Origin of the sequence: Nocardioides oleivorans (genome assembly GCF_004137255.1) — a bacterium.
GTDB lineage: Bacteria > Actinomycetota > Actinomycetes > Propionibacteriales > Nocardioidaceae > Nocardioides > Nocardioides oleivorans.
This window is the reverse complement of the sequence record NZ_SDWT01000004.1, coordinates 1-56593: the sequence shown is the minus strand read 5'-3', so window position 1 is coordinate 56593 and position 56593 is coordinate 1. Positions and strand designations below refer to the sequence as shown.

The window sequence follows — 56593 nt, the reverse complement described above, 5'->3', positions numbered from 1 at the left end:
CCACGTTGTACTGGTTGGCCGGCGTGAGGTCGCGGTAGCCCTTGCGGAAGGCCTCCTCGTAGGTGTCGTCGTAGACGACGAGCTCGAGCTCGGTCCCGGCGAGGGCGACCATGCCGCGCTCGGCGAGGCGGTCGAGCTGCGCCTTGAGGATGGCCCGCGGCGACGCGACGACCGGTCGGTGGTCGGCCCACTCGAGGTCGCACTGGACCATCGCGGTCGCCGGCAGCCAGGGCAGGAGCCGGATGGTCTGCTCGTCCAGGACGAACTCCATGTCGCCGTAGCCCTGGTCCCACGACGTCATGGCGTAGCCGTCGACGGTGTTCATGTCGACGTCGACCGCGAGGAGGTAGTTGCAGCCCTCGGTGCCGTGCCCGACGACGTGGTCGAGGAAGTACTGCCCGTGCAGCCGCTTGCCCTGGAGCCGGCCCTGCATGTCGGTGAAGGCGAGGACGACCGTGTCCACGTCGCCGGAGTCGATGCGCTGGCGCAGCGCGTCCATGGTCAGGTGGCGATCGTTGCGTGTGCTCACGTGCTCTCCGTCTCGCTGGCAGTGGTCGTACGTCGTGGGCGTTGCGGTCGGGCGTCAGACGAGCAGGCCGCGCAGCAGCGCGGCCGTGTCGTCGCAGTGGTCCTCCATCACGGTCCGGGCGCGCTCCGGGCGCCCGGCGAGGATGGCCTTGCAGAGCAGGCGGTGCTGCTGGTGGGAGTGGCCGATGTTGGTCTCGAGCGCCGGGATCGCGCCGAGCATCTGGTCGAGGGTGGACTGGACCGACGTCACCGCCTCCTGGAGCAGGGCCGAGCCGCTGAGCGAGGCGATCGTGAGGTGCAGCCGGGAGTCGGCCTGGCGGTGCGCCCGCTTGCCGGAGGCGCCGGCGACCGCAGCCTCGGCGGTGACCAGCTGGTCGCGGTCCGCCTCGGCCAGCTCGTGGCCCGCAGCGAGGTGGGCCGCGCCGGGCTCGACGACGCGACGGAACTCGAGGGCGTCCAGCCACTCGGACTTCGTGGCCGCCGAGACCCGCGAGAGACCGGTGAACCGGGCCCGCGCCTGCGACGTGACCGACGACCCGCCGCCGCGACCGCGCCTGGTCTCGATCAGTCCGGCCTGGCGCAGCGCGGCGATCGCCTCGCGCAGCGTCGCACGGCTGACGGCGAGGCGCTCGGCCAGCTCGCGCTCGGGCGGCAGGAGGCTCCCGACGGGATAGACACCGAGGCGGATCGCGGTCGCGAGCTGCTCGACGCAGCCCTCGAACGCATGGTGTCCGCGCACCGGCCGCAACACCGCCGCCGTGAGGTGCTCGTGCGGCTGGGCGGTCATGCGGGCCAGTCTCCGGGTGACGACCTGCACAGTCAATGGTCGGAGTTCATACCAATTTCCGTCAGTTCTCGTCAGGGCTCTTCACAACGCCGTCCGGCCGGGTCTAGGTTGCCGACCACCCACTGACGCCGCGAGAGGTGCGACATGTCTGCTGAGCCTGCTGCCGAGCGACACCTGACCGAGGACGAGGAACACCTGGCCAAGCTCGGCTACAAGCAGGAGCTCTCCCGCTCCTGGTCGGGCTTCTCCAACTTCGCCATCTCGTTCTCGATCATCTCGATCCTCGCCGGCTGCCTGACGACCTACGGCGCCGGCATCGCCAACGGCGGTCCGGTCTCGATCTCGTGGTCGTGGCCGATCATCTCGGTCTTCATCCTGATCATCGGCTTCACGATGTCGGAGCTGGTCTCGGCCATGCCGACCTCGGGCGGCATCTACTACTGGGCGTCCAAGCTCGGCGGCCCGGCGGCCGGGTTCTTCACCGGATGGCTCAACCTGATCGGTCTGGTCGCGGTGACCGCGTCGGTCGCCTACGGGTGCGCGACGTTCTTCGAGCTCACGTTCCTGGCGTGGGGCTGGATGGACGAGTTCTCGCTCAACACGGTCTTCGTGATCTTCCTCGTGATCCTGGTCTTCATCACGGTGGTCAACATCTTCTCCAGCCACCTGCTCGCGCTCATCAACAACGTCTCCGTGTGGTGGCACGTCGCCGGTGCGGCGTTCCTCGTGCTCGTGCTGGTCATCGTCCCCGACCAGCACCTCAGCGTCTCCCAGGTCTTCACCGACACCTACAACGGCTCCGGCTGGGCCGACGGGTCGACGAGCAGCCTCGTCTTCTTCTTCGCGATCATCCCGTTCGGCTTCATCCTCACGCAGTACACGATCACCGGCTTCGACGCCTCCGTGCACCTCTCCGAGGAGACCCAGGGCGCGGCGAAGACCGCGGCCCGCGCCATCTGGCAGTCGATCTTCTACTCGGCCGTCGGCGGCTACATCCTGCTGCTCGCGGTGACGTTCGCGATCCCGCAGGTCGACGGTGCGCCGGACTACGCGAGCATCCCCGCCGGCGGTGTGGCCTACGTCTTCGACGCCGCGCTCGGCTCGACGTGGGGCGGCCTGCTGCTCTTCATCTCCTCGTGCGCCCAGCTCTTCTGCGCGACCGCCTGCCTAACGTCGACGTCGCGGATGATGTTCGCCTTCAGCCGCGACCGCGCGGTCCCCGGGTCGCGCCTGTGGTCGAAGGTCAACGCCCAGCGCACCCCGGCCAACGCCGTCATCTTCGCCGCCGTCCTGGGCGCGATCATCACGCTCCCGGCCCTGAAGTCGGTCAACGGCATCCCGACCGCCTTCTACGCAGTCACCTCGGTGTCGGTCATCGGCCTCTACTTCTCCTTCGCCGTCCCGATCTTCCTGCGCTGGCGCGCCGGCGACTCGTTCGAGGTCGGCAGCTGGAACAACGGCAGCAAGTACAAGTGGATGAACCTCGTGGCCACCATCGAGATCGTCGTGGTCGGCATCGTGCTGATGCTCCCGACCTCGCCGTTCGGCGCGCCGTGGCGCGACGAGTTCGACTGGGCGGCCGTGAACTACGCACCGATCATGGTCATCGCCGTGCTCGCGCTGCTCGCGATCTGGTGGAACGTGTCGGCGAAGAACTGGTTCACCGGTCCCGTCAAGACGATCGACCAGGCCGTCGTCGACGCCTTCGACGACTGATCCCCAGGCACCCGAGGCGGGTGCTCACCCCAGGTAGTTGGTCGTGAACGTGATCGCCACCGTCAGCACGAGGGTGTTGAACACGAAGGCCAGCACCCCGTGGGTGAGCACCTGTCGCCGGAGCGCGGAGTGCCGCACCTCGACGTCGGTGGTGCCGAATGTCGTCCCCACCGCGACGGTGAAGTAGAGGTAGTCCACGACGCCGGGCTCGGCACCCTCGGGGAAGGCCAGCCCGCGGTGCTCGCTGTGGAGGCCGACGTAGGCCATCAGGAACCCGGCCTGCAGCACCATCCACGCCGTGACGACCGCGAGCAGGCAGACGGCCAGCACGTAGGACTCGGCGGCCGCCTGGTCGTCGGCCCGCGGCATCACCAGGAGCACCGACACGAGCGCGACCATGGCGGCGGCCTGCGCGAAGCTCTCCGGCGTGGTGGCGAACCACCGCTCGGCGCGCGACATCCGGCGTGACTGGCGTGCCATCGCAGTGAGCCCGGTCAGCCCGCCTCGACGGACCGCGGCCCAGGTGAGGGCCAGGTAGAGCAGGGCGTACAGGTCCCACGACGCCAGGAAGACGAGCAGCGACTCACCGGGGGTCAGGAGCCCGACCACGATCCCGATGCTGGCCAGGAGCTGACGTGAGATCTCGCGCTGCCACCACTGCATGGCACCGGAGCCTAGGTGCCGTGCTCCGGCCGCGACGTCCTACCAAGGTCGCTCACAGGACCGGCACATGGTCCCCTCAACCTCGCCACCTACCCTGACGGGGTCTTGCATGGCCACGCGGTCATGACCACCGACGCAGAGGACGTACGTGAGCCACCGCCCCATCGCCGCACTCACCGCCAGCATCGTGCTGGCCCTGGGCGCGACTGCCTGTTCCAGCACCGACGAGGGCGACTCCGCCTCGGACACGTCGTCGGAGACCTCGTCCAGCCCGTCGTCGGGACCCGCGGACACCGCTGCCCTCGACGGGGTGACCGTCACCGGCGACTTCGGTCAGGAGCCGGAGATCGAGGTCGCCGACGACCTCTCGGTCGACGAGCCGGTGAGCGCCGTCGTCATCCCTGGCTCCGGCGAGGAGGTGGCCGACGACAGCAGCGTCAACTACCGCTTCCGGATCGTCTTCGCCAAGGACGGCACGGACGTGTCGGGGAACTACGCCGAGACCGCCCCGCAGAAGCTCGACCTGGCCCAGCAGGCTCCCTTCATCACCGACGCCGTCGTCGGGGCGAAGATCGGCACCCGCGTCGCGATCGCGCTCCAGGTCGAGGACCTCGTCGGCAGCGGCCAGGCGTCGCAGTACGGCATGAAGGGCGCCGACGACCTCGTCATGGTGCTCGACCTGATCTCGATGACCCAGGACCCGCTCGACGGCCCCGACGGCGACGCGGTCGAGCCGCCGGCCGACGCGCCCACCGTCACCGAGGAGGACGGCGTCGTCACCGGCATCGGCTTCGACGACGCGCCGAAGACCCCGAGCGACGAGCTCCAGGTCATCACCCTGGTCGAGGGCTCGGGCGACGCCGTCGCCGCTGACGACAACGTGACCGTGGACTACTTCGGCACCGTCTACGGCAACGGCGAGGCGTTCGACGAGTCCTACTCGGGCGAGCCGGTCGCGTTCCCGCTGACCAAGGGGAGCCTGATCGACGGCTGGGTGGAGGGCCTCGAGGGAGTCACCGTCGGCAGCCGCGTGATGCTGATCATCCCGGCGGACAAGGCCTACGGCGACCAGGACTCCGGAGACATCCCTGCCGGATCCACGCTCGTCTTCGTGATCGACGTGCTGGGCGCGAACCTCTAGGCCGGCGAGATGGCCTACTTCGAGCGCACCGGCACGGACACGTTCGAGCCCAGCCGCCACGTCGGCGGCGCCTGGAACACCGACGAGCAGCACATCGCCCCCGCGCTCGGCCTGCTCGTCCACGTGCTCGAGCAGGACCGGGACGCGCGGCGGGACGACGGGCTGCTGGTGAGCCGGCTGTCGTACGACATCCGGGGCACCGTGCCGATGGCCGAGGTCGCCACGTCGGTGCGCGTCGTGCGCCCCGGCCGGACCATCGAGCTCGTCGAGGCCACCCTGGCCCACGGCGGTCGTGCGGTCGTGACGCTGCGTGCCTGGCTGAGCCGCGCCAGCGACACCGCGGCGATCGCGGGGAGCCACCTCGCCCACGTGCCCGCCCCGGACGAGGTGCCGGCGTGGGATCCCACGACGGTCTGGCCGGGTGGCTTCATCGCCTCGGTCGACGTCCGGCGCCAGCAGTCCGCGCCGGGACGCGCCGTGGTCTGGGCGCGCACGTCGGAGCCCCTCATCGCAGGGGAGGACGTGAGCACCCTCGCCCGGACGGCCGGCATGCTCGACATCGTCAACGGCATGACCGTGCGCGCCGACCCGCGCGACGTCTCGTTCCCCAACCTCGACCTCACCGCGCACCTGCTGCGCGAGCCGGTCGGGGAGTGGGTCGGCTTCGACGCGACCGTCTCGTTCGGCGCGACCGGCCTCGGACTCACCAGCAGCGTCCTGCACGACGCGTCCGGCCCGCTCGGAACGATGGCCCAGACGTTGACGCTCCGGACCTGACGAGCGGCAGCCCCCCCGGACCCGGACGGGTCGGCACTTGTCCGATCCCACCGGACGAGGGCCTCCCGCTTGTCCGGCGCCACCAACACCCTGCGCGTGTCCGTTCCTACCGTGGCGGCATGAGTGACCTGGCGCACATCCAGTCGTGGTTCGAGGAGCACCTGCCCGAGCTGCTCGCGCAGCACCGCGTCCCGTCGGCAGCCTGGGCCGTCCTCGAGGGCGGGGAGGTCGTCGACGGAGCACACGGTGTGCTCAACCTCGCGACCGGCGTGACCGCGACCCCGGACTCGGTCTACCAGATCGGGTCGATCACCAAGCTGTGGACCAGCACCCTGGTCATGCAGCTGGTCGACGAGGGCCTGGTCGACCTCGACGCGCCGGTGCGCACCTACCTCCCGGATCTCCGGCTCGCCGACGATGACGCCGCAGCCTCGATCACCGTCCACCAGCTGCTCAACCACACGTCCGGCTTCGAGGGCGACATCTTCACCGACACCGGCGTCGGGGACGACTGCGTCGAGAAGTTCGTCGCGACCCTCGCCGACACGCCCCAGCTCTTCGCGCCCGGCGAGCAGTTCTCCTACAACAACGCCGGCTACTGCGTGCTCGGCCGCCTCGTCGAGGTGGTCCGGGGCACGACGTACGACCAGGCGCTGCGCGACCACCTGATCGAGCCGCTCGGCCTGGCGCACGCCGCACCGAGCGTGCAGGAGGCGATCATGCACCGCGCCGCCATGGGCCACGTCGAGTCCGGTCCGGACGGGGCGATCGAGCCGGCGCCGTTCTGGTCGATGGCGCGCTCCAACAGCCCGGCCGGGTCGATGCTGTCGATGAGCCCGCGCGACCTGCTCGCCTTCGCGCGCATGCACATGGAGGACGGCGTGGCCGCCGACGGGACCCGCGTCCTGGCGGCCGGCACGTCGGCACGGATGCAGGCCCGCGAGGTGGACCTGCCCGACCTCGGGCTGATGGGCAGCTCGTGGGGACTCGGCTTCGAGCGGTTCGACACCCCCGAGGGCCCGATCGTCGGGCACGACGGCAGCACCGTCGGCCAGGGCGCGTTCCTCCGCATGGTGCCCAGCGAGGGCGTCGCCGTGGCGTTGCTGACCAACGGCGGAGACATGATCTCGCTCTACCACGAGATCGTCGGCCAGGTGCTCGACAGCATCTCCGACCTCCACCTCCCCGCGCTCCCGCAGCCGCCGGCCGAGCCCGAGCGCATCGACGCCCGCCGGTTCGTCGGCACCTACTCCGCCGACGTCTTCGACCTCACGGTCAGCCAGGACGACGACGGCCGGATCTGGATCGAGCAGGTCCCCAAGGGCGCGTTCATCGAGCTCGGCGGCCAGGTGGAGCGCTCCGAGCTGGTGGCCTACCGCGACGACATGCTGATCCCGGTCGAGCCCGACCGCGGGATGCACATGCCGCACGCCTTCCTCGGCGACGACGGCGAGGGCCGCGCCCTCTACCTGCACCTCGGCCGCGCCGTCCGCCGCGCCGGCGCCTGACCCGCACCCCCACGGAAGAGAGACCGGCATGACGCGCTCCCTGATCGGCCCGGCTGCACTGGCCCTGGCCCTGTCGGCCACCCTCACCGCCTGCGGAGGCGGAGGCGGAGGAGGAGGCGGTGGCGGCACGGGCGGTGGCACGGGCGGTGGTGAGGCGTCGTACGTCGACGGCGCGACGTTCACCCTGGGCCTGTCGTCGGACCCGGGCAACCTCGACCCCCAGATGGGCGCCGGCAGCTCGCTCTTCGCCGTGAGCCAGTTCGCCTACGACCCGCTCGTGAGCGTCGACGGCGAGACGGGGGAGATCGGCTCCCAGCTCGCCGAGGAGTGGAGCGTCGACGGCACCACGGTCAGCCTCACCCTCGCCGACGGCATCACCTGTGCGGACGGCGACGAGCTCACCGCCTCCGACGTCGCGGACAGCCTCAACTTCGTGACGGACCCGGAGAACCAGAGCCCGTTCCTCGGCACCTTCATCCCCGTCGGCGCGAAGGCCGAGGGCGACGACGCGTCGCGCACGGTCACCCTGACGCTGGAGACGGCCTCGCCGTTCGTCCTCAACGGCCTCGGCAGCCTGCCGATCGTGTGCCCCGGAGGCATGGACGACCGCGACAGCCTGGCCCAGGCCACCAGCGGCACCGGCCCCTACGAGCTCACCGAGGCGGCGCCGGGCGACCACTACACCTACACGCTGCGCGAGGGCTACACGTGGGGACCGGGCGGTGCCTCGACCGACGAGCAGGGCCTGCCCGCGACGGTCGTGGTCCAGGTCGTCGAGAACGAGACCACCGCGGCCAACCTCCTGCTCTCCGGCGGGCTCAACGCCGCCCAGATCGTCGGCCCCGACGGTGACCGCCTGGAGAAGTCGGGCCTGTTCGTCGCCGAGACCACCGGCCTGGTCGGCGAGCAGTGGTACAACCACGCCGACGGTCGCGTCACCAGCGACCCCGACGTGCGGATGGCCCTCACCCAGGCCCTCGACCTCACCGAGCTCGCCGGCGTCGTGACCTCCGGTCGCGGCGGCCCCGCCACCACCCTGGCGGTCAACGAGCCGGTCGCCTGCCCGGGTGACTCGGTCTCCGGCGCGCTGCCCGCCCACGACCCGGAGGCGGCCGCCGACCTGCTCGACGCGGCCGGCTGGCAGGAGGGGAGTGACGGCGTACGCACGAAGGACGGCGAGCCCCTGGCGGTCACCTTCCTCTACCAGAACGACCTCGGCAGCAGCGGCGACGCCGGCGCCGAGCTCGTGGTGCAGCAGTGGAAGGCGATCGGCGTCGACGCCACCGCCAAGAGCCAGAACGAGACGCAGCTGACCGGCACCATCTTCTCCGCCGGCGACTGGGACGTGGCCTGGGTCAGCCTCAACGTCAGCTCACCCGACCAGCTCGTGCCCTTCCTCTCCGGACCCGCCGCACCGGACGGCACCAACTTCTCCGCGATCGCCAGCGACGACTACGAGGCGGACGTGGACGAGGCGATGGGCATGGACGGCACGGCGTCCTGCGACACCTGGCTCGGCGCCGAGGCGCAGCTCGTGCAGGACGCCGACATCATCCCGTTCGCGAACAACACGGTGCGCACGTTCGGCAAGGGCGCGGAGTTCGAGACGCCGGGACAGCTCATCCCGCTCAGCATCCGGATGCTGGCCCCGTAACGGTGTCCGCGACGACGATCCCGCTCGGCGCGGGACCCCGGACCGGGCCGAGGCCGCGGGCGTGGGAGCGGCCGTGGGCCCGGTTCGCCGGACGCCGGCTGGTACGGCTGCTGGTCTCGCTCTGGGTGCTGGTGACCGCGTCCTTCGCGATGATCCACCTCATCCCCGGCGACCCGGTGCGCGCCGCGCTCGGACCCACCGCGCCGGCCGAGCTGGTGGCCGCCCGCCGCGCCAGCCTCGGTCTCGACGACCCGCTGCTCGTGCAGTACGGCCACTACCTCCGCTCGCTCGCCACCGGCGACCTCGGCACCACCCTCGGGTCGCAGCTGCCGGTGGCCGACGTGGTGGGGCAGCGGCTCCCGGCGACGCTCCTCCTGGCCCTGCTGGGGTTCCTCCTGACGGTCGCCCTCGCGGTCCCCGTCGGCACGCTGGCCGGGGTGCTCACCCGACGCGGCCACGGACGTCGCGCCGAGCTCGGCTTCACCACCTCCAGCATCGTGGTGGCCACCGTGCCCGACTTCCTGCTCGGCGTGGGCCTGGTCTACGTCTTCGGGGTGCACCTGGGCTGGCTCCCCGTCGCCGGCAACGCCACCCCGTCCGCCTACGTCCTGCCCGTCGTCTCGCTGGCGGTGGGACCCGCCGCGATCCTCGCCCGCATCGTGCGGGTGGAGCTCGTCGAGGTGCTCGACGCCGACTACATCCGCACGGCGCGCGCCAAGCGCCTGGCACCGTGGAAGGTCTACCTCGGCCACGCCCTGCCCAACGCGATGACGTCCGCCCTGACCCTCGGCGGGCTGCTGCTGGGGTCGATGGTGGCCGGGACCGTGCTGGTGGAGAACGTCTTCGCCTGGCCCGGGCTCGGGAGCACGATCGTCTCCTCGATCCTCGCCAAGGACTATCCGCTCGTGCAGGCCATCGTCCTCGTCTACGGCGTCGGCGTCCTGGTGGTCAACACCGTCGTCGACGCGGTCCTCGCCGTGCTCGACCCGCGATCGATGATCAGGGAGGACTGAGCATGTCCGAGCCGGTCTCCCGGGTGCGCGCCTGGCGCGACGTGCTCACCACGCCGCTGGGTGGCACCGCAGCCGTGCTGGTGGTCGTGGTCCTCGCTCTGGCCGTGGTGGGTCCGGTCGTCTGGGGCGACGCGGCCGACGCCGTCGACACCAGCGACATCCTGTCCGTGCCGTCGGGCGAGCACTGGGCCGGCACCGACAACCTGGGCCGCGACATCCTGGCCCGGGTGCTCGTCGCCGCCCGGCTCTCGATGCTGCTGGCGATGGGCGCGATCACCATCGCGATCGTCGTGGGGTTGGTGCTGGGCTCGGCGCCGTTCCTCCTCGGCGGTCGTGCCGGGCGCCTGGTGTCCGCCGTGGTCAACGTCGCGGTGGCCTTCCCGGGCCTGCTGCTGGCGCTCTTCTTCGCCGTCATCTTCGGCGTCGGCGCCACGGGTGCGGTGCTCGCCATCGGCCTCTCCGGTGCGCCGGGCTTCGCCCGCCTCGTGCAGACGCTGGTCGCCGGCCTCGCCGGGCGGGAGTACGTCGCTGCGGCCCGGGTCGCCGGCGTCGGTCGGCTGCGCATCCTGGTGCGGCACGTGCTCCCCAACCTCGCCGAGCCGCTGGTGGTCAACGCGACCATCGGGGCCGGCAACAGCCTCCTCGCCTTCGCCGGGCTGTCCTTCCTCGGTCTCGGCGTGCAGTCACCGGCGTACGACTGGGGCCGGCTGCTCTACGACGGGCTGAGCGCGCTCTACGTCAACCCGGCAGCCGCGCTCGCGCCCGGAGCCGCGGTCCTGGTCGCTGGGCTGGCGTTCAACCTCTTCGGCGAGTCGGTGGCCAAGGGCTTCGGGGTCACCGACCTCGCCGGGCCGCGGGTGCGCACGGCGAGCACGCGCCCGGCTCCCGAGGCGCAGGTCGACCACGACCACAGCGAAGGACGACCGGTGCGCGACGTCGTCCTCGAGGTGCGCGGGCTGCGCGTCGGCTTCGCGGGCCGCGCCGGGACGGTGCGCCCGGTCCGCGGGGTGAGCTTCTCGGTGCACCGCGGGGAGGCCGTCGGCGTGGTCGGGGAGTCGGGGTCGGGCAAGTCGCTGACCGCGCTCGCCGTCACCCGCCTCCTCGGTGATGACGCGACCGTCGAGGCCGACCGGCTCCGGCTGCTGGGCGAGGACCTCCTCGGCTCCGCCGCTCCCGCCCAGCGGCACCTGCTCGGCACGTCGCTCGCGATGGTCTTCCAGGACCCGATGTCGTCGTTCAACCCCACGCGCCGCATCGGTCGTCAGCTCGCCGAGGTGGCCACCGAGCACCAGGGGATGTCCCGCGCCGACGCGATGGCACGTGCCGTCGACCGGCTCGACGCCGTCCGGGTCGACGACGCGGCCGACCGGGTCCGGCAGTATCCCCACGAGTTCTCCGGCGGCATGCGCCAGCGCGCCATGATCGGCATGGGCCTGATGGGCTCGCCGGCGCTGGTGGTGGCCGACGAGCCGACGACCGCGCTGGACGTCACCGTGCAGCAGCAGGTGCTCGCCCTGCTCGCGAGCATCCGCGAGGCCGACGACGTCGCCCTCGTGCTCATCAGCCACGACGTCACGGTGGTCGGCGAGGTGTGCGACCGCGTCCTGGTGATGTATGCCGGACGCATCGTGGAGGACCTGCCCGCAGCAGACCTCACCAGCCGGGCGCAGCACCCCTACACCCGCGCCCTGGTGAGCTCCGTCCCCGACATGGCGACCGACATCACCCAGCCGCTCGCCACGATCCCGGGCCGCCCGGTCGGCCCCGCCGACGTGCCGCCCGGATGTGCGTACGCCGACCGCTGCCCGCTCGCGGACGCGCGCTGCCGGACCGACGAGCCCGTGCTGGAGGAGACCGCTGCCGGCGGACGGGTCGCCTGCTGGCACCCCGGAGGCGGTCCGGTCCTCGTCGGCCAGGACCTGCTGGGTCGTGCGAGGGAGGACGAGCGATGACCGAGCTGCGCTTCGACGACGTCACCGTGCGCTACGGCCGACACACCGCGGTGGACGCGGTCAGCCTGACCGTCCCGCCCGGCACCGTCGTCGGTCTCGTCGGCGAGTCCGGGTCGGGCAAGTCCACCCTGGCCCGCGCCGCCGTGGGCCTCGTCGAGCCCACGTCGGGCAGCATCACCCTCGGGGGCGCGGCGATGCCGCGTCGGGGCCGGCGGCCGGTGCAGATGGTCTTCCAGGACCCCTACTCCTCGCTGGACCCCCGGATGAGCATCGGCGACAGCGTGGCCGAGGCGATGCCGAAGGAGGGCGACACCCGCACCCGCCAGGGTCGCCGCGAGGAGGTGCGCCGCCTGCTCGACCTGGTCCACCTCGGCTCGACCGACCCGGGCGACCTGCCCGGCCGGCTCTCCGGCGGCCAGCGCCAGCGCGTCGCCCTCGCGCGGGCACTCGCCGGACGCCCCGACGTGGTGATCGCCGACGAGATCACCTCGGCGCTGGACGTCTCCATCCAGGGCGCCGTCCTCAACCTCGTGCGCGAGCTCCAGCAGGAGCTCGGCCTGTCGATCCTGTTCATCTCCCACAACCTCGCCGTGGTCCGCTACGTCGCCTCACGCGTCGCCGTGATGCGCTCGGGCCGGATCGTCGAGGAGGGCACCACGACCCAGGTGCTCGAGCACCCCGAGCACGCCTACACCTGCGCGCTGCTTGACGCCGTCCCCGGAAGGAACCCTCGATGACCACTGAGCCCACCGACGCCGCCCGCCGCCCGCGGCGCCTCCGCATCGACGACCTGCTCGACCTGGCCGTGCCCTCGCAGCCGGCGCTGTCACCCGACGGCGGGCAGGTGGTCTACGTCCTGCGCACCCTCGACGGCGGTGCAGACCGTGCCGTCGACGAGCTCTGGCTGGCCGACACCTCCGGCGAGGTGCCGCCGCACCGCCTCACCCGCGGCCCGGCTGACACGTCGCCGGCCTGGTCGCCCGACGGCACCACCGTGGCGTTCCTCCGCGAGGGGCAGGTGGCCGTGCTGGCGACACGTGGTGGCGAGGTGGAGGTGCTCACCGACCTGCCGGCCGGAGCCGGGGCACCGCACTGGAGCCCCGACGGCGAGCGGCTGGCGTTCACCGCCCCCGTCGACCCGGCCGGCGCGGGCGCGTCGCCGACGGCGCCGATGGTCACCCGCGGCACCGACTACCAGTCCGACGGCACCGGCATGCACGGCGCCGTCCGCGAGCAGCTGCACGTCGTCGCCGCCGACGGGACGGACCTGCGCGTGCTCACCGACGGCGAGCACGGAGTCGGCAGCCCTGCGTGGTCACCGGACGGCGACAGCATCGCCTTCACCCGCGGCACCGGCGACCGGTTCCGGGTCCCGGTCCACGTGCTGCCCGCCGACGAGGTGGGCGCCCGGTCCCGGCTCGTCGGGCTCGCCGACGGCATCACCTCGGTCGTCACCTGGTCGGCCGACGGTGCCTCGCTCCTGGTCGTGGCCCACCCCGGCGACCCGGTCGGCCACCAGCACCTGCTCCGCGTCCCACTGTCCGGGGACGACGTCGTTGACCTGTCGGCGTCCGTCGACCGCAACGTGATGGGCGGCGCCCCCGCCTACCCCGGTGGGACCCCGGTCGAGGACGGCGGACGCACCTGGTTCTGCCTGCGCGAGCGCGGCTGCACCCACCTGTGGTCCGTCGCCGCCGACGGCGACGACGCTCGCGCGCTGGTGGCCGGCGAGGGTCGCGTGGTCGCCGGCCTCTCGGTGGCCCCGGGACGTGCGGCGTACGTCCTCGCCACCCCCGACTCCTACGGCGAGGTCGCCGTCGTCGACCTCGCGGACGGCACCGAGTCCGTGCTCACCGACCACGGTGCCCCGCTCGCGGACGTGGTCCACCACCCGCGCGAGCCACGCACCTTCACGATCTCCGACGGCACCGAGGTCGAGGCCTGGCTGGTGCACGACCCCGACCGGCAGGGTGCCCGCCCCGTGCTGCTCGACGTCCACGGCGGTCCGCACAACGCCTGGAACGCGGCCGCCGACGAGATCCACCTCTACCACCAGGAGCTGGTCGAGCGCGGGTGGGCGGTCCTGCTGGTCAACCCGCGCGGCAGCGACGGCTACGGCGAGGAGTTCTTCGCCGCCGTGCGCGGCGGCTGGGGCACCGCCGACGCCGGCGACTTCCTCGAGCCGCTCGACCAGCTCGTGGCCGAGGGGCTGGCCGATCCCGACCGGCTCGCGGTGGCGGGCTACAGCTACGGCGGGTTCATGGCCTGCTGGCTGACCGGTCACGACGACCGGTTCGCTGCCGCCGTCGCCGGCGGCACGGTGAGCGACCTGGTCAGCATGTACGGCACCAGCGACGACCTGTGCCTCAGCGCGTACGAGCTGGGCGGGACGCCGTGGGCGGAGCCGGAGCTCTACGCCGCGATGTCGCCGCTGACGCGGGTCGCTGACGTCCGCACCCCGACGCTGGTGCTGCACGGCGCGGAGGACCGCACCTGCCCGCTGAGCCAGGCCCAGCAGTGGCACACCTCGCTGGTCGAGCGGGGCGTGGAGACCGAGCTGGTCGTCTACCCCGACGCCAGCCACGTGTTCCTCCTGCTCGGCCGCCCCTCGCACCGCCTCGACCTCAACCGCCGGATCCTCGACTGGGTCACCACCCACACCACCGGCAGCGGTCGGCCGGCCCTCGACGCACGGCACTGGGAGCACCGGCTGCGCACCATGGCCGAGCGGTACGGCACGCCCGGCGCGCAGCTCGGCATCCTGCGGACTGGCGACTCGCCGGAAGCGGACGAGCTCGTCACCGCGACGCACGGCGTGCTCAACGTCCGCACCCAGGCGCCCGTGTCGTCCGAGGCGCTCTTCCAGATCGGCTCGATCAGCAAGGTCTGGACCGCGACCCTGGTCATGCAGCTGGTCGACGAGGGGCTGCTCGACCTCGACGTCCCGGTCGTGAAGGTGCTGCCCGGGCTCGAGCTCGCCGATCCGGAGGCGACGGCCACCGTGACGACGCGACACCTGCTCACCCACACGAGCGGCATCGACGGCGACGTCTTCACCGACACCGGACGCGGCGACGACTGCCTCGAGAAGTACGTCGGGATCCTGGGCGACGCCGGGCAGAACCACCCGGTCGGCGCGACGTGGTCCTACTGCAACTCCGGCTTCAGCGTGCTGGGCCGGATCGTGGAGGAGCTGACCGGCCTGACCTGGGACCAGGCGCTGCGCGAGCGGATCTACGAGCCGCTCGGCCTCGAGCACACCGCGACGCTGGCCGAGGACGTCCTGATGCACGCTGCCGCGGTCGGGCACGACGACCACGACGCCGTGCCGACCCCGGCGGCCGCCTGGCAGCTGCCGAGGTCGATCGGTCCCGCCGGTCTCATCTGCGCCGACGCCGCCGACGTGCTGGCGTTCGCGCGGATGCACCTCGCCGGTGGTCTCGCCGCCGACGGCACCCGGGTGCTGAGCGAGGAGAGCGCGGCCGCGATGGCCTCGCATCAGGCCGACCTGCCCGACACCCTCGTCCTCGGGGACTCCTGGGGCCTCGGTTGGATCCGGTTCGGCTGGGACGAGCGGCGGCTGATCGGGCACGACGGCACGACGCTGGGACAGAACGCGTACCTGCGGATCCTGCCCGAGCAGGGCCTGGCGGTGGTCCTGCTCACCAACGGCGGGCACGCCCACGACCTCTACCAGCGCCTCTACGAGGAGGTCTTCGCCGAGGTCGCCGGAGTGGCCCTGCCCGAACCGTTCGCGCCGCCCGCCGAGCCGGTGGACGTCGACATCGCGCCCTTCGTCGGCACCTACGAGCGCACCTCGGTGCGCATGGAGGTGGAGGCGGGACCCGACGGCCCGCTGCTGCGCACCACCTTGCTGGGCCCGCTCGCCGAGCTCGAGCCCGACCCGGTCGAGGAGCACGCGATGGTGGCGGCCGGGCCCGGCCTGTTCGCCATCCGACCCGGCGGCGGCGAGACGTGGATGCCGGTGACGTTCTACGAGCTCGAGACCGGTGAGCCCTATCTCCACTTCGGGGTGCGCGCGACCCCGCGGGTCTCGCCGTGAGCGACCTGCTCGACGACCTGCTGGCCGACGTCCGGGCGCTGGTGGAGTGCGAGTCGCCGTCGCACGACCTCGAGGCGGTCGCCCGCTCTGCCGAGGTGGTCGCCGCCGTCGGCACGGCGCGGCTCGGGACCGAGCCGGAGCGGATCGTGCTTGAGGGGCGGACCCACCTGCGCTGGCGGCTCGGTGACGAGCCGTCGCGCGTGCTGCTGCTGGCCCACCACGACACGGTGTGGCCGATCGGCACCCTCGCGCGGCGTCCCTTCGGCGTCGAGGACGGCGTGCTGAGGGGACCCGGCTGCTTCGACATGCTGTCCGGCCTCGCGATGGCCCTGCACGCCGCTGCGAACCTGGACGGCGTGACCGTGCTGGTCACGGGCGACGAGGAGGTCGGCTCGCCCACGTCGCGGACCCTGATCGAGGACGAGGCGCGTGCCGCTGACGCGGTGCTCGTGCTGGAGGCCTCGGCCGACGGTGGCGCCCTCAAGACCGAGCGCAAGGGCGTCTCGCTCTACGACGTCCACGTCACCGGGCTCGCGGCGCACGCCGGTCTCGAGCCCGAGCGCGGGGTCAACGCGACCCTGGAGCTGGCCCACGTCGCCCTGGCGCTGGCCGGGCTCGGCGACGCCGACCTCGGCACGACGGTCACGCCCACGGCCGCGCGGTCGGGCACCACGACCAACACCGTCCCGGCGAGCGCGACGCTCTCGGTCGACGTACGCGTCCGGACCCGGGCCGAGCAGGCGCGGGTCGACGTCGCAGTGCGGTCCCTGACCCCCGTGCTGCCCGGTGCGGCGCTCGAGGTGACCGGTGGTCCGAACCGCCCGCCGCTCGAGGCCACGTCCTCGGCCGGCCTGCTGGAGCGCGTCCGATCCGTCGCGGCGTCGCTCGGGCAACCGGCACCCGGGTCGGCGGCGGTCGGGGGAGCCTCCGACGGCAACTTCACCGCCGGTGTCGGCACCCCGACGCTGGACGGCCTCGGCGCCGTGGGCGGTGGTGCCCACGCCGAGCACGAGCACGTCCTGGTGGACCACCTCGTCAGCCGTACGACCCTGCTGCGCGGCCTGGTCCGCGACCTCCTCGCCGACCCGGTGCCGGGCAGGACGCGCGCGGCAGGTGGCGTCCGGTGACGGCGCAGGGGGAGAGCGGGGGCGTCGTGCCCGTCGTGCGCGCCGTCGCGCCTCACACGCCCATCGGCGTCGACGACCTCGAGCGCGCCAGCCAGGTGTGCGACGCGGCTGCCCGTCAGGCCGGGGTGACGGTGCGCAGCCTCACCGACCTCGCCGACCTCGCAGCCGTGGTCGAGCTCTTCGCCGACGTGTGGGGCCGCTCGGCCAACCCGCCGGTCTCGCTGGAGATGCTGCGCGCGCTCACCAAGGCGGGCAACTACGTCGGCGGCGCGATCGACCAGGGCCGGCTCGTCGGTGCCTGCGTCGGCTTCTTCCACGCTCCGTCCGAGGACGCCCTGCACAGCCACATCGCCGGGGTCGCGCCCGGCTCCACCGGCCGCAACATCGGCTTCGCGCTCAAGCTGCACCAGCGGGCCTGGGCGCTGGGGCGCGGCGTGGAGGAGATCGCGTGGACCTTCGACCCGCTGGTGTCGCGCAACGCGTGGTTCAACCTGGTCAAGCTGGGCGCCCACCCCACGGAGTACCTCACCAACTTCTACGGCCCGATGGTCGACGACCTCAACGGGACCGACGACACCGACCGGCTGCTCGTCCGGTGGCGGCTGCGCGATCCAGCCGCGGCAGCGGCGTGCGTGGGACAGGTGAGCCCCGCCGACGCCGCCCGCGAGGCCGCGCTCGGGGCCGTCGTGGTGCTCGACGTGGACTCCGGCGGGCGCCCCGTGCGCGCGCCGGCGCGGACTCGGGCGGAGGCACCGGTCGCGCTCGTGCGGGTGCCACCCGACATCGAGGGGCTGCGCGGCAGCGACCCGGCCGCGGCGCGGCTGTGGCGCGAGGAGGTGCGCGAGGTGCTGGGAGAGCTGGTGCAGGCCGGACACCGGGTCGAGGGGTTCGACCGGTCCGGGTGCTACGTCGTCAGGAGGAACCCATGAAGGTCACCGGAGTCGAGCTCCGCCGCATCGCGATGCCACTGGTGGCGCCGTTCCGCACGTCGTTCGGGACCGAGACCGCCCGCGACGTGCTGCTCGTGCGCGTGGTGGCGGAGGACGCGGAGGGATGGGGGGAGTGCGTGGCCATGTCCGCGCCGCTCTACTCCAGCGAGTACGTCGACGGAGCGGTGGACGTGATGCGTCGCTACCTGCTGCCCCGGCTGCTCACGGGCGAGCCGCTCGCCGCGCACGAGGTCGCACCCCGGCTGGAGCCGGTCAAGGGGCACCGGATGGCCAAGGCAGCGCTGGAGACGGGCGTCCTCGACGCGGAGCTGCGCGGCGAGGGACGCTCGTTCGGCCGCGAGCTCGGCGCGGTGCACGACCGGGTCCCGTGCGGCGTCTCGGTGGGGATCATGGACTCGGTGCCCGAGCTCCTCGACGCCGTGGACGGCTACCTCGCCGAGGGCTACCTGCGGATCAAGCTCAAGATCGAGCCCGGCTGGGACGTCGAGCCCGTGCGCGCCGTGCGCGAGCGGTTCGGTGACGACGTGCTGCTCCAGGTGGACGCCAACACGGCGTACACCTTGGGCGACGCGCCGCACCTGGCCCGGCTCGACCCGTTCGACCTCCTGCTCATCGAGCAGCCCCTGGACGAGGAGGACCTGCTCGGCCACGTCGACCTCGCCCGGCTGATCCGCACCCCCGTGTGCCTGGACGAGTCGATCACCTCCGCCCGCGACGCGGCGGCGGCGATCCGGCTCGGGGCCTGCCGCATCGTCAACGTCAAGCCCGGACGGGTCGGTGGCTACCTCGAGGCGCGGCGGATCCACGACGTGTGCGCGGCCGCCGGTGTGCCGGTGTGGTGCGGCGGGATGCTCGAGACCGGGCTGGGGCGGGCGGCCAACGTCGCGCTCGCAGCGCTGCCCGGCTTCACGTTGCCGGGGGACACCTCCGCGTCGGGCCGCTACTTCGCCACCGACATCACCGAGCCGTTCGTGCTCGACCAGGGCCACCTCGCAGTGCCCACGGGCCCCGGGCTCGGGGTGACCCCGGACCCCGACCGGCTGGAGGCCGTGACGACGTGGAGCGAGTGGTTCCCCGGGTGAGCGCTGGCCAACCCGCGACCACCTGCCTACGGTGACCCGGTGGACCCCGACCAGCCGCGACCGCGGCTCAGCCTGCGCCGCGTGCTCGACGACCTCGGGGTGACCTTCCTCGAGCTCGCGATCGGCCGGGCCGAGGAGTCCGGCGAGGTGCGCGGACTGGTCATCTGGGACCGGGCCGACCCGCCGACCCTGCTGCCGCGCGCCCTCGTGCTGGGGGTCGGGGTCACGTCGGACGAGGAGGTGCTCGACCTCCTCGACCGCGTCGCCGGGCACGACGTCGCCGGAGTGGTCCTCCGCGCACCGGTGCCGCTGGCCGGCCCGGTCCTCGAGCGGGTCGAGCACACCGGCACCTGCGTGCTGGGCTTGTCGCGCGGTGCCTCCTGGGCCCAGCTCACCGAGATGCTCCGCTCGATGCTCACGCCCGGCGACCTGTCGGGCGGCCAGCAGGCGTCCGACTCGCTGGGCGGTCTGCCGTCGGGGGACCTGTTCGCGGTCGCCAACGCCATCGCGGCGCTGATGGGGGCCCCGATCACCATCGAGGACCGCAGCTCACGGGTGCTCGCGTTCTCCGGACGCCAGGACGAGGCCGACCCGTCGCGCGTGGAGACGATCCTGGGTCGCCAGGTGCCCGAGCGCTACGCCCGGATCCTGCAGGACCGCGGGGTCTTCCGCGACCTGAACCGCAGCGACGAACCCGTCTTCATCGAGCCGCTGCCCTCGGACGAGGGTCACTTCACGATGCCGCGGGTGGCGATCGGCGTACGAGCCGGGGACGAGGTGCTGGGCTCGATCTGGGCGGCGGTCGCCGAGCCGCTGGACCCGGGTCGCCTCGAGGCGCTGCAGGACTCGGCCAAGCTCGTCGCGCTGCACATGCTCCGTCACCGGGCAGGGTCCGACGCCGCGCGACGCATCCGTGCCGACCTGCTCAGCACGGCGCTCGCCGGTGGCGCCAACGCCCACGACGCGCTCGTGCGCCTCGGCCTCGCAGCGCGCCCCCTTACCGTCCTGGGCCTGCGGCCGGTGCTGGTGGTCGGCGACGCCGCCGGCGAGGACGCGTCCGTGGCGCAGGAGCGCCAACGACTCACCGACGCCTTCGCGATGCACCTCGCCGCCGTGCAGCCGGTCTCCGCCGTCGCGACCATCGGGGACACCACCTATGCGCTGCTCGCCGCGACCGAGCCATTGGAGGAGGCCGAGGCCCGGGCCGTGCGCCTGCTCCACGACTTCGTCAGCCGGGTCGACGACCGCATCCACCCGCTCGCTGCCGTCGGGCCCATCGCCGCCGACCTGCAGGGCATCGCCCGCAGCCGGGTGAGCGTCGACCGGGTGCTGAGGGTGCTGGCCGAGGGCAGCGGCCCGCAGCGGGTGGCGCGGCTCGAGGAGCTGCAGGCGGAGGCCATGGTGCTCGACCTCCGTGACCAGGCGGCCCAGCGCGGTGACGAGGTCCGGGGTGCCCTCGCGCGCCTCGTGGCGTACGACGTCGAGCACGCCACCCACCTCGTCGAGACCCTGCGGGCCTGGCTGGACGCCTTCGGTGACGTGAGCGCCGCCGCGGAGGCGATGTTCGTGCACCCCAACACGTTCCGCTACCGGGTCCGCCGGGCGTCCGAGGTCGCCGAGGTCGACCTCGCCGACCCCGGTCAGCGGTTCTCGCTGATGCTGCAGCTGCGGGTGTTCGGCCCCGGTCAGCGCGGGTAGGACACGACGGCGTCGCCGTCGTAGCACTTCCGGGAGGGCACGATCGGGGCCGGCACGTCGAAGCGCTCGAGCACCCGGCACCCGTAGACCTCTTGGGTCCCGAGCCGGGTCGGGGTCCGCCAGCGACCGTCGGTGCGCACGGCGATCTGCACGTAGCCGCCGTCCGGGCAGGGCGCGAAGCTGCCCATGTCGCTGATGAACGCGTAGCCGTCCGAGCGCCACGTCTTCACGACCATCGTCGCCGCGGTCCGGCACTTCTCGCGCGGGTCGTTGGCCTGCCAGAGCCTCGTCAGCCGTCGCTCGACGAAGTCCTGGAAGGCAGGCGTGGTGCCGGAGATGCGGTCGAGGTGGTCGAGGGTGACCTCGGCGCCCGACCCGGGGTAGGTCACGGTGCGCACGGACGCGCTGGTGGGGGCCGACGCCGTCGCCGGGAGGACGGTCGCCGGGACCAGGAGGGCCGGGGCGAGAAGGGAGAGCAGGACGGTGGTGCTGCGGCGCATGGGTGACTCCCGAGGTGGTGCGGCCGCGGTCCGGCCGTTCACCTGTAGTGACGCGCGCGGCGGGCGCGACGTTGCACGCACCTGGAAAGCGAAGAACCCCAGGCCTGTGGCCTGGGGTTCGTTCCCTGTGTCCGAGGGGGGACTTGAACCCCCACGCCCTAATACGGGCACTAGCACCTCAAGCTAGCGCGTCTGCCAATTCCGCCACCCGGACGAGTGCTGGAGAAATGTAGCAAAGCACCTCCGGACCGACGAATCGGGGCTGGTGCGCGCTCGTGGGGCAGGATGGACGACATGGAACAGGCGCCGCAGGACCCGTCGCAGGACCGCTCCTACGACCCCGCCGGGGAGGTCGTCCAGCTCTGCCAGGAGCTCATCCGGATCGACACCTCCAACTACGGCACCGACGACGGGCCGGGGGAGCGCAAGGCGGCCGAGTACGTCGCCGGGCTGCTCGACGAGGTCGGGATCGAGAGCCAGGTCATCGAGGGCCGGCCCGGTCGGGCCAACGTCGTCGCGCGGTGGGGCGGCGGCGACGGCCGCGCCCCGCTGCTGCTCCACGGCCACCTCGACGTCGTACCCGCCGAGGCGTCCGACTGGCAGGTCGACCCGTTCAGCGGGGAGATCAAGGACGGCCACGTCTGGGGTCGCGGTGCGGTCGACATGAAGGACTTCGACGCGATGCTCCTCAGCGTCGTGCGCGCCCGCGCGACCGCCGGCGCCGCACCCGACCGCGAGGTCGTGCTCTGCTTCACCGCCGACGAGGAGGCCGGCGGCGGCCACGGCGCCAAGGTGCTGGTCGACGAGCACCCCGACCTCCTCGCCGACTGCACCGAGGCCGTCGGCGAGGTCGGCGGCTTCTCCGCGACGATCCGCGGACGCCGCGTCTACCTCATCGAGGCGGCCGAGAAGGGCATGGCGTGGATGCGCCTGACCGCCCGCGGTCGCGCCGGGCACGGCTCGATGATCAACGACGACAACGCCGTCACCCGGCTCGCCGGAGCAGTCGCGCGGATCGGTGCCCACCCCTGGCCCGTCCGGCTCACGCCCACGATGGAGGTGCTGCTGGCCACGGTCGGCGAGCTGGCCGGCACCGAGGCCACGCCCGACAACGCCGAGGCGCTCGTCGAGGAGTTCGGCGACGCCGCGCGCATGCTGGGCGCGGTCATCCGCAACACCGCCAACCCGACGATGCTGCAGGCCGGCTACAAGACCAACGTCATCCCGACCGAGGCGACGGCGACGGTCGACGGCCGCTTCCTGCCCGGCTACGAGGACGAGTTCTTCCGGACGCTCCACGAGCTGGCCGGCGATGGCATCGAGTTCGACTTCGAGTCCAAGCAGGACCCGTGGGAGACGCCGTACGACGGCGACCTCGTGGCGGCGATGACCCGCAGCCTCCAGGCCGAGGACCCCGACGCTCTCGTCGCGCCGTACCTCATGAGCGGTGGCACCGACGCCAAGCACTTCCGCAGGCTCGACATGCGCTCCTACGGGTTCGCGCCCCTGCGGCTGCCGGCCGACCTCGACTTCACCGCGCTCTTCCACGGCGTCGACGAGCGGGTGCCGGTGGAGTCGCTGGAGTTCGGCGCCCGGGTGTTCGACCGCTTCCTCGACGACGTGTGAGCCGACAAGCACCGCCGATCGCACCCTCGGAACTGTTGCGCACGCCACAGCCGGACACCGGCGAGGGAATGGATGGCGCTGTGGCACAGTTGCGCACACGAAGAGCTTGCGTGCTCTGGGGGCGGTGAAACTCCGCACCGGCGGTCACAGTCCGCGACCCGGCCACATCCAGTGGTCGGTTGACCAGGTGGAATTCCTGGACCGACGGTCAAAGTCCGGATGAGAAGTGCACGCTGACGGCTCGCGCGTCCCGTCCCGGGGTGCGCCCCGTCTCCTGCCCCCTTGAGTCCGCCCGACGGACCGGAGGCAGTGATGACGACCAGCGATGCCGAGCAGCGCGCCATGCGGCGCGCGCTGGCGCTCGCCGTCACCCCCGGCGTACCCCTCGGCCCCAACCCGCGCGTCGGCTGCGTGCTCCTCGCCCCGGACGGTACGACGATCGCCGAGGGCTTCCACCGCGGCGCGGGCACGCCCCACGCCGAGGCCGCCGCGCTCGCCGAGGCGGGCGACGCGGCCCGCGGAGCGACGGCCGTCGTGACGCTCGAGCCGTGCAACCACACCGGCCGCACCGGTCCCTGCAGCGAGGCGCTGGTCGCTGCCGGCGTCCGCCGCGTCGTCTTCGCCCAGCCCGACGCCAACCCGGTCGCCGTCGGCGGCGCGGGGCGGCTGCGTGAGGCAGGCGTGGAGGTCGTCGGCGGCGAGCAGGTCGAGGACGCGCAGGCGATCAACCGCGCGTGGACCTTCGCGATCGTCCACCGGCGCCCCTTCGTCACCTGGAAGTTCGCGACGACGCTCGACGGGCGCAGCGCCGCCGCCGACGGCACCAGCCGCTGGGTCTCCAGCCGCGCCGCGCGCCTCGACACCCACCGGCTCCGCGGGCTCTGCGACACGATGCTCGTCGGCACGGGCACCGTCGAGGTCGACGACCCCGAGCTCACCGTCCGCGACGAGGTCGACGAGCCGGTCGCGATCCAGCCGCTCCGCGCGGTGATGGGCCTGCGCGACCTCGACCCCGGCCGCCGGATCCTCGACGCGCGCGCCGAGACCGTGCACCTCCGCACCCGCGACCCCGAGGAGGCGCTGGCCCGGCTCCACGGGCTCGGCCGCCAGCACGTCTTCCTCGAGGGCGGGCCGACCCTGGCCCGGGCGTTCCTCGCCGCGGGCCTCGTCGACGAGGTCGTCACCTACGTCGCCCCGATGCTGCTCGGCGCGGGCCGCAACGCCGTCGCCGACCTCGGCATCGCGACGATCGCCGACGCCCTGCACCTCCACGTCAGCGACGTGGCCGTGCTCCAGGGACACGACGGCGAGGACACCAACGTGCGGCTCACCATGAGGCCGCCGATCCCCCAGAGGAGGAGTGCCTAATGTTCACCGGGATCGTCGAGGAGCTCGGCACCATCGCCGAGGTCACCGACCAGGGTGACGCCGTCCGGCTCACCGTCGAGGCAGGCACGGTGCTCGAGGGCACCGGGCTGGGCGACTCGATCTCCGTCAACGGCTGCTGCCTCACCGTGGCCGAGCTGGGCGAGGGGAGGTGGACCGCCGACCTCATGCAGGAGACGCTCGACAAGACCTCCCTGCGCGGCGTCGTACCCGGTGACCGGGTCAACCTCGAGCGCGCGGTCACCGTGGACAAGCGCCTCGGCGGCCACATCGTCCAGGGCCACGTCGACGGCGTCGGCGAGATCATCTCCCGCTCGCCGAGCGAGCACTGGGACGTCGTCGAGGTCTCGCTGCCCGACCACCTCGAGCGCTACCTCGTCGACAAGGGATCGATCACCGTCGACGGGGTCAGCCTGACCGTCGTCGAGGCCCGTGCCGCCAGCTTCACCGTCAGCCTCATCCCCGAGACCCTCGCCCGCACGACGCTCGGCAGCCGCCGAGTCGGCGACCTGGTCAACCTCGAGGCCGACGTCATCGCCAAGCACGTCGAGAAGCTCCTCGGCGGCTACGTCCCCGCCCCGACATCCCAGAACAGCAAGGAATCCTGATGCAAGCCCTCCTCGAATGGCTCGTCCACGGCACCATCCCGGTGCCGGGTGGTGCCCTCGGTGTCCGCGAGGTCATCGGCAACCTCTTCGGCCTCGCGAGCGCCATCCTCGGCATGAAGCGCTTCGTGTGGGCCTGGCCGATCGGCCTGGTCGGCAACGTCCTGCTCTTCACCGTCTTCGCCACCGGTGAGCTGTCCGGCCACATCGACGAGCCGCTGTGGGGCCAGGCCGGCCGCCAGGTCTTCTTCGCCGTGGTGTCGGTCTACGGCTGGTGGCGCTGGTCGCAGGTCAAAAGGGCCGGCGGTGCCTCCGACGGTGGCGCGATCGCACCCCGCTGGGCGACGCGCACCGAGCGGCTGCAGCTCGTCGGTCTCGGCGTCGTCGGCTACGCCGTGGCGTACGTCGTGCTGACGCAGGTGCTCGGCTCCTGGGGCCCGACGACCGAGGCGTGGATCCTCGCGGGCTCGATGCTGGCGACCTACGGCATGGCGCGCGGCTGGGTGGAGTTCTGGCTGGTCTGGGTCCTGGTCGACGTCGTCGGCGTGACCACGCTGATCCAGGCGGGCTACTACCCGACGGCGGGCATGTACCTCTTCTACGCCGTCTTCGTCGTCATCGGCTTCGTGGTCTGGCTGCGCGACGCCCGCACGGTCGTCGACACGTCCACCGTCGACGAGCAGGAGGCGATCCCCGCATGAGCGACACCGGGAGCAGCGTCCGGCTGGACTCCGTCGAGCGTGCCATCGCCGACATCGCCGCCGGCAAGGCCGTCGTGGTCGTCGACGACGAGGACCGCGAGAACGAGGGCGACATCATCTTCGCCGCAGCCAGGGCGACGCCCGAGCTGATGGCCTTCACCATCCGGCACTCCTCGGGCGTGATCTGCGTGCCGATGCCGGCCGAGATGCTCGACCGGCTCGAGATCCCGCTGATGACGCCGCACAACAAGGACAAGCTGCGCACGGCGTACACGATCTCCGTCGACGCCCGCGACGGTGTCAGCACCGGCATCAGCGCGGCCGACCGCGCCCACACCGCCCGGACGCTCGCCGACTCGGCGACCGAGCCGTGGGAGCTCACCCGGCCCGGCCACGTCTTCCCGCTCCGCTACCGCGACGGCGGTGTGCTCGTACGTCGTGGGCACACCGAGGCGGCCGTCGACCTGGCCATGCTGGCCGGGCTGACGCCGGCCGGCGTCTTGGTCGAGGTCGTCAACGACGACGGCACGATGAAGCGGGCCCCCGAGCTGCGCGCCTTCGCCGACGAGCACGGCCTCGCGATGATCTCCATCGAGGACCTCGTCCGCCACCGCCGCCGCCACGAGCGCCACGTCGAGCGCGTCGCCGAGACCAGGCTGCCCACGAAGCACGGCGAGTTCACCGCCTACGGCTACCGGATCACGATCGACGGCAGCGAGCACGTCGCCCTCGTCCACGGCGACATCAGCGGCGACGCGCCCGTGCTGACCCGCGTGCACAGCGAGTGCCTCACCGGAGACGTCTTCGGCAGCGAGCGCTGCGACTGCGGACCGCAGCTCGACGAGGCGCTGCGCGCGGTCGTCGAGGAGGGCAGGGGAGTGGTGGTCTACCTGCGGGGCCACGAGGGCCGCGGCATCGGCCTCGTCGCCAAGCTCCAGGCCTACGAGCTCCAGGACGGCGGGCGCGACACCGTGGACGCCAACCTGGACCTCGGCCTGCCCGCCGACGCGCGCCACTACGGCACCGCGACGCAGGTCCTGCGCGACCTCGGCATCTCGTCGGTGCGGCTGATGACGAACAACCCCGACAAGACCGCCAGCCTCGAGGACTTCGGGATCACGGTCACCGAGCGGGTCCCGCTCACGCCGCACCCCAACGACCACAACCTCGCCTACCTGCAGACCAAGCGCGACCGGATGGGCCACGACCTGCCCGGCCTGACCAACGGAGGAGCCTCGTGAGCGGCGCCGGAGCACCCACGTCCCAGCCCTTCGACGCGAGCGCCCTGCGAGTGGCCGTCGTCGCCGCGACCTGGCACACCCAGGTGATGGACGGTCTCGTCGCGGGCGCCGAGCGCGCGCTGGCGGCGTACGGCATCGCCGAGCCGGAGGTGATCCGGGTGCCGGGGACCTTCGAGCTCCCCGTCGTCGCGGCTGCCCTCGCCCGGAACGGGTACGACGCCGTGGTGGCGCTCGGCGTCGTCATCCGCGGCGGCACGCCGCACTTCGACTACGTCTGCTCGGCGGCCACCGTCGGGCTGACCCAGGTCAGCGTCGAGCACGCGATGCCGGTCGGCTTCGGCGTCCTCACCTGCGACACCGAGGAGCAGGCGCTCGACCGCGCCGGCCTGGAGGGGTCGGCCGAGGACAAGGGCTTTGAGGCCACTGCCGCCGCCCTCGACACCGCCCGGGTCATCCGGGGTCGACTCCCCGGCTGAGCGGGTCTCAGCTCGTGCGGTCGCTGCCCGCCTGGAGGCGGTCGATGTGCTCGGACGCCTGCGCCTTGGTGAGGTCGGCGGGGATCTCCTCGCCGTTCTCGCGGGCGAGCGTGTCGAGGTAGCTGCGCTGCGCGCCGGTCATCGGCTCGTCGCCGGTGACCCACTCCTCGGGGTCCTTCCGGGTGCTGTCGCCCTGGGGGCCGCCGAGGGTCTCCTGGGTGGGGTCGGGTGTCGCGTCGTCCGAATGGATGTTCGATTCAGTCATGTGGCGACCGTACTCCGCCGGACCGACAGTGCCACCCCTCCTCGGGGTGGTCCGCGCACGGGACCGGCGCCGACCCGGAGCCGCGAGCGCCGTAGGCTGGCGCCTGTGAAGACGTTCGAGGACCTGTGGGCAGAGCTGTCCACCAAGGCCGTGGAGCGCCCCGAGGGCTCCGGCACCGTCCAGCAGCTCGACGCCGGCGTCCATGCCATCGGCAAGAAGCTCCTGGAGGAGGCCGCCGAGTCCTGGATGGCCGCCGAGCACGAGGGCAAGGACGCGACCGCGCTGGAGATCAGCCAGCTGCTCTACCACGCCCAGGTGCTGATGATCGCCTCCGGACTGACCCTCGACGACGTCTACGCCCACCTGTGAGGTGACCGCATGACCCTCCGCATCGCCGTGCCCAACAAGGGCGCGCTCTCCCAGGCCGCCACCGACATCCTGCGTGAGTCGGGCTACCGCCAGCGCACCGACTCCAAGGAGCTCGCGCTCGTCGACCACGACAACGACGTCGAGTTCTTCTACCTGCGCCCGCGCGACATAGCGCTCTACGTCGGTGAGGGCACGCTCGACGTCGGCATCACCGGGCGCGACCTGCTGCTCGACTCCGGTGCCAAGGCCGACGAGGTGATGAACCTCGGCTTCGGCCGCTCGCGCTTCCACTTCGCCGGTCCCGCCGGCCGCTACTCCTCAGTGGAGGACCTCCGCGGCCTGCGCATCGCGACGTCGTACGTCGGTGTGGTGGAGGACTTCCTCTTCCGCCACGGGATCGACGCGACCGTCACCCGCCTCGACGGGGCCGTCGAGACGAGCATCCAGCTCGGCGTCGCCGACGTCATCGCCGACGTCGTGGAGACCGGCTCCACGCTGCGCGCGGCGGGCCTGGCCACCTTCGGGGACGTCATCCTCGACTCGCAGGCGGTGCTCATCACGCGTGGTGGCGACGTCGCGGCCGACTTCGACATCTTCCGCCGCCGGGTCGAGGGCGTCCTGGTCGCCCGCAGCTACGTGATGATGGACTACGACATCGAGGAGACCCACCTGCCCGAGGCGACCGAGCTCGCCCCGGGGCGCGAGGGCCCGACGATCTCCCCGCTCGGCAAGGCCGGCTGGGTCGCGGTCCGCGTCATGGTGCCCCGGGCCAACTCCCAGCGGCTGATGGACGACCTCTACTCGATCGGGGCGCGCGCCATCCTGCTGACGGACATCCATGCCTGCCGCCTCTGAGGTGGGACTGCCTCGCACGTGGCGGCCGGCGGGCGTGCGCTACGCCGTCATCGGCTTCGGCGTGATGCTCCTCGTCGTGTGCGTGGCCTGCTGGTACGGCTTCGACGAGTCCGTGCGCGACCGGTTCTCGTGGCTCCAGCGCTTCACCGTGCTGGCCATGGGTGCCGGGCTGGCCACGTGCGGCTGGGCCCTCGCCCGCGCCCGCGTCACCGCGGACCGGGACTCGCTGGTCGTCGTCAACGGCTTCCGCACCCGCAGGCTGGAATGGGCGGAGGTCGTCGCCGTCCACTTCCCGGCCGGCGCCCCGTGGGCGACCCTCGACCTCGCCGACGGCACGGAGATCTCCGCCATGGCGCTCCAGGGCAGCGACGGGCGCGGCGCCCGCGACGGTGTGCGCGAGCTGCGGGCGCTCATCGACCGGCAGTCGTCGGGCGGACGCTGACCCCTCAGAGGGCGTGGATGCCCCACGACACCGACAGCTCGTCACCGCCGGCACCGGCGGGTGCGAGCGTGACGAGGTGCGTGCCCGAGTTGAACGCGTCGGCGGGGGCGGTCATCGGCTCGACCGCGATCGCGGGGCGAGCACCCGCGGTGGGCGCGGTGTAGAGCTGCAGCCAGTGGTGCTGCGCGTCCACCCAGAGGGCGACGCCGTCACCAGTGGCCGGGTCGCGCAGCGTGACCGTGGCCCGGCCGTCCGCGTGCTCGAGACCGCCGAAGCCGTGGTCGAGCTCGAGGTCGCCGATCCGGCGGGGGGTGGTGAAGTCCGTGTCGCCCGAGACCGGCTCGATGCCGGTCGGGAGCTGGCGCTCGTCCACCAGCAGGCGGGTGCGGGCCGGCACGTGCAGCTCGAGGTCCTCGATCGCATCCCCCACGCAGAGGTACGGGTGCGCCCCGCTGGCGTACGGCGCCGGCTCGGGCGCGAGGTTGGTCGCCGTCTGCGTGACGACGAGCCCGTCGGCCGAGAGGTCGTAGAGCACGTGCAGGTCCAGCGTCCATGGGTAACCGGTCTGCGCCATCACGCGGTAGACGAGCGAGACCGACGTGCTCGTCTGCTCCTCGAGGGTCCAGGCGGCCCAGCGAGCGAGCCCGTGGGAGGCGTTGCCGTGGCCGGGGTCGGTCAGGCCTAGCTGGAGGTCGCGACCGCCGAAGGAGTAGCGCCCGTCGCGGATCCGGTTGGGCCACGGCATCAGCAGCTGGCCGCGACCGCCGCCCGACATCGCGTCCTCGGCGAAGCCGTGCACCAGGTCGCGGCCGTCGCGCGCCAGGGCGCGGAGGGCGGCGCCGCTCTCGGTGACGACAGCCGTGTAGCCGGCCGCCGCGATCTCGTACTGCTCACCGCTGGGATGCACCATGCTCGCCACCCTAGGGCGCGGCCGGTCCGGGTCAGTCGGTCGACACGACGAGGTCGGCGTGCTCGCGGGTGCGGAGCCGGGCGTGCAGCGCCGTCTCGTCGACCCGCCACCTGACCAGGTGCTCGCGCATGGCCTCACCGTCGCGCGCGACGCCCCGCTCGAGCCGGACGTCGCTGTCGGCCTCCACCCACACCAGCAGGCCCACGAGGTCGGCGATGGCCGGAGACCAGCAGCCCACGCCCTCCAGCACCAGCAACCCGCCCGGCTCGACGACGTTCGTCTCGGCCCAGGCGCTCGCGTGCCAGTCCCACCGCGTCCACCGGCCGGCATCACCCGCGCCCAGTGGCGTCAGCAGCGACTCGACGCTGGCCGCGAGGCCCGCGAGGCCCCGCCAGCCGTGAAGGAGGTCGTCGGTGTGCACGAGCGTCGTCCCCGGTACGACCTGCGCGAGCGCGTCGGCCAGCGTGGTCTTCCCCGACCCGGTCGGCCCGTCGATGCAGACCAGCCTGCCGGCGCCCAGGGTCGGCGGCGCGGCGAGCACGCGGCCGGCGGCGTCTCGCGCGACCTCGGAGCCGAGCAGCACCAGGGCCTCAGAACGCGAGGTCGTGGCCGCGGTAGGACGGCACGACGCCGGTCACCGCCTCGCCGCTCACCAGGTGCACGTCGCGCACGTGCTCGAAGAGCTCGCCCGACTTCGCGTGCCGGAACCACACCAGGTCGCCGATGTGGAGCAGCGCCGCCGGGTGGCCGGTCAGGGGCGTCTGGACCTCGCCGGCGCCCTCGAGCCCGGTCAGGTGCAGCCCGGGCGGCGCCCACGGGACGGGGGAGCGGTCCTCGCCGGTCGCCCCGCTCGCGATCAGTCCACCGCCGTGCACGGTGGCCATGGCCGGACTGGGCTTGCGGCTCACGCGCAGGCCGAAGAAGGCGGCCGGGTGTGGCTCGAACGAGGCGTAGTGGTCGAAGATGCCGGGCACCAGCAGGCCGGAGCCGGCGGCGATCTCGGTGACGGCGCCGTCGGCGGCCGTGGCCTCGACCGAGCCGGATCCGCCGCCGTTCCAGAACTCGAGGTCGGTGATCCGTGCGAGCGCGTCGGCGATCTCGCGTCGGCGTACCTCGAGCTGGGCCATCGAGGCCTGCTTGAGGCGGCGTACGAGCAACGACTTGGTGCGCTGGTCCGGGACGTCGTCCTGGACGCCGGCGACCTGTCCCTCGTAGGTCATCACCCCGACGAGCGTGAACCCGTCGCGCTCGACGACCTTACGGGCGAGCGCGACGATGTCGGCGGTGTCGAAGAGCGGGGAGCGCTTGGGGCCGATGTGCTGCCCCCCGAGCCGCAGGCCCGCGTCGACGTCGAGCGCGATCCGGACCGGCACGTCGAGCGACAGCCGGGTCTCGTCGACGACGTCGAGGTGGGCCGGGTCGTCCACCATCAGCGTGATCGCCGCGGCTGCTGCCGGGGACGAGGTGAGGCGGCGCAGGGCCGCGAGGTCGACGCTGGGATAGGCGACCACGATGTCGTCGCTGATGCCTGCCTCGTGGAGCCAGAGCGCCTCGGCGACGGTGTACGCCAGCACGCCGGCGAATCCGTCGCGGGCGAGCGCGCGCTCGATGAGCCCCGGAACCCGCAGCGACTTCGACGCGACCCGGATCGGCTTGCCGCCGGCGCGACGGACGAGGTCGGCGGCGTTGGCGTCGAAGGCGTCGAGGTCGACCACCGCGATCGGGGTCGCCGGAGCCTCGGGCAGCGCGCCGATCGCGGTGTTCAGCCGCGCCCAGAGCCGGTTGCGGTCGACGAAGTGGTCGCTCACTCGATGCCTCGCTTGCGCAGGAGCGCCTCGATGTCGGCCAGGTCGTCGTCGATCGGGGATCCTCCGGACGCCCTCGCCGAGCTGGGCGGCAGCGACTCGCGCCCGCCCGGCTTCGCGGCCCCCGCGCCTGCGGTGCCGCTTCCCGACTGGGCCTTGCCGAGCTGGCGGTCGCGCAGGAAGCCGCTGATGACGTAGAGGACGACGGCCAGCCCGGCGAGACCGACCCCGACCCACGTGCGGACGTCGAAGACGAGGCTGGTCGCCCAGTCGGTCACCGAGCTGCCGATCTCGACGACCATCTCGAGCGTCCCCGTGAGCCAGGCGGCCGCCGGCAGCAGCGTGAAGCCGAGCGCACGCAGGCCGTTGACGGCCCCGCGGCGACGGAACGCGATCCACGTCCAGATGGCACCGGCCACGGTGAGCGCGGCGGTCAGGGCGGCCCAGGTACTCGCTTCCACGGCCCCAGAGTCCCACAGCGCACCACGGCGCTGGGACAATGACGGCGTGCCCCACGACGACCACGTCCACGACGGCGAGCTGGTCCGGACGATCCCGGACTCCGGCTTCGCCGACGACAGCGGTGCCGCCGACCCCGGGCTCACGCGCGCGCTCGCCGCGCACGCCGCGGGCAGCACCTCGTCCGCCGAGGTGCTCGCCACGCTCCAGGACGCCCGCCTCCTCGTGCCGGTCGTCGCGGTGCTCGGCGAGGTGGAGGTCGACGAGCAGGGGCTCGCGCACGACAAGTCCTCCGACATGGCCGCGGTCCTCGTGCAGGCGCCCGACGGGAGCAAGGGCCTGCTCGCCTTCACCTCCACCGAGACCATGACGAGGTGGGACCCGGAGGCGCGCCCGGTGCCGGTCACCGCCGTCACGGCCGCGACCGCGGCGATCCAGGACGGCGCCGAGGCCCTGCTGGTCGACCTCGCCGGCCCAGCGACGTACGTCCTCGACGGTGACGACCTCACCCGCCTCGCTGCCGGGTGGCGGCTGGTCGCCCTGGGCGACGGCCCGGGGGAGGGCCACGGCTGGATTGGCCCCTCGGCGGAATGATCGGCTAGTCTTCGGTGTTGACCGATCAGTGCCGCCACGCTTCACGGCGGTGCCGATCACGCCAAGCGGAGTCGAGCAGCACCCGTCTCCCACCCGCACGACCGTCCAGCTCCACAGGTCGTCGGGTCCGGTCCAGTGACACGGAAGTCGAGAGACTCGCCGTGGCCACCCAGTTTCCCCGCGAGGGGAGATGTGTGATGACTGGCTCCCGCTTGGCAACAGCGGGAGCCATTGTTCATTTCCGGGCACACCAGTCCGGGCGGGGCAGGGTCTCCCACCCACCCGATCAACTGGAGGACCCATCAGCACCGAGCTGCGCATCAACGACCGGATCCGCGTACCCGAGGTCCGGCTCGTAGGACCCAACGGCGAGACCGTTGGCATCGTGCCGACCGACCAGGCACTCAAGCTGGCCGTGGAGGCCGACCTCGACCTCGTCGAGATCGCTCCCCAGGGACGCCCCCCGGTCTGCAAGCTCATGGACTACGGCAAGTTCAAGTACGAGAACGCCCAGAAGGCGCGCGAGTCCCGCCGCAACCAGACGAACGTGATCATCAAGGAGATGAAGCTTCGTCCCAAGATCGACAAGCACGACTACGAGACCAAGAAGGGTCACGTCGTGCGGTTCCTGGGTGCGGGCGACAAGGTCAAGATCACGATCATGTTCCGCGGCCGCGAGCAGCACCGTCCCGAGCTGGGCTTCCGCCTGCTGCAGAAGCTCGCCGAGGACGTGCAGGAGCTCGGCTTCGTCGAGTCCTCGCCCAAGCAGGACGGGCGCAACATGACCATGGTCATCGGCCCGCACAAGAAGAAGGCCGACGCCAAGATCGACGCCGACGCCGCTCGGGCCTCCAAGGCCCAGGACCGCGCGGACCGTCAGGCCGAGGAGGACGCCGAGCGCGTGGCAGCGCACGCTGCCGGCCCGGTGGCCCAGAAGAAGGAGCGTCGTCGCTCCGAGAACCTCGACGCCGACATCGACGTCTGACACACCACCGTTTTCCGCCGCCCCGGCCGGCCACGCGCCGGGGCAGCACCGATGAGGAGAGATACGAACATGCCGAAGAACAAGACCCACTCGGGCGCGAAGAAGCGCTTCAAGGTGACCGGCTCGGGCAAGATCATGCGCCTGCAGGCCGGCCGCAAGTCCGGCGCTGCGTTCGCGTCCGCGCCGACGACGGGCAGCCGCAAGAAGCACCGCCGCAACGCCGGCATGGTCGAGCTCGAGAAGGGCGACGTCGCCCGCGCCAAGAAGATGCTCGGCATCTGAGCCTCACCGCACGTCCCCTGGTGGCTCAGCCGCCGAACCCCTGATCTTCCCTCGCACCAAGGAGCAACCCAGATGGCACGCGTCAAGCGCGCAGTGAACGCCCAGAAGAAGCGTCGTACCACCCTCGAGCGCGCCGCCGGCTACCGCGGCCAGCGCTCGCGGCTCTACCGCAAGGCCAAGGAGCAGGTCACCCACTCCCTGGTCTACAGCTACAACGACCGCCGCAAGAACAAGGGCAACTTCCGCAAGCTGTGGATCCAGCGCATCAACGCCGCTGCCCGCGCGAACGGCATGACCTACAACCGCTTCATCCAGGGCCTCGGCCTGGCCGGCATCGAGGTGGACCGCAAGATCCTCGCCGAGCTCGCCGTCAACGACGCCCCGGCCTTCGCCGCGCTCGTCGAGGCCGCCAAGGCCGCGCTGCCCGAGGACGTCAACGCGCCCAAGGTCTCCGCCTGAACGACGTGACGCCACTCGTCGCGAGCAACGCTCGCGTCAAGGAGGCTCGCAAGTTGAGCCGCCGCTCGGTACGCACCGAGCGGCGGCTCTTCCTTGCCGACGGCCCGAAGGCCGTCGAGGGAGCGCTGTCGATCGACGGCTGCGTGGTCGAGGTCTTCGCCACGCCTGCGGCGTTCGAGCAGTACGCCGACCTGCTGGCCTCCGCTGTCGTCAGCGTCGTCGACGAGCGGGCCCTCGCCTCGCTGTCGGACTCGGTCTCCCCGGCCGGGGTCGTGGCGCTGTGCCACCACATCGACGCGCCGCTCGAGCACGTGGTCACCGCCTCGCCGCGGCTGCTGGTCATCTGCGCCGACGTACGTGATCCCGGCAACGCGGGCAACGTCATCCGCACGGCCGACGCCGCGGGTGCCGACGGCATCGTCCTCGCCGGCCAGTCCGTCGACGCCTACAACCCGAAGACCGTGCGCAGCACGGTGGGCAGCCTGTTCCACCTGCCCCTCGCGGTCGAGCGCGACCCCGCCATCGCGGTCCGGGCCGCCCAGGCGCGCGGCCTCACGGTCCTCGCCGCCGACGGCGCAGGCGACGTCGACCTCTTCGAGGCCGACCTGTCGGGACCGACAGCCTGGCTCTTCGGCAACGAGGCCTGGGGACTGCCCGACGAGCTCGCCCGCCTGGCCGACCAGCGCGTGGCGATCCCGATCCACGGCCGGGCCGAGAGCCTGAACCTCTCGACGGCCGCCGCGGTCTGCCTCTACGCCAGCGCCCGCGCCCAGCGCGCCTGATCCCCGGGATCAGCCTCCCGGGACGGATGCGGCGTACCTGGCGGACAGCGTGCGCAGGTGCGACACGAGGTCCGGCGGCTCCTCGACGTGGAAGTCCAGCCCGAGCATGCCGATGTAGACCGCCACGATCTCGACGCTGTCGGCGCCGGTGACGAGCACGCTGTGGTCCTCGTCGACCGTCTCGACGACCCCGACGGTCGGGTTGATGCGGCGGAGCACCTCGTCGGCCGCGGCGTCCACGGCGATCCGGCAGTGCACGCTCCAGCCGCTGAAGGCCACGTCGCGGAGCACGAACGCCGCGTAGTCGCCGCCCTCGAGGGGCTCGGGGGAGAACCGGCTGGCCCCGGGCGTGCGCAGCTCCAGCCAGTCGACGCGGAGCGCGCGCCAGCGCCCGTCGGGCCGCAGGCGGGCGACGACGTACCAGCGCTGCTGCCAGCTCACCAACCGATAGGGGTCCGCCTCCCACCGTTCCTCCTCCCCGCCGGGCGGCCGGTAGCGGACCCGCAGGCCCTCCCGGTCCCGGATGGCGCTCGCCAGGTCGGCGAGCAGGCCGACGTCGACCGGCGGGGCCTCGATGTTGGTCCCCGTGTCCGCCGGACCCACGTCCGTGCTCTCGGCCAGGGCGCGCACCCGGCGCCAGAGGCGGTCCGGAAGGACGTGCGCGAGCTTGGCCAGGGCACGCGACCCCGCGTCCTCGATGCCTCGCACCGCCGAGACGGTGCTGAGCGCGACGGCCACGGCGACGGCCTCGTCGTCCTCGAGGAGCAGGGGCGGCAGCCGCCCGTGGTCGCCGAACCGGTAGCCGCCCGCAGCGCCGCGCACCGCCTCGACGGGGTAGCCCAGCTCGCGCAACCGCTCCACGTCCTTGCGGACCGTGCGTTCACCGACCCCGAGCTGGGCGGCCAGCACCGGGCCGGTCACGCTGGCCCGGGACTGCAGGATGCCGAGCAGCGCGAACAGCCGGGACGACGTCTGGAGGGACATCGAGACCTCCTCACAGAGGGTGCGCGAATCAGGGCCGATCCGTGCCGGATTCGTTCCTACGGTAGCGACATGAACCCACACCAGGACCACCACCAGCCCCAGTCCGACGCCGACCTCGTCTTCCGGCCCCACACCGTCGCGGTCCCGCAGGCAGACCTCGACGACCTGCACGCCCGCCTCGAGCGCACCCGCTACGCAGCCGAGGCACGGTCCGCCACCGGGGGCGACGACTGGAGCGCGGGGACCCCGGTCTCCTACCTGCGCGACATGGTCGCCCACTGGCGCGACGACTTCGACTGGCGCGCCCAGGAGGAGCGGATGAACGCCTACCCGCAGTTCCTCACCGAGATCGACGGGCAGACGATCCACCTCGTCCACGTCCGCTCGGCCAACGAGGACGCCATCCCCCTGCTGCTGCTCCACACCTACCCGGGCTCGTTCGTCGACTTCCTCGACCTGGTCCCGCTCCTGCGCGACGACTTCCACCTGGTGATCCCCACGATCCCCGGGGTCGGCTTCAGCCAGCCCCTCGACGACGGCGTCTGGGACTCACGCCGCAATGCCCGGGCCTGGGACCGACTCATGCGGGCCCTCGGCTACGAGTCGTACGGCGCCCACGGGTCCGACAACGGTGCCGTGGTGGCCCGGGAGCTGGCGATGCTGGCGCCCGAGGGCTTCCTCGGAGCCCACGTCCTCCAGCTGTTCTCGTTCCCGTCCGGCGACCCGGCCGAGTTCGAGAAGATGAGCGCCGCCGACCACGCTGCCCTGGAGTTCGCCGGCTGGTTCCAGACCGTCAACGGCTACGCCACCATGAACGCCTCACGTCCGCTCACCGTCGCCGCCGCCCTCAGCGACTCGCCCGTGGGTCAGCTCGCCTACAACGAGCTGTTCGAGAGCTTCGGCAACGGCACGTCGCGGGTGACGCGCGACCAGGTCCTCACCCAGGTCAGCCTCTACTGGTTCACCAACAGCAGTGCCGGTGCCGTGCAGACCTACCGGGCGGAGCAGGCGGTCGAGCCCCGGGTCAACGAGGGACCGATCGGGGTGGCGGTCTTCGCCGACGACTTCCGGTCGATGCGGCCCTTCGCCGAGCGCGACAACACCCGGATCGTGTCGTGGACCGAGCACGGGACGGGCGGGCACTACGCCGCGATGGAGGTCCCCGTCGAGCTCGCCGGCGCGATTCGCGGGTTCTACGCGTGAGGTGAGCCGACCACGGGCTAGCCTCGCTCGACAATGATCCTCATCGATCCACCTGCCGTGCCCAGGTGGGACCGGCACTGGTCCCACCTGGCCAGCGACACGTCGTACGACGAGCTGCACGCGTTCGCGGCCGCCCACGGCATCCCGGCCCGGGGCTGGGACCGCGACCACTACGACGTGCCCGCCGACCACTACGACGCGATGGTCGCCGCGGGTGCGGTGCCCGTGACGTCCCGGGAGCTGGTCGCAGCCCTGCGACGCGCCGGGCTGAGGCGTCCGAAGGCGAGCTCGTGAGCGCGACCTCGCGGCTAGGGTGACGGACGTGTCAGGACAGCGGAAGGTCGACAGCGCGCCGACCCGGCTGCGCACGCTGGCCGACTCCTACCCCGACGGCATCCTCGGCGCCACGCGCGACGGGATCGTGACGATCGTGAACGCCCAGGGCGCCGCGCTGCTCGGCGTCGACTCCGAGCAGGCACTCGGCATGCCGCTGCCCGAGGTGCTCCGGCTCCTCGACCAGGACGGCAAGACCTGGCTCGAGGTCAACCGACCCTTCGACAGCATCTCCATCGTCCGCGGCGTGCCCGAGCAGTCGTGGCTGAACGCCTCCGGCGAGGAGGTCCTCACCACGGGCAAGCTGGTGCGCGACGGCGCGCTCGGTCCGGTCCTCGGCATCGCCGTCGGCCTGCGCAGCGGCCGCGGTCGCGCCCGGCTCGACCGCGAGCGCTCCGACCTCGTCGCGATGGTCGCCCACGAGCTGCGCTCGCCGCTGACCGGCGTGAAGGGCTTCGTGCAGGCACTGCTCAACCGCTGGGACAAGCTCAGCGACGACCAGCGCAAGCTCATGCTCACCACCGTCAACGCCGATGCCGACCGGCTGGCCCGTCTCATCGCCGAGCTCCTCGACGTCGCCCGCATCGACACCGACCGGCTCCAGCTCTACCCGCGCGAGTCGTCAGCCGAGGTGCTCGTGCGGCGCGTGGTCGACAGCATCGAGGCCGGCACCGCCCGCGGGATCCGGCTGGAGGTCGAGGACGACCTGCCCGAGGTCTTCGCGGACCCCGACAAGTTCACCCAGGTCGTCACCAACCTCGTCGAGAACGCCATCCGGCACGGCCAGGGCCAGGTCAGCGTGGGGCTGGCCGCCTCGCCCAGCCTGGCCGGCGTACGCATCACGGTCGACGACCAGGGGGACGGCATCCCCGTCGAGCTCCGTCGACGGGTGTTCACGAAGTTCTGGACCACCGGCGACTCCGGCGGGACCGGACTCGGGATGTACATCGTCGGCGGGCTCGCTCGCGCCCACGGCGGCTGGGTCACCATCGACGACGCACCCGGCGGCGGTGCGCGCGTGATGGTGGACTGGCCGACCGAGGACGGCCGCCCGGACTGAGCTCCACCCCGACCTCCACAGAACCTTCACGAGTCGTCCCCGGCTCCTGACCGGTCCGGCTCCTAGGGTCGTGCCATGACGTCGCAGCATGCCTCCAGCGGGGCCGCGAGAACCGCCCTCGTGGTCGAGGACGAGCGCACCATCAACGACGCGCTCGCCCAGCGGCTGCGGGCCGAGGGCTACACCGTCGTGCAGGCCTTCGACGGCCCGTCGGCGGTCGAGCTGGCCGCGTCGGAGCGGCCCGACGTGGTGCTCCTCGACGTGATGCTGCCGGGCTTCGACGGCCTCGAGGTGTGCCGCCGGGTCCAGGCCGACCGTCCCGTGCCGGTCCTGATGCTCACCGCCCGAGACGACGAGGCCGACGTCCTCGTCGGGCTGGGCGTCGGGGCCGACGACTACCTGACCAAGCCGTTCTCGATGCGCGAGGTCGTGGCCCGCGTCGCCGCCCTCCTGCGTCGCGTGGAGCGGGCAGCGGCGCTCGCCGACGAGCGACCGGCCGTGATCTCGGTCGGTGGGCTGTCGCTCGACCCCGGCACCCGGCGTACGACCGTCGCGGGGGAGCCCGTGCACCTCACCCCGACCGAGTTCGACCTGCTGCTCTGCCTGGCCCGCGAGGCTGGTCAGGTCCTCACCCGCGAGCGGCTCCTGCGCGATGTCTGGGACTGGGGTGACGCGTGGGGGAGCACCAGTGCCGCCCGCACCGTCGACAGCCACGTGAAGGCCCTGCGCAGCAAGGTCGGCGCGGCGCGGATCCGCACGGTCCACGGGGTGGGCTACGCGCTCGAGGCGGTCGGGTCGTGAACGCCCTGCTCGATGCCGTCTCGAGCCTCAAGACCAAGCTCGGGCTGCTGGTCGCCGCATCGGTCGTCACGGCGGTGCTGCTCACGCTGCTCGGGTCCGCTGCCCACGTCTCACCCCTGCTCGTGCTCCCCGTGAGCGTCGCGCTGGCGCTCGGCGTCACCCAGCTGCTCGCGGCCGGCATGGTCGCGCCGCTGCGACGGATGACCGACGTGACGCGGGCGATGGCGCGCGGCGACTACTCCGGCCGGGTCCGCACCACCGCGACCGACGAGGTCGGCCAGCTCGCTGCTGCCTTCAACACGATGGCCGAGGACCTCGCCACCGTCGATCGCGAGCGTCGCGACCTGATCGCGACGGTCTCCCACGAGCTGCGTACGCCGCTCACGGCGATGACCGCGCTGCTCGAGAACCTCGCCGACGGGGTCGTGCCCGCCGACCCCGACCACCTCGCGGCAGCGCTCGAGGAGGCCCAGCGGCTGGGCCGGCTGGTCGACGACCTGCTCCAGCTCTCGCGGCTCGAGGCCGGCGTCGTCGAGCTCGACCGCCAGGACCTGGCGCTGCGCGCGCTCGTCGAGTCGTCGGTGGCGCAGGTGACCTCCGCCGGACGCGGCGGCGACGTCGTGGTCCAGGTCGCCGACGGTCTCGTGGTGCCGGGAGACCCCGCGCGCCTGCGCCAGCTGCTCGTCAACGTCCTCGACAACGCGTGTCGCCACGCCCCGGCCGGGACCACGGTGCAGGTGTCCGGAGGCGCCGGTGCCGACGGCTGGTGGCTCGAGGTCGTCGACGACGGCGGGGGAGTGGACGTCGCCGACCGGGAGCGCGTGTTCGAGCGGTTCGGTACCGACGGCGCCGGAGGCACGGGCCTCGGCCTCGCCGTGGCCCGGTGGGTGGCCCAGCTGCACGGCGGCACGCTCCGCTTCCTCGACCCGGCCCCCGGCCACGGTGCCCGGCTGCGGCTCGAGGTCCCCACGTCCGAGGTGCCCGCACCGTCCGTCCCCCCGTCCCCCCAGGAGCCTGCCGTGACCACCACCGCCCCGACCCCGCCGCCCGCACCCGCCCCGTCCGCACCGGTCCGCACCCAGCCCGGGCTCGACGCGCTGTTCGGTCGGTTCTGGCCCGAGCACGGCCTGCCGTCCGGCCTGCGCACGGTCCTGGCCGCGACCGCGGCCGGGCTCTTCGCCGGCTTCGCGCTGTCGTTCACCGACGTCGGCATCACCTGGACGCTCGTCGCGACCGCGAGCGGGGCGGCCGCCCTCGCGACGGCCAGGCGCCGGCGAGAGCCCTGGACCCTCCTGTGCGCCGGCCTGGCGCTCCTGCTCGTGCTGCCGCTGACCCTCCTCGACGCCTGGTGGCTCCGACCGCTGTGCATCGTCGCCGCCACCGCCGTCTTCCTGTGCGGCATCACCGGTGCCCGCACGATGCCCGGCATCCTGCTGTCGGGCATCTCCTGGCCGCTGGCCTCGCTGCGCGGGCTCCCGTGGTTCGGTCGATCGCTGCGGATCGCCGGCAACGGGTCGCGCACGACCGCCCTGCTCCGCACGACCGCCTGGTCGCTGCTCGGCCTCGGCGTCTTCGGGACGATCTTCGCCAGCGCGAACCCGGTGTTCGGCTCGTGGGTCGACCAGCTCGTCCCGAACCTGACCTTCAACGACCTGGTCGGCCGCGCCTTCCTGTCCTGCTTCGTCTTCGCCGTCACGCTCGGCGCTGCCTACCTCGCCCTCAACCCGTCCGACGTCGAGGTCATGGGCGGACGTCGCCCGGCGGCACTGGCCAACCGGTTCGAGTGGCTGGTCCCCGTGCTGGTCGTCGACGCGGTGTTCCTCGCCTTCATAGCCGCCCAGGCGCGTGCGCTGGTGGGCGGTGAGGACTACATCCGGGAGACCACCGGCCTGACCTACGCCGACTTCGTGCACCAGGGCTTCGGCCAGCTGACCCTCGCCACCGCGCTGACCGTGCTCGTGGTGTGGGTCGCCTCCCGCCGAGCGGGGGACACCCCGACGGACCGCCGCTGGCTGCGCGGGTCGGTCGGCCTCCTGTGCGTCCTGACCCTCCTCGTCGTGGCCTCGGCCCTGCGCGGGATGGCGGTCTACCAGGACGCCTACGGCTTCACGACGCTCCGCCTGTTCGTCGACGTCTTCGAGGGATGGCTCGGCTTCGTGGTGCTGGCGATCATGGTCGCCGGCGTGACCGGACTCGGCCGCTGGCTGCCGCGGATCGCCCTCGTGTCCGGGGCCGTCGCCCTCATCGGGCTGGCGGCGATCAACCCCGACGCGTGGGTGGCGGACCGCAACCTCGACCGGTACGACGCGACCGGCAGGCTCGACCTGCGCTACCTCCAGGGCCTGTCGTCGGACGCCGCGCCCGTCATCGCCGACCGGTTGCCGGCCGACGTCGCACGCTGCGTCCTGCAGGACCTGCCGTGGAACGCGATGCGGGCCGAGACGCTCGACGACCCGCGGGCGTGGAACCTCGGGCGGAGCCGCGCCGAAGGTCCGCTGCGCGAGCTCGGCCTGCTCCCGGCGCGCGAGGAGGCGTCGTACGACGTGGGCGACGTCGCGGTGAGCGGGTGCGACCAGGTCTGGACGGCGTTCGGGGAGTAGCATCGACGTCGTGGACACGAGCTTGCGATTTCTGCGCCCCGGACCTGGTCCGTCGGGCAGCTGACGTCACCGGGTCCGGGGAGTCCCCGTCCGACCCGACGCTCATCCACTTCTAGACTCTGCGGCGACGTCATGCCACCGCTGGAAAGGGAGCCATGTCCGGCCCCAACACCGACTACGACCCTGTCGAAGTGACCCCGCTCAAGGCCGAGCAGGTCGACGAGACCCGTGAGGCCGCTCTGGCCGCGATCGCCGCGGCGGTCGACCTCGACGCCCTCAAGCAGGTCCGACTCGACCACGCCGGCGACCGCTCGCCCATCGCGCTCGCCAACCGCGAGATCGGCGCCCTGCCGCCCCAAGCCCGCAAGGAGGCCGGTCAGCGCATCGGCCAGGCGCGCGGTGCGATCAACCAGGCGCTGGCCGCCCGCCAGGCCGTGCTCGAGGCCGAGCACGAGGAGCGGATGCTGGTCGAGGAGACCGTCGACGTCTCCCTGCCGACCACCCGCCGCCGTCGCGGCAGTCGGCACCCGCTGACGCTGCAGTCCGAGCTGATCGCCGACCTCTTCGTGGCCATGGGCTACGAGGTCGCCGAGGGCCCGGTCGTCGAGGCGGAGTGGCTCAACTTCGACGCCCTCAACCTCGGTCCGGACCACCCGGCCCGGACGATGCAGGACACCTTCTGGACCGAGCCTGCCGACCACCACGTCGTGCTGCGCACGCAGACCTCCCCGGTCCAGGCGCGCACCATGCTCACGCGCAAGCCGCCGATCTACGTCGTGTGCCCCGGCCGGGTGTTCCGCACGGACGAGTACGACGCCACGCACTCGCCGATGTTCCACCAGGTCGAGGGCCTCGTGGTCGACGAGGGCATCACCATGGCCCACCTCAAGGGCACGCTCGACCACTTCGCCTCGCAGCTGTTCGGCGACGGCATCAGCACGCGGTTCCGCCCGTCCTACTTCCCCTTCACCGAGCCGTCGGCCGAGGTCGACGTGCTCTGCTTCGTGTGCCGCAACGTCGACCCCGAGTCGTGCCGCACCTGCCGCGGCGAGGGCTGGATCGAGTGGGGTGGCTGCGGCGTGGTCAACCCACGCGTGCTGATCGCCTGCGGGGTCGACCCCGAGGTCTACAGCGGCTTCGCCTTCGGCATGGGCATCGACCGGTCCTTCATGTTCCGCCACAACCTCGAGGACCTGCGTCCGCTCTTCGAGGGCGACGTGCGGTTCTCCAGCTCCTTCGGAACGGAGATCTGAGCCATGAAGGTGCTCAAGTCCTGGATCCTCGACCACGTCGACGTGCCCGCCGGCACGACGACCGACGAGCTCACCGCCCGGCTGACCCTGACCGGCCTCAAGCTCGAGGCGATCGTCAGCCCCGGTCGCGACATCACCGGCCCGCTCGTGATCGGGCGCGTGCTGACGATGGAGCCCGAGCCGCAGAAGAACGGCAAGACCATCAACTGGTGCACCGTCGACGTCGGCGACGCCAACGGCACCGGCGAGCCGCAGGGCATCGTCTGCGGCGCCCACAACTTCGAGCCCGGCGACCTCGTCGTGACGGTGCTGCCCGGCGGGGTGCTGCCCGGTGGCTTCGAGATCGGTGCCCGCAAGACCTACGGCCACCTGTCCGCGGGCATGATCTGCTCCGCGCGCGAGCTCGGCCTCGGCGACGACCACGACGGCATCATCGTGCTGCCCCAGGACGCCGGCACGCCCGGTCAGGACGTCCGGTCGGTCCTCGGCCTGGACGAGGAGACCATCGAGTTCGAGATCAACCCCGACCGGGCCTACGCGCTCTCCCTGCGCGGCATCGCCCGCGAGGTGCTGGTCTCGGTCGCCGGCGCGAGCAACTTCCGCGACCCCGCTGACCGCGACACCCCGGCGGCCAACGCCGACGGCCACCCGGTCGTCGTCGAGGACGCCGCGGGCTGCCCGGTCTTCGTGGCCCGCAAGGTCACCGGCTTCGACCCGACGGCCTCCACGCCGGACTTCATGGTCCAGCGGATCACGGCCGCCGGGATGCGACCGATCTCCCTGGCCGTCGATGTCACCAACTACGTCATGCTCGAGACCGGTCGTCCCATCCACGGCTACGACGCCGACAAGCTGCAGGGCGCGATCGTCGTACGACGCGCACGCGACGGCGAGACGCTGACGACCCTCGACGGCACGAAGCGCACGCTCGACGCGGCCGACCTCGTCGTCACCGACGACTCCGGGATCATCGGCCTCGGTGGCGTGATGGGTGGCGAGACCACCGAGATGTCGGGGACCACCACCTCGATCCTCGTCGAGTCCGCCCACTGGGACGCGGTGTCGATGTTCCGCACCGGGCGACGGCACAAGATCACCTCCGAGGCCGGCAAGCGCAACGAGCGCGGTGTTGACCCGACGATCTGCGAGGCGGCCGCCGACCGGGTGGTCGAGCTGCTCGTCGAGCACGGTGGCGGACAGGTCGACCCGGGCGTCACGGTGGTCGGCACCCCGCCGGCGATGCCCGTCATCGAGGTCGCCGGCGACCTGGCCGAGCGCGTCTCGGGCATGCCGATCAGCGAGGAGCGCAGCATCGAGGCGCTCCGGGCCGTGGGCTGCCTCGTGGACGGCTCCGGCACCCTGACCGTCACTCCGCCGCCGTGGCGCCCCGACCTGACCGACGCCCAGGACTTCTCCGAGGAGGTCATCCGGCTGGTCGGCTACGACGAGGTGCCCTCGGTGCTGCCGACCCCGCCGTCCGGACAGGGGCTCACCCGCGCCCAGCAGCTGCGTCGCCGCATCGGTCGCACCCTGGCCGGCGACGGCTTCGTCGAGGTCGTCAGCTTCCCGTTCGTGGGGGAGACCGACCTCGACGACCTCGGCCTGCCCGCGGACGACCCGCGCCGCGACCTGCTGCGACTGTCCAACCCGCTCAGCGCGGAGGCCGGCTTCATGACCACGACGCTCCTGCCCGGGGTGCTCCGCACCGCTGGCAAGAACGCCGGCCACGGCAACACCGACGTGGCGATCTTCGAGACCGGCACGGTCACGCTGCCCCGCCACACCGGCCCGGCAGCGATCCTGCCGGTCGACCGGCGTCCGACCGAGGCAGAGTTCGAGGCCCTCGACGCGGCGCTCCCGGCGCAGCCGCTGCACCTCGCCCTCGTGGCCGCGGGTGACGCGGTGGCCGACGGCTGGTGGGGCGATGCACGCCCGACGTCGTGGGCCGACGCCGTCGACGCGGTCCGCTCGGTCGCGGCCGCGCTGGGGCTCGAGGTCACCGCCTCCTCGGCCGAGGTCGCCCCGTGGCACCCGGGCCGCTGCGCGGAGCTCTCCGTCGACGGCCAGGTCATCGGTCACGCCGGCGAGGTGCACCCGACCGTCTGCCAGGCCTTCGGCCTCCCGAAGCGCACGGTCGCCGCCGAGGTCGACCTCGACCTGCTCATCGAGAAGGCGGTCCACCTGCGCCAGGCGCCGACCTTCTCGTCGTACCCCGTGGCCAAGGAGGACGTCGCGCTCGTCGTCGACGCCTCCGTCCCCGCGGCCGACGTCGAGGCAGCGCTCCGCGAGGGTGCGGGCGAGCTCCTCGAGTCGATCCGGCTCTTCGACGTCTTCACCGGCGAGCAGGTCGGTGAGGGCAGGAAGTCGCTGGCCTACGCGCTGCGCTTCCGCGCCGCTGACCGCACGCTCAAGGAGGGTGAGTCGGCCGCTGCCCGCGACGCCGCCGTCGCCCTCGCGGCCGAGCGCACCGGGGCCACCCAGCGCGCCTGATCCACGCCTGATCCACCTGGCACTGGGCCTTGAGTCTCCTGGAGACTCAAGGCCCAGTGCCGGTCCGGGTGTCAGTTGATCGGACTGCCGACGATCGCGCGGAACCGCTCCAGCACGCCCGGGTCGCCCGCGACCGAGACGTCGTCGTCGCCCGCACGGCTCCACAGCCACAGGTCCAGCGCTGCCGCGGTCCCGTCGACCACGACGTCGGGCTCGACGTCGGGGTCGTCCGGGGCATCCACGACGTGGAAGTCCTCCTCGTCGGCGTAGGTCTTCCCGCTCTCGGGGTCGGTGCCGGAGAACGTCCCGAAGCGGACCCAGTACGACGCCCCGGTGTCGGTGGCGTCGACGCGGACCAGGTCGTCGCCGGGTGCCCACTGCCCCCACGGCGGGCAGCCGCCGTACATCACGTCGAGGCACTCGAGCACCCCGTCGGAGGCGAGGACCGCGTCGAGCTCCGAGGCGACGCCGGCCGTCTGCTCGGCGTCGACGCGGTGGACCAGCGCCTCGTGCGCCTGGCGGCGCAGGATGAAGCCGACGGTGTGGTCGTCGGACCAGTTCCACGCCTCGTCGCGGGGATCGGCGCCGTCCAGCACCTGCGACAGCGACGCCGACCACTCGTCGTAGGCCGCGAGGAGCTCGCCGTACGTCGAGGGCCGCGGCGGCGGGACGTCCTCGGGCTGCGTGGGGCGTGCGGTGAGCACCGAGGCCCACCACCGCTGCACCGTCGCCAGGTGCCACAGCAGGTCGGAGGCGTCCCAGTCCGGGCACGCGGGGACGCGCGCCGCGGGATCGCACGCAGCGATCACCTCGCGGAACCGGGCCGACTCGCTGCGCAGGTGGGTGAGATAGTCATCGGAGGAGAGACGGGTCACCCCAGCACCGTAGGGGAGTCGACGGACGTCGCGCCTGCAGATATCGGCCCCCCGATGCGGCCCGACATGCAGACCTCTGTATAGTCATGCACATGTCCGCATCAGTAGCCGTCGCCGGAGCCAGTGGGTACGCCGGGGGCGAGGTCCTCCGACTCCTGCTCGGTCATCCCGGCGTCTCGATCGGCACGCTGACCGCGGGCTCCAACGCCGGCGAGAAGCTCGGGGCGCTCCAGCCCCACCTGCTCCCGCTGGCCGACCGGGTCCTGGCCGACACCACCGTCGAGACGCTCGCGGGTCACGACGTCGTCTTCCTCGGCCTCCCGCACGGCCAGTCCGCCGCCATCGCCCGGGCGCTCGGTGACGACACCGTGGTCATCGACTGCGGCGCCGACTTCCGGCTGACCGACCCGGGGGAGTGGCAGGCCTTCTACGGAGGCGAGCACGCCGGCTCCTGGCCGTACGGCCTGCCCGAGCTGCCCGGCCAGCGCGACCTGCTGCGCGGCGCGCGCCGGGTCGCCGTACCCGGCTGCTACCCGACCGTCTCCACGCTCGCTGCCTTCCCGGCGATCGCCGCCGGTCTCGTCGAGCCCGACGTCACGGTCGTCGCGGCGTCCGGCACGAGCGGGGCCGGCAAGGCGGCCAAGCCGCACCTGCTCGGCAGCGAGGTGATGGGCAACGCGAGCGCCTACGGCGTCGGCGGCACGCACCGGCACACGCCCGAGATCGTGCAGAACCTCAGCGGCGTCCTCGGCTCGCCGGTCAAGGTCGGCTTCACCCCGCTCCTCGTGCCGATGTCCCGCGGCATCCTCGCCACCGTGCAGGCGCCGCTGCTCGACGGCATCACCGCCGAGGACGTCCGGACGGCCTACGCGACGGCGTACGCCGACGAGACCTTCGTGCACCTGCTCCCCGAGGGCCAGTGGCCCCAGACCCAGTCCGTGCTCGGCTCCAACGCCGTCCAGGTGCAGGTCGCGGTCGACGAGCGCGTACGACGACTCGTGGCGGTGGCCGTGGTCGACAACCTGGCCAAGGGCACCGCCGGCGCCGCCGTCCAGTGCATGAACCTCGCCCTGGGCCTCGACGAGGCCACCGGGCTCTCCACGATCGGAATCGCACCATGAGCGTCACCCACCCCAGCGGCTTCACCGCCGCCGGCGTCGCGGCCGGACTCAAGTCCAGCGGCGCCAAGGACCTCGCCCTCGTCGTCAACCAGGGCCCCACGTTCGACTCGGCCACCGTCTTCACCGCCAACCGCTGCAAGGCCAACCCCGTCCTGTGGAGCCAGGAGGTCGTCAAGGACGGCACGGTCAAGGCCGTCGTCCTCAACTCCGGCGGGGCCAACTGCTACACCGGCCCCGAGGGCTTCCAGACCACCCACGCCGTCGCGGAGAAGGTCGCCGACGGCCTCGGGATCGGTGCGATCGACGTCGTCGTCTGCTCGACCGGCCTGATCGGCCTCGCCAACGACCGTGACGACCTCCTCGCCGGCGTCGAGGCGGCCACCGCCGAGCTCGCGCCCGACGGCGGCCCGAGCGCGGCCGAGGCGATCATGACGACCGACTCGGTCAGCAAGAACACCGTCGTCGAGGGCGCCGGCTGGACCGTCGGCGGCATGGCGAAGGGTGCGGGCATGCTCGCCCCGCAGCTCGCCACCATGCTCGTGGTGATCACCACCGACGCCGTGGTCCCCGCCGCCGAGCTGGACTCCGCGCTCCGTGCGGCGACCCGGGTCAGCTTCGACCGACTCGACTCCGACGGGTGCATGTCCACCAACGACACCGTCACCGTCATGGCCAGCGGCGCCAGCGGCATCACCCCGACGCCGGAAGACTTCACCGCCGCCCTCACGCAGGCCTGCACCGACCTGGCCATGCAGCTGCTCCAGGACGCCGAGGGCGCCGACCACGAGATCGCCATCACCACGCTCCACGCCGCGACCGAGGAGGAGGCCGTCGAGGTCAGCCGCAGCGTCGCGCGGAGCAACCTCTTCAAGGCCGCGATCTTCGGCAACGACCCCAACTGGGGGCGCGTCCTGGCCTCGATCGGCACCACCACGGCCCAGTTCGACCCGGCCGACCTCGACGTGGCCATGAACGGTGTCTGGGTCTGCCGGCAGTCCACGCCGGCAGCGGACTCCTCGACCGTCGACCTCACCGGTCGCGAGGTCACCGTGACCATCGACCTCAAGTCCGGCGACGCCCGCGCCACCGTCTGGACCAACGACCTCACCCACGCCTACGTCCACGAGAACAGCGCCTACAGCTCATGAGTGACAGCACCGAGACCGACCTCAACCCGAGCCGCCCCGACCCGGCCAAGGCCCGCACCCTCGCGGCCGCCCTGCCGTGGCTCAAGCGCTACCACGGCCAGACGATCGTGGTGAAGTACGGCGGCAACGCGATGACCGACGAGTCCCTCAAGGTCGCGTTCGCCGAGGACATCGCGTTCCTCCGGTTCGCCGGCTTCAAGCCCGTGGTCGTGCACGGCGGCGGCCCGCAGATCTCGCGGATGCTCGACAAGCTCGGCATCGAGTCCGAGTTCCGAGGGGGCCTCCGCGTCACCACCCCGGAGGCGATGGACGTCGTCCGGATGGTGCTCGTCGGGCAGGTCCAGCGAGAGCTCGTCGGCCTGATCAACCAGCACGGCGCGCTCGCCGTCGGCCTCTCCGGCGAGGACGCGGGCCTGTTCACCGCCGAGCCGATCAACACCGTCGTCGACGGCGAGGAGGTCGACCTCGGCCTCGTCGGCGAGGTGGCCAAGGTCCGCCCGGAGGCCGTGCTCGACCTCATCGAGGCCGGCCGGGTGCCGGTGGTGAGCTCGGTCGCCCCCGACGTCCACGGCCTCGTCCACAACGTCAACGCCGACACGGCCGCGTCGTCGCTCGCCGTCGCGCTCCAGGCCGAGAAGCTCATGGTGCTCACCGACGTCGAGGGCCTCTACCGCGACTACGGCAACTCCGACGACCTCATCCAGGAGATCAGCCCGGAGGCGCTCGGCGAGCTGCTGCCGACCCTCGACGCGGGCATGATCCCCAAGATGCGCGCCTGCTACGAGGCCGTCGTCGGGGGAGTCCCGCGTGCCACCGTCGTCGACGGCCGCGAACCCCACGCGGTGCTGCTCGAGATCTTCACCGACGAGGGAGTCGGCACCCAGGTGCTGCCCGGCGCCACCACGAAGATGCGCAAGCCCTACCCGAAGGAGGACCGGTCATGAGCATCCAGCAGCGCTACGAGGGCGCCGTGATGAACACGTTCGGCCCGCCCGCGCTGGCCCTGGTCCGTGGACGGGGCGCGCACGTCTGGGACGCCGACGGCAAGGAGTACGTCGACCTCCTCGGCGGCATCGCCGTGAACGCGCTCGGCCACGCGCACCCCGCGCTGGTCGAGGCCGTCACCACCCAGCTCCAGACGCTGGGCCACGTGTCGAACTTCTTCGCCACAGAGCCGCAGGTCGCGCTCGCCGAGAAGCTCGTCGCCCTGCTCGGGTGGGGTGAGGAGGCCCGGGTCTTCTTCAGCAACTCCGGCGCCGAGGCCAACGAGGCCGCGCTCAAGCTGACCCGCCGCACCGGCCGCACCCGCGTCGTGGCCGCCGAGGGCTCCTTCCACGGCCGCACGATGGGCGCGCTGTCGCTCACCTCCAAGGCCGCCTACCGCAAGCCCTTCGCGCCGCTGCCCGGCGACGTCACCTTCGTGCCGTACGACGACGTGGCCGCGCTGGAGGACGCCGTCGACGAGACCGTGGCCGCGGTCGTCCTCGAGCCCGTGCAGGGTGAGGCGGGCGTCGTCGTGCCCTCCGCCGACTACCTCGCCGCGGCCCAGCGGATCGCCCACGCCCACGGCGCGCTGCTGTGGCTCGACGAGGTCCAGACCGGCGTCGCGCGCACCGGCGCGTGGTTCGCCCACCAGCTGCTCGACGGCGTCCGGCCCGACGTCGTCACCCTCGCCAAGGGCCTCGGCGGCGGCATCCCCATCGGCGCCACGATCGCCCGTGGCGCGGCGGCGACGCTCCTCCAGCCGGGCAACCACGGCTCGACCTTCGCCGGCAACCCGGTCGCCAGCGCCGCCGCGCTCGCCGTCCTCTCGACCATCGAGGCCGACGGCCTCCTCGAGGCCACCGTCGAGCGCGGCCAGCAGCTCGAGGCACTGCTGCGCAAGCAGGCCGGCGTCGTCGAGGTCACCGGCTCCGGGCTGATGCGCGGTGCCGAGCTCGACGGCCCCTACGCCACCCAGGCCGTCGTGGCCGGTCGCGAGGCCGGGTTCATCCTCAACGCCACCGGCCCCTCCCGCCTGCGCTTCGTGCCTCCGCTCGTCATCACCAGCGACGACCTCGACGCGCTCGACGCCGCCCTCCCCACGATCCTCGACGCCGCCCGGGCGGCCCTCGCCAGCCAGGAGACCACCCGATGACCCGCCACTTCCTCCGCGACGACGACCTCTCGCCGTCGGAGCTGCTCGAGGTGCTCGACCTGGCCGACAAGCTCAAGGCCGAGCCGTTCGACCACAAGCCGCTCGCGGGTCCGCGCACCGTCGCCCTGGTCTTCGACCGGCCCACGCTGCGCACCCAGGTGTCCTTCGCCGCCGGCATCGCCGAGCTCGGCGGCAACCCGATGACCGTCGACGGCGGCCTCGCCGCGATGGGCAAGCGCGAGGGCGTCGAGGACGTCGCCCGGATCCTGGGCCGCCAGGCGACCGCGGTCGTGTGGCGCACCGCCCACCAGAGCGACGTGGACACCATGGCCGAGCACGCCGGCGTGCCCGTCCTCAACGCCCTGACCGACGAGTTCCACCCCTGCCAGCTCCTCGCCGACCTCCAGACCGTCCGCGAGCACAAGGGCCGCCTCGCCGGCATCCGCGCCGCGTTCGTCGGCGACGGCGCCTGCAACATGGGCAACTCGTGGGTGCTCGCCGGCGCGGCCGCCGGGATGCACGTCGTCATCGGCGCCCCGGAGGGCTTCACCCCCGACGCCGACGTCGTGGCGCGGGCGCGGGAGATCGCGCTGGGGACCGGCGGCTCCGTCGAGCTCACGACCGACCCCGTCGAGGCGGTGACGGGCGCCGACGTCGTGATCACCGACTCCTGGGTGAGCATGGGTCGCGAGGAGGAGTCGCAGGAGCGGCTCGGGATCTTCCCGCCCTACGGCGTCACCGAGGAGCTCCTCGCCCACGCCCTGCCCGACGCGATCGTCCTGCACTGCCTCCCGGCCTACCGCGGCAAGGAGATCTCCGAGGAGGTCATCGAGGGGCCGCAGTCGGTCGTCTGGGACGAGGCGGAGAACCGCCGCCACGCCCAGAAGGCCGTGCTCACCTGGCTGCTGGAGCGATCGACGTGAGCGCCGTGACACCGCTGACGAAGCGTGCCCGCCACCAGCGGATCATCGACATCGTGACCACCCACCCCGTGCGCTCGCAGACCGAGCTCGCCGACCTCCTGACCGACCACGGCGTCAAGGTCACGCAGGCCACGCTCAGCCGCGACCTCGTCGAGCTCGACGCGGTCAAGGTCCGCGGCGGTGACGGCGCCCTGGTCTACGCCGTGCCCGGCGAGGGCGGCGACCGCTCGGCCTCCGCGCCCCGTGAGAGCGCCGCCGGACGAGACCGGCTCGCCCGGCTCTGCGGCGAGCTCCTCGTCAGCGCCGAGGCCAGCGCCAACCTGGTCGTCCTGCGCACCCCGCCGGGAGCGGCCCAGTTCCTGGCCAGTGCCTTCGACAAGGCCGAGCTCGGCGGCATCCTCGGCACCATCGCCGGCGACGACACCGTCCTGGTCATCGGGCGCGACCCGCAGGGCGGCGACGCCCTCGCGCAGCAGTTCCTCGACCTGGCCAACCACCACGCACCCATCACCCCTGACTCTGCAAAGGACTCCCAGTGAGCAAGGTCCTCACCTCCCTCCCCGTCGGCGAGCGCGTCGGCATCGCCTTCTCGGGCGGCCTCGACACCTCCGTGGCCGTCGCCTGGATGCGCGACAAGGGGGCGGTGCCGTGCACCTACACCGCCGACATCGGCCAGTACGACGAGCCCGACATCTCCGGCGTGCCGTCGCGTGCGATGCAGTACGGCGCCGAGCTGGCGCGCGCGGTCGACTGCAAGACGCAGCTGGTCGAGGAGGGCCTCGCCGCCCTCGCCTGCGGCGCGTTCCACATCCGCTCCGGCAGCCGGATCTACTTCAACACCACGCCCCTGGGTCGCGCGGTGACCGGCACCATGCTGGTCCGCGCGATGCACGACGACGACGTCAACATCTGGGGCGACGGGTCCACCTTCAAGGGCAACGACATCGAGCGGTTCTACCGCTACGGCCTGCTCGCCAACCCCGACCTGCGCATCTACAAGCCTTGGCTCGACGCCGACTTCGTCACCGAGCTGGGCGGACGCCACGAGATGAGCGCCTGGCTCACCGAGCACGGCCTGCCCTACCGCGACAGCCAGGAGAAGGCGTACTCCACAGACGCCAACATCTGGGGCGCCACCCACGAGGCCAAGACCCTCGAGCACCTCGACGTCTCCCTCGAGACCGTCGACCCGATCATGGGCGTGAAGTTCTGGGACCCCTCGGTCGCGATCGAGACCGAGGACGTCACGATCCGCTTCGACCAGGGCCGCCCCGTCGCCATCAACGGCACCCAGTACGCCGACGCGGTCGCGCTCGTCCACGAGGCCAACGCCATCGGCGGCCGCCACGGCCTCGGCATGTCCGACCAGATCGAGAACCGGATCATCGAGGCCAAGTCGCGCGGCATCTACGAGGCGCCGGCCATGGCGCTGCTGTTCATCGCCTACGAGCGGTTGGTCAACGCGATCCACAACGAGGACACCGTCGCGCAGTACCACAACGAGGGCCGCAAGCTCGGCCGGCTGCTCTACGAGGGCCGCTGGCTCGACCCGCAGGCGCTGATGATCCGCGAGTCGATCCAGCGCTGGATCGCCTCGCTCGTCACCGGCGAGGTGACCATCCGGCTGCGCCGTGGAGAGGACTACACGGTGCTGAGCACCAGCGGTCCGGCCTTCTCCTACCACCCCGACAAGCTCTCGATGGAGCGCACCGACAACGCCGCCTTCGGCCCGACCGACCGCATCGGCCAGCTGACGATGCGCAACCTCGACATCGCCGACTCCCGCGCCAAGCTCGAGCAGTACGCCGCGCAGCCCCTCGACCAGGGCCAGGTGCTCGTCGAGAACGGCACCCTCTACGGTGCCATCGAGGCCGGCGGCTTCGACCGGATCGCCGCCACGACGTCCTCCTCACGGGCCGTCGAGGCGGCCGACGACGAGGTCGACGACACCGCCCTCGACCACGCAGCGATGGAGTTCGGGACCGACTGATGGCAGGCACCACCAACGAGGGCTCGCTCTGGGGCGGCCGCTTCGCGAGCGGACCGTCACCCGAGCTGCAGGCACTCTCCAGGTCGACGCACTTCGACTGGCAGCTGACGCCGTACGACCTCGCCGGGTCGCGCGCCCACGCCAACGCCCTGCACCGCGCCGGCCTGCTCACCGACGCCGACCACGCCGAGCTGCTGCGCGGGCTGTCGGCGCTGGGGGAGAGGTACGCCGCCGGTGACCTGCAGCCGGCCGACTCCGACGAGGACGTCCACGGTGCGCTCGAGCGGCTCCTGCTCGACGAGGTCGGTCCCGAGGTCGGCGGCCGGCTGCGTGCCGGTCGCTCGCGCAACGACCAGGTGGCGACCCTGTTCCGGGCCTACCTGCGCGACCACGCCCGCACGATCTCCGGCCTCGTCCTCGACCTCGTGGACGTGCTCGAGCACCAGGCCGCGGGCCACCTCGACGTGATCATGCCCGGCCGGACGCACCTCCAGCACGCCCAGCCGGTGCTTCTCTCGCACCACCTGCTCGCCCACGCGTGGCCGCTGGTGCGCGACGTCGAGCGACTGCGTGACTGGGACGCACGCGTCGCGTCCGACTCGCCGTACGGCTCCGGTGCCCTCGCCGGCCAGACGCTCGGCCTCGACCCGGAGGCCGTCGCCGCGGAGCTCGGGTTCTCCGGCTCCTCGGCCAACTCCATCGACGGCACCGCCTCGCGCGACTTCGCCGCCGAGTTCGCCTTCGTGACCGCGCAGGTCGGCGTCGACCTCTCGCGGCTCGCGGAGGAGGTCATCCTCTGGACCACGCGCGAGTTCGACTTCGCGACGCTCCACGACTCCTGGTCGACGGGGTCGAGCATCATGCCGCAGAAGAAGAACCCCGACATCGCCGAGCTCGCGCGCGGCAAGTCGGGCCGCCTGATCGGCAACCTCTCCGGCCTGATGGCGACCCTCAAGGGACTCCCGCTCGCCTACAACCGCGACCTCCAGGAGGACAAGGAGCCGGTCTTCGACTCCGTCCAGACCCTCGAGGTCCTGCTGCCCGCGGTGACCGGGATGGTCGCCACGCTCGCCTTCAACACCGCCCGTATGGCCGAGCTCGCGCCCCAGGGCTTCTCGCTGGCGACCGACGTCGCCGAGTGGCTCGTCCGCGAGGGCGTCCCGTTCCGCGACGCGCACGAGGTCGCAGGCGCGTGCGTACGCCGTTGCGAGGAGCTCGGCTGCGACCTGCCCGACCTCACCGACGAGCAGCTCGCCGCGGTCTCTCCGGCGTTGACGCCCGAGGTGCGCTCGGTCCTCACCGTCGAGGGCTCGGTGTCCTCGCGCTCAGGTCGCGGGGGGACCGCCCCGGTCCGCGTCCGCGAACAGCTCGACGACCTCCGGTCGGCCAGTGCCGCCCACCGTGAACGCCTGGGCTGAGGGCGACCCGCTCGAGGTCGCGCCGCGGCTCCTCGGTGCCGTGCTCACGCACGGCGGCGTCTCGGTGCGCCTCACGGAGGTCGAGGCGTACGCCGGTCCCGACGACCCCGGCTCGCACGCCTTCCGCGGCCGCACCCCGCGCAACGAGGTGATGTTCGGTCCGCCCGGACGGCTCTACGTGTACTTCGTCTACGGGATGCACCACTGCGCCAACCTCGTCACCGGACCGGAAGGGGAGCCGGGTGCGGTCCTGCTCCGCGCGGGCGAGGTCGTCGGTGGCCTCGACACGGCCCGGGTACGACGTCCCGGCAGCACGGACCGCGACCTGGCACGCGGACCGGCCCGGCTGTGCCGGGCGCTCGGCATCGACCTCGCCGCCAACGCGACCGCTCCCGACCTGACGGCGGGGGAGCCACCACGAGAGGTCTCGACCGGTCCTCGAGTCGGCCTGCGCCACGCAGCGGAGCGGCCATGGCGGTTCTGGAGCACCGGTGATCCGACCGTCAGCACCTACCGCCCCGCGGCACCGCGACGACCCGCAGGCCGCTGACCTGCGGTTTTGCGTCAACACCACCCCCGGTTTTGCGTGCTCGCCGGGGTGTGGTTAATGTTCTCTCTGTCGCCGCAAGCGGCGCCGCTCCCCGGCCAGAAGGCTGGATGGAACGGAGACCAGCTGCGACCACCACCGAGCGTCAGACCCTGGGTTTGACTCAGGACAACACGCCCGGTAAGTTTCTGCAGGTTGCCCCGCGACCGGACCAGCCCAGCTGGCGAGGATCGGGTGCGTCTGATTTTTGAGAACTCAACAGTGTGTTTGATTAGTCGACGAATTAGTTTGTTATGCCCCGTTGACATC

The 56593-nt window shown here is 72.5% G+C and carries 54 protein-coding genes, 1 tRNA gene and 1 riboswitch (1 of these 56 cut by a window edge); of the genes, 43 read left to right on the top strand and 12 right to left on the bottom strand.

All coding sequences use genetic code 11. The features are described from left to right. Positions 1-529, bottom strand: the 5' portion of a protein-coding gene (locus EUA93_RS20020) for a glutamine synthetase family protein (RefSeq protein WP_275937896.1). The gene continues 839 nt to the left of window position 1, outside the view; 529 of the gene's 1368 nt are visible here — the first part of the coding sequence; its start codon is at positions 527-529; the stop codon falls past the left edge of the window. A 54-nt stretch (positions 530-583) separates the two neighbouring features. Next, positions 584-1315, bottom strand: a complete 732-nt coding sequence (locus EUA93_RS20015) for a FadR/GntR family transcriptional regulator (protein ID WP_129402110.1) — start codon at positions 1313-1315, stop codon at positions 584-586. Positions 1316-1459: 144 nt separating this feature from the next. Here EUA93_RS20015 and EUA93_RS20010 point away from each other — a divergent pair, with 144 nt between their 5' ends. Continuing rightward, positions 1460-3031 carry an amino acid permease gene (locus EUA93_RS20010; RefSeq protein ID WP_129402109.1) on the top strand — a complete coding sequence of 524 codons (1572 nt, stop codon included), beginning with the start codon at positions 1460-1462 and terminating at the stop codon, positions 3029-3031. 24 nt (positions 3032-3055) lie between these two features. Here the strand turns inward: EUA93_RS20010 and EUA93_RS20005 are convergent, their stop codons facing one another. Then, entirely contained in the window at positions 3056-3694 is a 639-nt protein-coding gene (locus tag EUA93_RS20005; RefSeq protein WP_129402108.1) for a DUF1345 domain-containing protein, read from the bottom strand. A 148-nt stretch (positions 3695-3842) separates the two neighbouring features. Between EUA93_RS20005 and EUA93_RS20000 the strand changes: the two genes are divergently transcribed. From EUA93_RS20000 to EUA93_RS19945, 12 genes are all read left to right on the top strand, one after another. Next, a complete protein-coding gene (locus EUA93_RS20000) occupies positions 3843-4835 on the top strand; it encodes an FKBP-type peptidyl-prolyl cis-trans isomerase (protein WP_129402107.1) in 993 nt (330 codons plus the stop codon). 9 nt (positions 4836-4844) lie between these two features. After that, positions 4845-5612, top strand: coding sequence for a thioesterase family protein (locus tag EUA93_RS19995; protein ID WP_129402106.1), 768 nt, complete (start codon positions 4845-4847; stop codon positions 5610-5612). A 119-nt stretch (positions 5613-5731) separates the two neighbouring features. Beyond that, positions 5732-7120: a serine hydrolase domain-containing protein gene (locus EUA93_RS19990; RefSeq protein WP_129402105.1), complete on the top strand. Its 1389-nt coding sequence runs from the start codon at positions 5732-5734 to the stop codon at positions 7118-7120. Between the two features lie 28 nt (positions 7121-7148). Beyond that, entirely contained in the window at positions 7149-8774 is a 1626-nt protein-coding gene (locus tag EUA93_RS19985) for an ABC transporter substrate-binding protein (protein WP_129402104.1), read from the top strand. Between the two features lie 2 nt (positions 8775-8776). Beyond that, a complete protein-coding gene (locus EUA93_RS19980) occupies positions 8777-9787 on the top strand; it encodes an ABC transporter permease (RefSeq protein WP_242497540.1) in 1011 nt (336 codons plus the stop codon). 2 nt (positions 9788-9789) lie between these two features. Then, entirely contained in the window at positions 9790-11739 is a 1950-nt protein-coding gene (locus EUA93_RS19975) for a dipeptide/oligopeptide/nickel ABC transporter permease/ATP-binding protein (RefSeq protein WP_129402103.1), read from the top strand. Continuing rightward, positions 11736-12476 (top strand): ABC transporter ATP-binding protein, encoded by a 741-nt coding sequence (locus EUA93_RS19970; protein ID WP_129402102.1) that lies wholly within the window; start codon positions 11736-11738, stop codon positions 12474-12476. The genes EUA93_RS19975 and EUA93_RS19970 overlap by 4 nt, the downstream gene beginning before the upstream one ends. Next, a complete protein-coding gene (locus EUA93_RS19965; RefSeq protein ID WP_129402101.1) occupies positions 12473-15802 on the top strand; it encodes a serine hydrolase in 3330 nt (1109 codons plus the stop codon). The genes EUA93_RS19970 and EUA93_RS19965 overlap by 4 nt, the downstream gene beginning before the upstream one ends. Then, positions 15799-16929: a M20 family metallopeptidase gene (locus EUA93_RS19960; RefSeq protein WP_207208874.1), complete on the top strand. Its 1131-nt coding sequence runs from the start codon at positions 15799-15801 to the stop codon at positions 16927-16929. The genes EUA93_RS19965 and EUA93_RS19960 overlap by 4 nt, the downstream gene beginning before the upstream one ends. Continuing rightward, entirely contained in the window at positions 16926-17858 is a 933-nt protein-coding gene (locus EUA93_RS19955; RefSeq protein ID WP_242497539.1) for a GNAT family N-acetyltransferase, read from the top strand. The genes EUA93_RS19960 and EUA93_RS19955 overlap by 4 nt, the downstream gene beginning before the upstream one ends. After that, entirely contained in the window at positions 17855-18961 is a 1107-nt protein-coding gene (menC, locus tag EUA93_RS19950) for an o-succinylbenzoate synthase (protein WP_129402100.1), read from the top strand. Before EUA93_RS19955 ends, menC begins: the two co-directional genes overlap by 4 nt. 39 nt (positions 18962-19000) lie before the next feature. Then, complete coding sequence (locus EUA93_RS19945; protein ID WP_129402099.1) at positions 19001-20659, top strand: PucR family transcriptional regulator; 1659 nt, start codon at positions 19001-19003, stop codon at positions 20657-20659. Here the strand turns inward: EUA93_RS19945 and EUA93_RS19940 are convergent. Both EUA93_RS19940 and EUA93_RS19935 read right to left on the bottom strand, forming a co-directional pair. Further along, on the bottom strand, positions 20647-21159 hold the full coding sequence (locus EUA93_RS19940; RefSeq protein WP_129402098.1) for a hypothetical protein: 513 nt from the start codon (positions 21157-21159) through the stop codon (positions 20647-20649). The genes EUA93_RS19945 and EUA93_RS19940 overlap by 13 nt on opposite strands. 128 nt (positions 21160-21287) lie before the next feature. Next, positions 21288-21373, bottom strand: a tRNA-Leu gene (locus EUA93_RS19935). 80 nt (positions 21374-21453) lie between these two features. On the opposite strand from EUA93_RS19935, the gene EUA93_RS19930 reads away from it, so the two are divergent. The 6 genes from EUA93_RS19930 (at position 21454) to ribH (ending at position 27194) form a co-directional block, all read left to right on the top strand. Continuing rightward, a complete protein-coding gene (locus tag EUA93_RS19930) occupies positions 21454-22785 on the top strand; it encodes a M20/M25/M40 family metallo-hydrolase (RefSeq protein ID WP_129402097.1) in 1332 nt (443 codons plus the stop codon). Between the two features lie 106 nt (positions 22786-22891). Further along, positions 22892-23021: riboswitch (FMN riboswitch) on the top strand. Positions 23022-23097: 76 nt separating this feature from the next. Next, positions 23098-24153 carry a bifunctional diaminohydroxyphosphoribosylaminopyrimidine deaminase/5-amino-6-(5-phosphoribosylamino)uracil reductase RibD gene (gene ribD, locus EUA93_RS19925; RefSeq protein ID WP_242497538.1) on the top strand — a complete coding sequence of 352 codons (1056 nt, stop codon included), beginning with the start codon at positions 23098-23100 and terminating at the stop codon, positions 24151-24153. Beyond that, positions 24153-24779 carry a riboflavin synthase gene (locus EUA93_RS19920; RefSeq protein WP_129402096.1) on the top strand — a complete coding sequence of 209 codons (627 nt, stop codon included), beginning with the start codon at positions 24153-24155 and terminating at the stop codon, positions 24777-24779. The genes ribD and EUA93_RS19920 overlap by 1 nt, the downstream gene beginning before the upstream one ends. Beyond that, the gene (gene pnuC / locus EUA93_RS19915; protein ID WP_129402095.1) at positions 24779-25477 is read left to right on the top strand and encodes a nicotinamide riboside transporter PnuC; all 699 of its coding nucleotides are present in this window, start codon (positions 24779-24781) and stop codon (positions 25475-25477) included. Before EUA93_RS19920 ends, pnuC begins: the two co-directional genes overlap by 1 nt. After that, the gene (locus EUA93_RS19910; RefSeq protein ID WP_129402094.1) at positions 25474-26718 is read left to right on the top strand and encodes a bifunctional 3,4-dihydroxy-2-butanone-4-phosphate synthase/GTP cyclohydrolase II; all 1245 of its coding nucleotides are present in this window, start codon (positions 25474-25476) and stop codon (positions 26716-26718) included. The genes pnuC and EUA93_RS19910 overlap by 4 nt, the downstream gene beginning before the upstream one ends. Further along, on the top strand, positions 26715-27194 hold the full coding sequence (gene ribH / locus EUA93_RS19905) for a 6,7-dimethyl-8-ribityllumazine synthase (protein WP_129402093.1): 480 nt from the start codon (positions 26715-26717) through the stop codon (positions 27192-27194). Before EUA93_RS19910 ends, ribH begins: the two co-directional genes overlap by 4 nt. A gap of 7 nt (positions 27195-27201) precedes the next feature. Here the strand turns inward: ribH and EUA93_RS19900 are convergent, their stop codons facing one another. Next, positions 27202-27459 carry a DUF3072 domain-containing protein gene (locus tag EUA93_RS19900; protein ID WP_129402092.1) on the bottom strand — a complete coding sequence of 86 codons (258 nt, stop codon included), beginning with the start codon at positions 27457-27459 and terminating at the stop codon, positions 27202-27204. A 105-nt stretch (positions 27460-27564) separates the two neighbouring features. On the opposite strand from EUA93_RS19900, the gene EUA93_RS19895 reads away from it, so the two are divergent. From EUA93_RS19895 to EUA93_RS19885, 3 genes are read left to right on the top strand one after another with little or no spacing between them, the layout of a single operon-like run. Next, complete coding sequence (locus EUA93_RS19895) at positions 27565-27828, top strand: phosphoribosyl-ATP diphosphatase (RefSeq protein WP_129402091.1); 264 nt, start codon at positions 27565-27567, stop codon at positions 27826-27828. Positions 27829-27837: 9 nt separating this feature from the next. Beyond that, positions 27838-28683, top strand: a complete 846-nt coding sequence (hisG, locus tag EUA93_RS19890) for an ATP phosphoribosyltransferase (protein WP_129402090.1) — start codon at positions 27838-27840, stop codon at positions 28681-28683. Then, positions 28667-29125 carry a PH domain-containing protein gene (locus EUA93_RS19885; protein ID WP_129402089.1) on the top strand — a complete coding sequence of 153 codons (459 nt, stop codon included), beginning with the start codon at positions 28667-28669 and terminating at the stop codon, positions 29123-29125. The genes hisG and EUA93_RS19885 overlap by 17 nt, the downstream gene beginning before the upstream one ends. A gap of 4 nt (positions 29126-29129) precedes the next feature. Here EUA93_RS19885 and EUA93_RS19880 read toward each other — a convergent pair whose 3' ends face one another. The 4 genes from EUA93_RS19880 to EUA93_RS19865 are packed head-to-tail and all read right to left on the bottom strand — an operon-like array spanning position 29130 to position 32301. After that, on the bottom strand, positions 29130-30035 hold the full coding sequence (locus EUA93_RS19880; protein WP_129402088.1) for an aldose 1-epimerase family protein: 906 nt from the start codon (positions 30033-30035) through the stop codon (positions 29130-29132). Between the two features lie 31 nt (positions 30036-30066). Then, positions 30067-30618, bottom strand: a complete 552-nt coding sequence (locus EUA93_RS19875) for a uridine kinase family protein (protein WP_242497537.1) — start codon at positions 30616-30618, stop codon at positions 30067-30069. A gap of 7 nt (positions 30619-30625) precedes the next feature. Beyond that, a complete protein-coding gene (locus EUA93_RS19870; RefSeq protein WP_207208873.1) occupies positions 30626-31843 on the bottom strand; it encodes an amino acid deaminase/aldolase in 1218 nt (405 codons plus the stop codon). Then, a complete protein-coding gene (locus EUA93_RS19865; RefSeq protein WP_129402087.1) occupies positions 31840-32301 on the bottom strand; it encodes a cellulose synthase in 462 nt (153 codons plus the stop codon). Before EUA93_RS19865 ends, EUA93_RS19870 begins: the two co-directional genes overlap by 4 nt. A 46-nt stretch (positions 32302-32347) precedes the next feature. Here EUA93_RS19865 and EUA93_RS19860 point away from each other — a divergent pair, with 46 nt between their 5' ends. The 5 genes from EUA93_RS19860 (at position 32348) to EUA93_RS19840 (ending at position 35401) form a co-directional block, all read left to right on the top strand. Further along, positions 32348-32893: an SseB family protein gene (locus EUA93_RS19860; protein ID WP_242497536.1), complete on the top strand. Its 546-nt coding sequence runs from the start codon at positions 32348-32350 to the stop codon at positions 32891-32893. A gap of 301 nt (positions 32894-33194) precedes the next feature. Further along, positions 33195-33878: a translation initiation factor IF-3 gene (gene infC / locus EUA93_RS19855; RefSeq protein ID WP_242497555.1), complete on the top strand. Its 684-nt coding sequence runs from the start codon at positions 33195-33197 to the stop codon at positions 33876-33878. Positions 33879-33947: 69 nt separating this feature from the next. Next, on the top strand, positions 33948-34160 hold the full coding sequence (locus EUA93_RS19850; protein WP_090971167.1) for a large ribosomal subunit protein bL35: 213 nt from the start codon (positions 33948-33950) through the stop codon (positions 34158-34160). Between the two features lie 72 nt (positions 34161-34232). Then, complete coding sequence (gene rplT / locus EUA93_RS19845) at positions 34233-34619, top strand: 50S ribosomal protein L20 (RefSeq protein ID WP_129402084.1); 387 nt, start codon at positions 34233-34235, stop codon at positions 34617-34619. Positions 34620-34624: 5 nt separating this feature from the next. Beyond that, on the top strand, positions 34625-35401 hold the full coding sequence (locus EUA93_RS19840; RefSeq protein ID WP_420819085.1) for a TrmH family RNA methyltransferase: 777 nt from the start codon (positions 34625-34627) through the stop codon (positions 35399-35401). 9 nt (positions 35402-35410) lie between these two features. On the opposite strand, the gene EUA93_RS19835 is transcribed toward EUA93_RS19840, so the two are convergent. After that, positions 35411-36385: a helix-turn-helix transcriptional regulator gene (locus EUA93_RS19835; protein ID WP_129402083.1), complete on the bottom strand. Its 975-nt coding sequence runs from the start codon at positions 36383-36385 to the stop codon at positions 35411-35413. 69 nt (positions 36386-36454) lie between these two features. Between EUA93_RS19835 and EUA93_RS19830 the strand changes: the two genes are divergently transcribed. The 7 genes from EUA93_RS19830 (at position 36455) to pheT (ending at position 46125) form a co-directional block, all read left to right on the top strand. Next, positions 36455-37588 carry an epoxide hydrolase family protein gene (locus EUA93_RS19830; protein ID WP_129402082.1) on the top strand — a complete coding sequence of 378 codons (1134 nt, stop codon included), beginning with the start codon at positions 36455-36457 and terminating at the stop codon, positions 37586-37588. Between the two features lie 33 nt (positions 37589-37621). Beyond that, the gene (locus EUA93_RS19825) at positions 37622-37882 is read left to right on the top strand and encodes a DUF4031 domain-containing protein (RefSeq protein WP_129402081.1); all 261 of its coding nucleotides are present in this window, start codon (positions 37622-37624) and stop codon (positions 37880-37882) included. Between the two features lie 28 nt (positions 37883-37910). Further along, positions 37911-38981: a sensor histidine kinase gene (locus EUA93_RS19820; RefSeq protein WP_242497534.1), complete on the top strand. Its 1071-nt coding sequence runs from the start codon at positions 37911-37913 to the stop codon at positions 38979-38981. Between the two features lie 75 nt (positions 38982-39056). Next, on the top strand, positions 39057-39782 hold the full coding sequence (locus EUA93_RS19815; RefSeq protein ID WP_129402080.1) for a response regulator transcription factor: 726 nt from the start codon (positions 39057-39059) through the stop codon (positions 39780-39782). Continuing rightward, entirely contained in the window at positions 39779-42382 is a 2604-nt protein-coding gene (locus EUA93_RS19810) for a DUF4153 domain-containing protein (RefSeq protein ID WP_129402079.1), read from the top strand. Before EUA93_RS19815 ends, EUA93_RS19810 begins: the two co-directional genes overlap by 4 nt. A gap of 155 nt (positions 42383-42537) precedes the next feature. Next, complete coding sequence (gene pheS / locus EUA93_RS19805) at positions 42538-43635, top strand: phenylalanine--tRNA ligase subunit alpha (protein WP_129402078.1); 1098 nt, start codon at positions 42538-42540, stop codon at positions 43633-43635. A gap of 3 nt (positions 43636-43638) precedes the next feature. Then, a complete protein-coding gene (gene pheT / locus EUA93_RS19800) occupies positions 43639-46125 on the top strand; it encodes a phenylalanine--tRNA ligase subunit beta (RefSeq protein WP_129402077.1) in 2487 nt (828 codons plus the stop codon). A 71-nt stretch (positions 46126-46196) separates the two neighbouring features. Here the strand turns inward: pheT and EUA93_RS19795 are convergent, their stop codons facing one another. Beyond that, positions 46197-47000, bottom strand: a complete 804-nt coding sequence (locus tag EUA93_RS19795) for a maleylpyruvate isomerase N-terminal domain-containing protein (protein WP_129402076.1) — start codon at positions 46998-47000, stop codon at positions 46197-46199. A gap of 92 nt (positions 47001-47092) precedes the next feature. Here EUA93_RS19795 and argC point away from each other — a divergent pair, with 92 nt between their 5' ends. Genes argC through EUA93_RS19750 form a run of 9 tightly spaced genes read left to right on the top strand, consistent with a single transcriptional unit; the run spans position 47093 to position 56287 of the window. Beyond that, a complete protein-coding gene (gene argC / locus EUA93_RS19790) occupies positions 47093-48121 on the top strand; it encodes an N-acetyl-gamma-glutamyl-phosphate reductase (protein ID WP_129402075.1) in 1029 nt (342 codons plus the stop codon). Next, positions 48118-49269, top strand: coding sequence for a bifunctional glutamate N-acetyltransferase/amino-acid acetyltransferase ArgJ (argJ, locus tag EUA93_RS19785; protein ID WP_129402074.1), 1152 nt, complete (start codon positions 48118-48120; stop codon positions 49267-49269). The genes argC and argJ overlap by 4 nt, the downstream gene beginning before the upstream one ends. After that, positions 49266-50213: an acetylglutamate kinase gene (gene argB, locus EUA93_RS19780; protein WP_129402073.1), complete on the top strand. Its 948-nt coding sequence runs from the start codon at positions 49266-49268 to the stop codon at positions 50211-50213. The genes argJ and argB overlap by 4 nt, the downstream gene beginning before the upstream one ends. Continuing rightward, positions 50210-51406, top strand: a complete 1197-nt coding sequence (locus EUA93_RS19775) for an acetylornithine transaminase (protein WP_129402072.1) — start codon at positions 50210-50212, stop codon at positions 51404-51406. The genes argB and EUA93_RS19775 overlap by 4 nt, the downstream gene beginning before the upstream one ends. Then, positions 51403-52329 carry an ornithine carbamoyltransferase gene (argF, locus tag EUA93_RS19770; protein WP_129402071.1) on the top strand — a complete coding sequence of 309 codons (927 nt, stop codon included), beginning with the start codon at positions 51403-51405 and terminating at the stop codon, positions 52327-52329. Before EUA93_RS19775 ends, argF begins: the two co-directional genes overlap by 4 nt. Further along, complete coding sequence (locus tag EUA93_RS19765; RefSeq protein WP_242497532.1) at positions 52326-52868, top strand: arginine repressor; 543 nt, start codon at positions 52326-52328, stop codon at positions 52866-52868. The genes argF and EUA93_RS19765 overlap by 4 nt, the downstream gene beginning before the upstream one ends. Further along, entirely contained in the window at positions 52865-54319 is a 1455-nt protein-coding gene (gene argG / locus EUA93_RS19760) for an argininosuccinate synthase (RefSeq protein ID WP_129402070.1), read from the top strand. The genes EUA93_RS19765 and argG overlap by 4 nt, the downstream gene beginning before the upstream one ends. Continuing rightward, entirely contained in the window at positions 54319-55737 is a 1419-nt protein-coding gene (argH, locus tag EUA93_RS19755; RefSeq protein WP_129402069.1) for an argininosuccinate lyase, read from the top strand. Before argG ends, argH begins: the two co-directional genes overlap by 1 nt. Beyond that, entirely contained in the window at positions 55721-56287 is a 567-nt protein-coding gene (locus EUA93_RS19750; RefSeq protein ID WP_207208872.1) for a DNA-3-methyladenine glycosylase, read from the top strand. The genes argH and EUA93_RS19750 overlap by 17 nt, the downstream gene beginning before the upstream one ends. Positions 56288-56593: the final 306 nt, after the last annotated feature.

What these genes read in the sequence shown, in the direction of transcription:
- EUA93_RS19985 (WP_129402104.1), top strand. Translation starts at nt 7,149, where the DNA reads ATGACGCGCTCCCTGATCGGCCCGGCTGCACTGGCCCTGGCCCTGTCG.
- EUA93_RS19920 (WP_129402096.1), top strand. Translation starts at nt 24,153, where the DNA reads ATGTTCACCGGGATCGTCGAGGAGCTCGGCACCATCGCCGAGGTCACC.
- EUA93_RS20010 (WP_129402109.1), top strand. Translation starts at nt 1,460, where the DNA reads ATGTCTGCTGAGCCTGCTGCCGAGCGACACCTGACCGAGGACGAGGAA.
- EUA93_RS19975 (WP_129402103.1), top strand. Translation starts at nt 9,790, where the DNA reads ATGTCCGAGCCGGTCTCCCGGGTGCGCGCCTGGCGCGACGTGCTCACC.
- EUA93_RS19990 (WP_129402105.1), top strand. Translation starts at nt 5,732, where the DNA reads ATGAGTGACCTGGCGCACATCCAGTCGTGGTTCGAGGAGCACCTGCCC.
- EUA93_RS19815 (WP_129402080.1), top strand. Translation starts at nt 39,057, where the DNA reads ATGACGTCGCAGCATGCCTCCAGCGGGGCCGCGAGAACCGCCCTCGTG.
- EUA93_RS19940 (WP_129402098.1), bottom strand. Translation starts at nt 21,159, where the DNA reads ATGCGCCGCAGCACCACCGTCCTGCTCTCCCTTCTCGCCCCGGCCCTC.
- EUA93_RS19835 (WP_129402083.1), bottom strand. Translation starts at nt 36,385, where the DNA reads ATGTCCCTCCAGACGTCGTCCCGGCTGTTCGCGCTGCTCGGCATCCTG.
- EUA93_RS19910 (WP_129402094.1), top strand. Translation starts at nt 25,474, where the DNA reads ATGAGCGACACCGGGAGCAGCGTCCGGCTGGACTCCGTCGAGCGTGCC.
- hisG (WP_129402090.1), top strand. Translation starts at nt 27,838, where the DNA reads ATGACCCTCCGCATCGCCGTGCCCAACAAGGGCGCGCTCTCCCAGGCC.
- EUA93_RS19885 (WP_129402089.1), top strand. Translation starts at nt 28,667, where the DNA reads ATGCCTGCCGCCTCTGAGGTGGGACTGCCTCGCACGTGGCGGCCGGCG.
- EUA93_RS19930 (WP_129402097.1), top strand. Translation starts at nt 21,454, where the DNA reads ATGGAACAGGCGCCGCAGGACCCGTCGCAGGACCGCTCCTACGACCCC.
- argB (WP_129402073.1), top strand. Translation starts at nt 49,266, where the DNA reads ATGAGTGACAGCACCGAGACCGACCTCAACCCGAGCCGCCCCGACCCG.
- EUA93_RS19970 (WP_129402102.1), top strand. Translation starts at nt 11,736, where the DNA reads ATGACCGAGCTGCGCTTCGACGACGTCACCGTGCGCTACGGCCGACAC.
- pheT (WP_129402077.1), top strand. Translation starts at nt 43,639, where the DNA reads ATGAAGGTGCTCAAGTCCTGGATCCTCGACCACGTCGACGTGCCCGCC.
- ribD (WP_242497538.1), top strand. Translation starts at nt 23,098, where the DNA reads ATGACGACCAGCGATGCCGAGCAGCGCGCCATGCGGCGCGCGCTGGCG.
- EUA93_RS19830 (WP_129402082.1), top strand. Translation starts at nt 36,455, where the DNA reads ATGAACCCACACCAGGACCACCACCAGCCCCAGTCCGACGCCGACCTC.
- EUA93_RS19825 (WP_129402081.1), top strand. Translation starts at nt 37,622, where the DNA reads ATGATCCTCATCGATCCACCTGCCGTGCCCAGGTGGGACCGGCACTGG.
- EUA93_RS19850 (WP_090971167.1), top strand. Translation starts at nt 33,948, where the DNA reads ATGCCGAAGAACAAGACCCACTCGGGCGCGAAGAAGCGCTTCAAGGTG.
- rplT (WP_129402084.1), top strand. Translation starts at nt 34,233, where the DNA reads ATGGCACGCGTCAAGCGCGCAGTGAACGCCCAGAAGAAGCGTCGTACC.
- EUA93_RS19965 (WP_129402101.1), top strand. Translation starts at nt 12,473, where the DNA reads ATGACCACTGAGCCCACCGACGCCGCCCGCCGCCCGCGGCGCCTCCGC.
- EUA93_RS19995 (WP_129402106.1), top strand. Translation starts at nt 4,845, where the DNA reads ATGGCCTACTTCGAGCGCACCGGCACGGACACGTTCGAGCCCAGCCGC.
- argH (WP_129402069.1), top strand. Translation starts at nt 54,319, where the DNA reads ATGGCAGGCACCACCAACGAGGGCTCGCTCTGGGGCGGCCGCTTCGCG.
- argF (WP_129402071.1), top strand. Translation starts at nt 51,403, where the DNA reads ATGACCCGCCACTTCCTCCGCGACGACGACCTCTCGCCGTCGGAGCTG.
- EUA93_RS20015 (WP_129402110.1), bottom strand. Translation starts at nt 1,315, where the DNA reads ATGACCGCCCAGCCGCACGAGCACCTCACGGCGGCGGTGTTGCGGCCG.
- pnuC (WP_129402095.1), top strand. Translation starts at nt 24,779, where the DNA reads ATGCAAGCCCTCCTCGAATGGCTCGTCCACGGCACCATCCCGGTGCCG.
- EUA93_RS19880 (WP_129402088.1), bottom strand. Translation starts at nt 30,035, where the DNA reads ATGGTGCATCCCAGCGGTGAGCAGTACGAGATCGCGGCGGCCGGCTAC.
- argC (WP_129402075.1), top strand. Translation starts at nt 47,093, where the DNA reads ATGTCCGCATCAGTAGCCGTCGCCGGAGCCAGTGGGTACGCCGGGGGC.
- pheS (WP_129402078.1), top strand. Translation starts at nt 42,538, where the DNA reads ATGTCCGGCCCCAACACCGACTACGACCCTGTCGAAGTGACCCCGCTC.
- EUA93_RS19900 (WP_129402092.1), bottom strand. Translation starts at nt 27,459, where the DNA reads ATGACTGAATCGAACATCCATTCGGACGACGCGACACCCGACCCCACC.
- argJ (WP_129402074.1), top strand. Translation starts at nt 48,118, where the DNA reads ATGAGCGTCACCCACCCCAGCGGCTTCACCGCCGCCGGCGTCGCGGCC.
- menC (WP_129402100.1), top strand. Translation starts at nt 17,855, where the DNA reads ATGAAGGTCACCGGAGTCGAGCTCCGCCGCATCGCGATGCCACTGGTG.
- EUA93_RS20005 (WP_129402108.1), bottom strand. Translation starts at nt 3,694, where the DNA reads ATGCAGTGGTGGCAGCGCGAGATCTCACGTCAGCTCCTGGCCAGCATC.
- EUA93_RS19775 (WP_129402072.1), top strand. Translation starts at nt 50,210, where the DNA reads ATGAGCATCCAGCAGCGCTACGAGGGCGCCGTGATGAACACGTTCGGC.